Source organism: Chitinimonas sp. JJ19, assembly GCF_036961565.1.
In the GTDB taxonomy this organism is placed as follows: domain Bacteria; phylum Pseudomonadota; class Gammaproteobacteria; order Burkholderiales; family Chitinimonadaceae; genus Chitinimonas.
In genome coordinates this window covers 1-57,671 of sequence record NZ_JBAMDD010000021.1, presented here as the reverse complement: position 1 = coordinate 57,671, position 57,671 = coordinate 1, and the positions used below count along the sequence as shown (strand labels likewise).

The 57,671-nt window shown below is 61.5% G+C and carries 50 protein-coding genes (1 of these 50 running past the window's edge); 28 read left to right on the top strand and 22 right to left on the bottom strand.

The features are described 5' to 3' along the window. The 4 genes from V7714_RS19205 to V7714_RS19190 all read left to right on the top strand — a co-directional run. Window positions 1–787, top strand: the end of a protein-coding gene (locus tag V7714_RS19205) for an ABC transporter substrate-binding protein (RefSeq protein WP_335711177.1). Its footprint begins 791 nt before the window's first position; the window shows 787 of its 1,578 coding nt (coding positions 792–1,578); its start codon lies beyond the left edge, outside the window; it ends in the stop codon at window positions 785–787. Window positions 788–791: 4 nt separating this feature from the next. Then, window positions 792–1,271, top strand: a complete 480-nt coding sequence (locus V7714_RS19200; RefSeq protein ID WP_335711176.1) for a hypothetical protein — start codon at window positions 792–794, stop codon at window positions 1,269–1,271. A gap of 76 nt (window positions 1,272–1,347) precedes the next feature. Beyond that, a complete protein-coding gene (locus tag V7714_RS19195; RefSeq protein WP_335711175.1) occupies window positions 1,348–2,253 on the top strand; it encodes an alpha/beta hydrolase in 906 nt (301 codons plus the stop codon). A gap of 138 nt (window positions 2,254–2,391) precedes the next feature. Next, on the top strand, window positions 2,392–3,177 hold the full coding sequence (locus tag V7714_RS19190; protein ID WP_335711174.1) for a dioxygenase family protein: 786 nt from the start codon (window positions 2,392–2,394) through the stop codon (window positions 3,175–3,177). A 142-nt stretch (window positions 3,178–3,319) separates the two neighbouring features. On the opposite strand, the gene V7714_RS19185 is transcribed toward V7714_RS19190, so the two are convergent. The 7 genes from V7714_RS19185 to V7714_RS19155 form a co-directional block, all read right to left on the bottom strand. Next, the gene (locus V7714_RS19185; RefSeq protein ID WP_335711173.1) at window positions 3,320–7,768 is read right to left on the bottom strand and encodes an EAL domain-containing protein; all 4,449 of its coding nucleotides are present in this window, start codon (window positions 7,766–7,768) and stop codon (window positions 3,320–3,322) included. 5 nt (window positions 7,769–7,773) lie between these two features. Further along, window positions 7,774–8,829, bottom strand: a complete 1,056-nt coding sequence (locus V7714_RS19180; protein ID WP_335711172.1) for an ABC transporter substrate binding protein — start codon at window positions 8,827–8,829, stop codon at window positions 7,774–7,776. Between the two features lie 327 nt (window positions 8,830–9,156). Next, on the bottom strand, window positions 9,157–9,915 hold the full coding sequence (locus V7714_RS19175; RefSeq protein ID WP_335711171.1) for an SDR family oxidoreductase: 759 nt from the start codon (window positions 9,913–9,915) through the stop codon (window positions 9,157–9,159). 60 nt (window positions 9,916–9,975) lie between these two features. After that, window positions 9,976–12,039, bottom strand: a complete 2,064-nt coding sequence (locus V7714_RS19170) for a TonB-dependent receptor plug domain-containing protein (protein ID WP_335711170.1) — start codon at window positions 12,037–12,039, stop codon at window positions 9,976–9,978. Between the two features lie 137 nt (window positions 12,040–12,176). After that, complete coding sequence (locus tag V7714_RS19165; RefSeq protein WP_335711190.1) at window positions 12,177–12,920, bottom strand: citrate/2-methylcitrate synthase; 744 nt, start codon at window positions 12,918–12,920, stop codon at window positions 12,177–12,179. A gap of 47 nt (window positions 12,921–12,967) precedes the next feature. Then, a complete protein-coding gene (locus V7714_RS19160) occupies window positions 12,968–13,777 on the bottom strand; it encodes a hypothetical protein (RefSeq protein WP_335711169.1) in 810 nt (269 codons plus the stop codon). Beyond that, window positions 13,774–15,573, bottom strand: a complete 1,800-nt coding sequence (locus V7714_RS19155; protein WP_335711168.1) for a thiamine pyrophosphate-binding protein — start codon at window positions 15,571–15,573, stop codon at window positions 13,774–13,776. Before V7714_RS19155 ends, V7714_RS19160 begins: the two co-directional genes overlap by 4 nt. Before the next feature lie 272 nt (window positions 15,574–15,845). On the opposite strand from V7714_RS19155, the gene V7714_RS19150 reads away from it, so the two are divergent. The 7 genes from V7714_RS19150 (at window position 15,846) to V7714_RS19120 (ending at window position 21,471) form a co-directional block, all read left to right on the top strand. Continuing rightward, window positions 15,846–16,298, top strand: coding sequence for a DUF4442 domain-containing protein (locus tag V7714_RS19150; protein WP_335711167.1), 453 nt, complete (start codon window positions 15,846–15,848; stop codon window positions 16,296–16,298). Window positions 16,299–16,583: 285 nt separating this feature from the next. Beyond that, a complete protein-coding gene (locus tag V7714_RS19145; protein ID WP_335711166.1) occupies window positions 16,584–16,994 on the top strand; it encodes a DUF2141 domain-containing protein in 411 nt (136 codons plus the stop codon). Window positions 16,995–17,022: 28 nt separating this feature from the next. Beyond that, window positions 17,023–17,298: a 2TM domain-containing protein gene (locus tag V7714_RS19140; RefSeq protein ID WP_335711165.1), complete on the top strand. Its 276-nt coding sequence runs from the start codon at window positions 17,023–17,025 to the stop codon at window positions 17,296–17,298. A 1-nt stretch (window position 17,299) separates the two neighbouring features. Beyond that, window positions 17,300–18,775, top strand: coding sequence for a carotenoid oxygenase family protein (locus V7714_RS19135; protein WP_335711164.1), 1,476 nt, complete (start codon window positions 17,300–17,302; stop codon window positions 18,773–18,775). A gap of 2 nt (window positions 18,776–18,777) precedes the next feature. Further along, entirely contained in the window at window positions 18,778–19,347 is a 570-nt protein-coding gene (locus V7714_RS19130; protein WP_335711163.1) for an NAD(P)H-dependent oxidoreductase, read from the top strand. 79 nt (window positions 19,348–19,426) lie between these two features. Beyond that, window positions 19,427–20,620, top strand: coding sequence for a sensor histidine kinase (locus V7714_RS19125; protein ID WP_335711162.1), 1,194 nt, complete (start codon window positions 19,427–19,429; stop codon window positions 20,618–20,620). Window positions 20,621–20,655: 35 nt separating this feature from the next. Further along, on the top strand, window positions 20,656–21,471 hold the full coding sequence (locus V7714_RS19120; RefSeq protein WP_335711161.1) for a LytR/AlgR family response regulator transcription factor: 816 nt from the start codon (window positions 20,656–20,658) through the stop codon (window positions 21,469–21,471). 102 nt (window positions 21,472–21,573) lie between these two features. On the opposite strand, the gene V7714_RS19115 is transcribed toward V7714_RS19120, so the two are convergent. Then, entirely contained in the window at window positions 21,574–22,770 is a 1,197-nt protein-coding gene (locus V7714_RS19115; RefSeq protein ID WP_335711160.1) for a lytic polysaccharide monooxygenase, read from the bottom strand. A 363-nt stretch (window positions 22,771–23,133) separates the two neighbouring features. Between V7714_RS19115 and V7714_RS19110 the strand changes: the two genes are divergently transcribed. The 4 genes from V7714_RS19110 to V7714_RS19095 all read left to right on the top strand — a co-directional run bounded on the left by V7714_RS19110 (window position 23,134) and on the right by V7714_RS19095 (window position 27,013). Continuing rightward, window positions 23,134–24,555, top strand: a complete 1,422-nt coding sequence (locus tag V7714_RS19110; RefSeq protein WP_335711159.1) for a sensor histidine kinase — start codon at window positions 23,134–23,136, stop codon at window positions 24,553–24,555. Further along, the gene (locus V7714_RS19105; RefSeq protein WP_335711158.1) at window positions 24,545–25,066 is read left to right on the top strand and encodes a hypothetical protein; all 522 of its coding nucleotides are present in this window, start codon (window positions 24,545–24,547) and stop codon (window positions 25,064–25,066) included. The genes V7714_RS19110 and V7714_RS19105 overlap by 11 nt, the downstream gene beginning before the upstream one ends. Beyond that, entirely contained in the window at window positions 25,063–26,421 is a 1,359-nt protein-coding gene (locus V7714_RS19100; protein WP_335711157.1) for a sigma 54-interacting transcriptional regulator, read from the top strand. Before V7714_RS19105 ends, V7714_RS19100 begins: the two co-directional genes overlap by 4 nt. 244 nt (window positions 26,422–26,665) lie before the next feature. Then, on the top strand, window positions 26,666–27,013 hold the full coding sequence (locus tag V7714_RS19095) for a BON domain-containing protein (protein WP_290331062.1): 348 nt from the start codon (window positions 26,666–26,668) through the stop codon (window positions 27,011–27,013). A 171-nt stretch (window positions 27,014–27,184) separates the two neighbouring features. Here the strand turns inward: V7714_RS19095 and V7714_RS19090 are convergent, their stop codons facing one another. The 7 genes from V7714_RS19090 to V7714_RS19060 form a co-directional block, all read right to left on the bottom strand. Continuing rightward, window positions 27,185–29,203, bottom strand: coding sequence for an ATP-binding protein (locus V7714_RS19090; protein ID WP_335711156.1), 2,019 nt, complete (start codon window positions 29,201–29,203; stop codon window positions 27,185–27,187). Further along, window positions 29,169–30,029 carry a transporter substrate-binding domain-containing protein gene (locus tag V7714_RS19085; RefSeq protein WP_335711155.1) on the bottom strand — a complete coding sequence of 287 codons (861 nt, stop codon included), beginning with the start codon at window positions 30,027–30,029 and terminating at the stop codon, window positions 29,169–29,171. The genes V7714_RS19090 and V7714_RS19085 overlap by 35 nt, the downstream gene beginning before the upstream one ends. A gap of 123 nt (window positions 30,030–30,152) precedes the next feature. Then, window positions 30,153–30,860 carry a class I SAM-dependent methyltransferase gene (locus tag V7714_RS19080; RefSeq protein ID WP_335711154.1) on the bottom strand — a complete coding sequence of 236 codons (708 nt, stop codon included), beginning with the start codon at window positions 30,858–30,860 and terminating at the stop codon, window positions 30,153–30,155. Between the two features lie 81 nt (window positions 30,861–30,941). Beyond that, window positions 30,942–31,265, bottom strand: a complete 324-nt coding sequence (locus V7714_RS19075) for a hypothetical protein (protein ID WP_335711153.1) — start codon at window positions 31,263–31,265, stop codon at window positions 30,942–30,944. Beyond that, window positions 31,265–31,651, bottom strand: coding sequence for a response regulator (locus V7714_RS19070; RefSeq protein ID WP_335711152.1), 387 nt, complete (start codon window positions 31,649–31,651; stop codon window positions 31,265–31,267). Before V7714_RS19070 ends, V7714_RS19075 begins: the two co-directional genes overlap by 1 nt. After that, entirely contained in the window at window positions 31,648–34,881 is a 3,234-nt protein-coding gene (locus V7714_RS19065) for a PAS domain S-box protein (RefSeq protein WP_335711151.1), read from the bottom strand. Before V7714_RS19065 ends, V7714_RS19070 begins: the two co-directional genes overlap by 4 nt. A gap of 63 nt (window positions 34,882–34,944) precedes the next feature. Then, the gene (locus tag V7714_RS19060) at window positions 34,945–35,592 is read right to left on the bottom strand and encodes a response regulator transcription factor (protein WP_335711150.1); all 648 of its coding nucleotides are present in this window, start codon (window positions 35,590–35,592) and stop codon (window positions 34,945–34,947) included. A 137-nt stretch (window positions 35,593–35,729) separates the two neighbouring features. On the opposite strand from V7714_RS19060, the gene V7714_RS19055 reads away from it, so the two are divergent. From V7714_RS19055 to V7714_RS19045, 3 genes are read left to right on the top strand one after another with little or no spacing between them, the layout of a single operon-like run. After that, window positions 35,730–36,944: an HD-GYP domain-containing protein gene (locus V7714_RS19055; RefSeq protein WP_335711149.1), complete on the top strand. Its 1,215-nt coding sequence runs from the start codon at window positions 35,730–35,732 to the stop codon at window positions 36,942–36,944. A 32-nt stretch (window positions 36,945–36,976) separates the two neighbouring features. Next, window positions 36,977–39,013: a methyl-accepting chemotaxis protein gene (locus V7714_RS19050; protein ID WP_335711148.1), complete on the top strand. Its 2,037-nt coding sequence runs from the start codon at window positions 36,977–36,979 to the stop codon at window positions 39,011–39,013. Between the two features lie 2 nt (window positions 39,014–39,015). Continuing rightward, on the top strand, window positions 39,016–39,474 hold the full coding sequence (locus V7714_RS19045; protein WP_335711147.1) for a hypothetical protein: 459 nt from the start codon (window positions 39,016–39,018) through the stop codon (window positions 39,472–39,474). 20 nt (window positions 39,475–39,494) lie between these two features. Here V7714_RS19045 and V7714_RS19040 read toward each other — a convergent pair whose 3' ends face one another. Then, the gene (locus V7714_RS19040) at window positions 39,495–40,967 is read right to left on the bottom strand and encodes an aminotransferase-like domain-containing protein (RefSeq protein ID WP_335711146.1); all 1,473 of its coding nucleotides are present in this window, start codon (window positions 40,965–40,967) and stop codon (window positions 39,495–39,497) included. 208 nt (window positions 40,968–41,175) lie between these two features. On the opposite strand from V7714_RS19040, the gene V7714_RS19035 reads away from it, so the two are divergent. The 8 genes from V7714_RS19035 to V7714_RS19000 all read left to right on the top strand — a co-directional run bounded on the left by V7714_RS19035 (window position 41,176) and on the right by V7714_RS19000 (window position 48,922). Next, window positions 41,176–41,460, top strand: a complete 285-nt coding sequence (locus V7714_RS19035) for a DUF2917 domain-containing protein (RefSeq protein ID WP_335711145.1) — start codon at window positions 41,176–41,178, stop codon at window positions 41,458–41,460. Window positions 41,461–41,553: 93 nt separating this feature from the next. Beyond that, window positions 41,554–42,039, top strand: a complete 486-nt coding sequence (locus V7714_RS19030; RefSeq protein WP_335711144.1) for an RDD family protein — start codon at window positions 41,554–41,556, stop codon at window positions 42,037–42,039. Next, window positions 42,039–42,722, top strand: a complete 684-nt coding sequence (locus V7714_RS19025; RefSeq protein ID WP_335711143.1) for an RDD family protein — start codon at window positions 42,039–42,041, stop codon at window positions 42,720–42,722. The genes V7714_RS19030 and V7714_RS19025 overlap by 1 nt, the downstream gene beginning before the upstream one ends. Beyond that, entirely contained in the window at window positions 42,719–43,675 is a 957-nt protein-coding gene (locus V7714_RS19020) for a stage II sporulation protein M (protein ID WP_335711142.1), read from the top strand. The genes V7714_RS19025 and V7714_RS19020 overlap by 4 nt, the downstream gene beginning before the upstream one ends. After that, entirely contained in the window at window positions 43,665–45,254 is a 1,590-nt protein-coding gene (locus V7714_RS19015) for a hypothetical protein (RefSeq protein WP_335711141.1), read from the top strand. Before V7714_RS19020 ends, V7714_RS19015 begins: the two co-directional genes overlap by 11 nt. Then, window positions 45,251–46,648, top strand: coding sequence for a DUF4350 domain-containing protein (locus V7714_RS19010; protein ID WP_335711140.1), 1,398 nt, complete (start codon window positions 45,251–45,253; stop codon window positions 46,646–46,648). The genes V7714_RS19015 and V7714_RS19010 overlap by 4 nt, the downstream gene beginning before the upstream one ends. Next, the gene (locus V7714_RS19005) at window positions 46,638–47,621 is read left to right on the top strand and encodes an AAA family ATPase (protein ID WP_335711139.1); all 984 of its coding nucleotides are present in this window, start codon (window positions 46,638–46,640) and stop codon (window positions 47,619–47,621) included. Before V7714_RS19010 ends, V7714_RS19005 begins: the two co-directional genes overlap by 11 nt. After that, window positions 47,618–48,922, top strand: coding sequence for a DUF58 domain-containing protein (locus tag V7714_RS19000; RefSeq protein ID WP_335711138.1), 1,305 nt, complete (start codon window positions 47,618–47,620; stop codon window positions 48,920–48,922). The genes V7714_RS19005 and V7714_RS19000 overlap by 4 nt, the downstream gene beginning before the upstream one ends. A 261-nt stretch (window positions 48,923–49,183) precedes the next feature. Here V7714_RS19000 and V7714_RS18995 read toward each other — a convergent pair whose 3' ends face one another. The 6 genes from V7714_RS18995 to V7714_RS18970 form a co-directional block, all read right to left on the bottom strand. Further along, window positions 49,184–50,059 carry a 5'-nucleotidase, lipoprotein e(P4) family gene (locus tag V7714_RS18995; protein WP_335711137.1) on the bottom strand — a complete coding sequence of 292 codons (876 nt, stop codon included), beginning with the start codon at window positions 50,057–50,059 and terminating at the stop codon, window positions 49,184–49,186. A 200-nt stretch (window positions 50,060–50,259) separates the two neighbouring features. Further along, a complete protein-coding gene (locus tag V7714_RS18990; protein WP_335711136.1) occupies window positions 50,260–50,796 on the bottom strand; it encodes a GNAT family N-acetyltransferase in 537 nt (178 codons plus the stop codon). An 83-nt stretch (window positions 50,797–50,879) separates the two neighbouring features. Further along, window positions 50,880–51,275 (bottom strand): hypothetical protein, encoded by a 396-nt coding sequence (locus V7714_RS18985; protein ID WP_335711135.1) that lies wholly within the window; start codon window positions 51,273–51,275, stop codon window positions 50,880–50,882. Between the two features lie 286 nt (window positions 51,276–51,561). Further along, the gene (locus tag V7714_RS18980; protein ID WP_335711134.1) at window positions 51,562–53,124 is read right to left on the bottom strand and encodes a SpoVR family protein; all 1,563 of its coding nucleotides are present in this window, start codon (window positions 53,122–53,124) and stop codon (window positions 51,562–51,564) included. Further along, a complete protein-coding gene (locus V7714_RS18975) occupies window positions 53,121–54,392 on the bottom strand; it encodes a YeaH/YhbH family protein (RefSeq protein WP_335711133.1) in 1,272 nt (423 codons plus the stop codon). The genes V7714_RS18980 and V7714_RS18975 overlap by 4 nt, the downstream gene beginning before the upstream one ends. Before the next feature lie 75 nt (window positions 54,393–54,467). Beyond that, the gene (locus tag V7714_RS18970; RefSeq protein WP_335711132.1) at window positions 54,468–56,390 is read right to left on the bottom strand and encodes a PrkA family serine protein kinase; all 1,923 of its coding nucleotides are present in this window, start codon (window positions 56,388–56,390) and stop codon (window positions 54,468–54,470) included. A gap of 228 nt (window positions 56,391–56,618) precedes the next feature. Between V7714_RS18970 and V7714_RS18965 the strand changes: the two genes are divergently transcribed. Further along, complete coding sequence (locus tag V7714_RS18965) at window positions 56,619–57,206, top strand: LexA family protein (protein WP_335711131.1); 588 nt, start codon at window positions 56,619–56,621, stop codon at window positions 57,204–57,206. A gap of 11 nt (window positions 57,207–57,217) precedes the next feature. Then, window positions 57,218–57,544 carry a cupin domain-containing protein gene (locus tag V7714_RS18960; protein WP_335711130.1) on the top strand — a complete coding sequence of 109 codons (327 nt, stop codon included), beginning with the start codon at window positions 57,218–57,220 and terminating at the stop codon, window positions 57,542–57,544. Window positions 57,545–57,671 lie beyond the last annotated feature (127 nt).

Sequence of the window (57,671 nt, the reverse complement as noted above, 5' to 3'; positions counted from 1 at the left end):
GCCCCGTTTTGATGGCCATGCCCAGTTCGCAGTCACCCCGCTGCGTATCCAATCCAGCAGCCAGCTGTTTTTCAATGTGGGCCGCAAACCGTTCGACGACAAGCGGGTACGCCAGGCACTGGCATCGGTCATAGACCGCGCCGCCATCGTCAAAAGCGTGTACGACGGCCGGGCCGAGATCGCCACGACGCCTTATTCACCGCGCAGCCTTTGGGGCGTGGAGGCAGTCAGGCCTGCTGCGCCCGACTTTAACCGGGCGCGCAAGCTCTTGGCCGAGGCCGGCTACCCCCAGGGCTTTGAAGCCGAAATGTGGGTGCGGCCAGGTGGTTCCGGCACCAATCCCAACTTCAAGCTGACCGCCGAGCTGATACAGGCCGACTGGGCCAAGCTGGGTGTGAGACTCAACCTGGTAAACGTGGAGTGGACTGAACTGGTCAAGAAAGCCCGCGCCGGCGAAGCACCCAGCCTGCTCAGCGGCTGGAGTGGTGCGCTTGATCCCGATGGTTTCTACAGCAACCTGGCCAGCTGCGATGCCGCCGGCAACGGCTATAACTTCGCCCAGTGGTGCAACCCACAGGTCGATACCGCCCTGGATGCCGCACGTGTCGCCACCAAGCAGGCTGATCGGGCCAAGCGCTATGTGGAGGTGCAGAAAATACTGTCTGATGAAGCCCCCTTTACCACCCTGACCTACCCCTTGCAGGTGGTGATACACGACCGCAAGCTGCTGGGGGTGGAACCCACGGCCGGCGAGAGCTTCAAGGTGGAACAGCTACGCTGGAAGTAATGCCATGCAGTCTTCCGCCAGGACGCGCGCACCCAACCTCTATCTGATTGCAGCTGGCATTGCCGCGCTGGCGGGTAGCCTGCTGCACCTCGCCATCCCCATTGGTGGACCCAACTGGTATGCCTTTTTTGGCGCGCCGGATGGGCTCGTCGCCATGGCCAGGGCCGGGCATTGGTATCCGGTAGCCTGCTGCCTGGTTATCGCCCTGGCCCTGCTGCTGGCCGCCGCCTATACCTTCTCTGGTGCCGGCATGCTGCGCCGCCTGCCGTGGCAGCGCACCGTACTGCTGGGTATTGCAGCCGTGCTGGTGCTGCGCGGTATCGGTTTCATCCCGCTTATGCTGTGGCAGCCCGAGCGCCTGGCCGATATCTGCAACTGCCAGGGTGTCGATACCTTCCTCGTCATCACCTCCTTGCTTTGCCTGACCATCGGCATGGCCTACGCCCTGGGCACCCGGCAACTCTGGCGCCAGCCCGCCGGCTGACTGCGTTCGTGCCGCCATAAGCAGGCCTGCATAACCAAATTCGCCCGCCTTTACCGATACAAACCTAGAAAGCACCATGCTGAACCGCACTACCACGCCCTTGCTGATCGCACTCGGCCTACTGATCCAGGCCCCCACCCTGGCCAGTACCGCCCCCCGCCCCTACACCCTGGAACACACCGAAGTCCGCAGCGTACCGTCCAGGATACTGCCGCGTGACTACGAGATTTTTGTCAGCCTACCTGAGTCCTACCACAAGACGCAGAAACGCTACCCGGTGCTGTTCATGACCGACGCCAACTACGCCTTCCCGCTGGTGCGCAGCATCAATCGGCGGGTCAACGACTATGGCCGCAATCTCGACGAGGTCATCCTGGTTGGCTTGTCCTATGCCAAGGGCGACAGCCCGATCACCAGCCGCAACCGCGACTACACACCGACCGATATCGTGCTCAAGAAGACCCGTCGACCCAGCCAGGCCGAGGGCCCCTATGGCCAAGCCGAATCCTACGGCCGCTTTGTCAGCGAGGAAGTCATCCCCTTTGTGGCCCAGCACTACCGTGCCGACATGAGCAAGAAGATCTATGTCGGCCACTCCTACGGCTCGCTGCTGGGGCTGCACCTGCTGTTCCGCAAGCCCGACACCTTTGACTACTATGTCCTCGGCAGCCCCTCGCTCTGGTACGACCGCTACCATATGCTGGACGTCGAGCGCCAATACGCCGCCAGCAACAAGAACCTCTCCGCCCGCGTCCTGATGGTGGCCGGCGCCTTCGAGGCAATACAGCCCGGCTCGGACAATCCCCGCTACGCCAAAGAGACCGACATGGTGAAGGACATGCAGCTCTTCGAGCTGCAATTGAAGGGGCGCGGCTATCCAGGCTTGTCGATACGCTCGGAAGTCATCAAGGATGAAGATCACCTGACGGTGTTCCCTGCCCTGATTACCCGTGGGCTGCTGTGGGCCTTGCCCAAGCGCTAGGCGGCGCCAAGTGCTTGACCTCAGCGAGGTAGGCGCAAGCATCCATCAAATTTTCCGACATAGAAGTTGATTTCTTTCCGCTATCACCCCAATCAGGCACTGCTGATAATGGATTCAACTCATTGAAGGAATTCGATCATGCCTCGCCTGCCCAGCCTATTTATCTCCCATGGCTCACCCATGTTGGCCCTGGATGCTGGCCCCACCGGCGCAGCCTGGTCCAAGGTCGCCCAATCGCTGCCCCGGCCGAGTGCGGTGGTCGTCGCCTCGGCGCATTGGCTAACCAGCCTGCCGGCGGTCAGCACCACCGCCAGCCCAGCCACCATCCATGATTTCCATGGTTTCCCCGAGCCTTTGTTCCAACTCCAGTACAACCCACCCGGCGCCCCCGCCGTGGCCGAGCGTGCAGCCGCCTTGCTGGCCGCCGCCGGGCTGCAAGTGGGGGTTGATCCTGGCCGCGGCCTAGATCACGGCGCCTGGGTGCCACTCAAGAACATGTACCCCGCCGCCGATGTACCGGTCTTCCAGCTCGCCATACAACCGCGTGAGAACCCGGCACACCACCTGCGCGTAGGCCATGCCTTGGCCGCCCTGCGGAACGAAGGTGTGCTGGTCATCGGCTCGGGCAGCATTACCCATAACCTGCGCGAACTGGAATGGGACGCCCCCGAGGACACCGCCATCAACGAGTACGTGCCAGCTTTCCAGCAATGGGTGTACGACAAGCTGCTGGCGAGCGACCAGGCGGCACTGCTGGACTACCGCAAACAGGCCCCCGGCGCACAGCGCGCCCACCCCACCGACGAGCACTACCTGCCGCTCTACGTCGCACTTGGTGCAGCAGGGCCCGATGCCAAGGCCGAACGCCTGCATACCGGCCTGACCAACGGTGGCTTGGCTATGGATGTTTACGCGTTTCGTTAGGAATCCTGGGCGGACTACTATCGGTAACTCGCCTGTCAGGCCACCGTACCAGCCTGATTCAAATCAAACAGCCACACCAAAGCCTGGGCGGTTCAGCCACGTTCGGAGGATGTACCGTTTTCTTGCGGCGTATTAAAGCGTGCTAAACCAACGAAGACGGTGCCCCTTGCCAGGCCAACTGCGGGTAACGTGGGGCCAGGATGGTGCTTTCGAACTGTTCTGCCGGCACCGGGCGGCTCAGGTAGTAGCCCTGCATGTAGTCGCAACCCAACTGCCCCAGGAAATCGCGCTGTTCCGGTGTCTCTACGCCCTCGGCCACCACTTGCAGGCGCAGGCTGTGGGCCAGGGCCACGATGCCGGTGACGATGGCGGCGGCGTCAGGGTCGGTGGTGACATCCTGGGTAAAGGAGTAATCGACCTTGAGCGTATTGACCGGAAAGCGCTTGAGGTAACTGAGCGAGGAATAGCCGGTGCCGAAGTCGTCGATCGCTAGGTTCAAGCCCAGCGCCTTTAGCGCGTGCAGGCTGGATACGGCGTCGTGGGCCCGCTCCATCAGCACGCTCTCAGTAATCTCCAGCGTCAGGCAATGCGGCGGCAGCCCGGTCTCGGTCAGTATCCGGTCTACCAGCTCCACAAAGTTGGGTTGGGCCAGCTGCACACCAGACAGGTTCACCGCCATTTGCAGGCGCGGCACACCGGCTGCCAGCCAGCGCTGCGCCTGTATGCAGGCGGTGCGCAGCACCCACTCGCCTATGGGTACGATCAGCCCGGTTTCCTCGGCCAGCGGAATGAACTCGGCCGGCGAGATCATGCCTCGGTTGGGGTGGTTCCAACGCAGCAGGGCTTCCATGCCAAACAGATGGCCGCTGATCGTTTCGACCTCGGGCTGGTAGTAGACCAGCAGCTCCTCACGCTCCAGCGCCCTGCGCAGGGCGCTCTCCAGCCGTAGGTGCTCGGACACCGAGGCATCCATACCGGCCTCATAGAACTGGAATCCCCCATTGGCCCGCTTGGCCCGATACATGGCGGTATCGGCATGGCGCAACAGGGTGCTGGCGTTGTTGCCATCCACCGGGAACAAGGAGATACCGATGCTGGTGGAGATAAAGATATCGTGCCCTTCTATCTCAAAGGGGCTGCCCAGGGCGCGCTCTATCTTCTGTGCGGCATTGGCGGCTGCGGCAGGGTCCGGCAATTCATCGAGCAGCACCGTGAACTCGTCCCCCCCCAGCCGTGCCACGCTGTCGCTGCTGCGCACGCAATGGCGTATGCGCTGCCCCACCAGCTTGAGCAGGCGGTCGCCTATTTCATGGCCCAGGGTGTCGTTGACGAACTTGAAGCGGTCCAGATCCAGGAACAACAAGGCCAGGGCATGGTCGGTGCGCTCGGCCCGCTCTATGGCCTGCTTGAGCTCTTCGGAGAACTGCGCCCGGTTGGGCAGGTCGGTCACGGTATCGTGATAGGCCAGGTGGCGCACATGGCGCGAGGTGCGCGTAGCGTCTACCACCCGCCGTACCCGCTGCTGCACCACAGCCAGGTGGATGGGCTTCGTCAGGTAGTCACTGGCGCCCACCGCAAAAGCCTGCTCAATCGACTGGTTGTCATCCAGCGCGGTAATCATCAGCACCGGGATATCGCGGTATTCCGGCATCTCTTGCAGGCGGGCGCAAGCGGTGAAGCCATCCATGCCGGGCATCAGGCCATCCATCAGGATCACATCGGGGGCACACTGGCCCAGCAAGGCCAGTGCCTCGTTGCCATCGCCGGCTTCCACCACCTGGAAGCCACCGCGCTCCAGCGCATGGCGCAAAGCCGAGCGTGTGCTGCGGTCGTCGTCCACCACCAGCACCAGGCCGGCATCGCCGGTGCTCTCCAGCAACGAGGCCTGCGCGCCCTTCAGCTCCTGCAGCAGGGCCTGCTTGGTCAACGCGTATTCGGCATGCAGACGGCTGAGCAAGGATTCAGCATTCTCGGTCTGCCCCACTTCGGCCAGCGCCTCGATCTCGCGTGCCAGGCTGGCTACGGCACCCGCCCCCAGCGTGCTGCTGGCACCCTTGATGGCGTGCGCTGTCTGGCGCAGGCGTGCTGCGTCCTGGGCGGTGGCAGACTGTGCCAGGGCCTCCAGGTAAACCGGCATATCTTCCAGATAGGGCTCCACCGCCTGATTGATACGCTCGCCCAGCGCCTCACGCAGCTTGCCGAACGCCACGGTATCCAGCGGTTCGCGGTTATCGGCTGCCGGCTGCTCTACTGCCACGCTGCCATCGTTGGGCAGCACCACCGGCAGCTTGGCCCATTGGCCTATCATGCTGCCTACCGCTCCCAGCGTCAGCGGCTTGGGCAGATGGTCATCCATGCCGGCCGCCAGGCATTTTTCTATATCACCGCGCTGGATATTGGCCGTCATGGCCACAATGGGCACACGGCCGCCGCCTTCGGCCTCCATCGCCCGGATCGCCGCCGTCGCCTGGTAGCCATCCATATGCGGCATATTGCAATCCATCAGCACCAGATCGTACCGTTGCCGCTTGAATGCCCGCAGGGCTTCATGGCCATCGCCCACGATCTCGACCTGGCATCCCAGCATGGCCAGCATGCTTTCGGCGATAGCCTGATTGGTACGGTTGTCCTCGGCCACCAGCACCCGGCAGCGCCCTGCCAAACGGGGCGCTTCCACCACCAAGGGCAACGACGCCTGCTGATCCTGTTCGGCTATGCAGGCCAGCAGTTTTTCCATCCGCAGGGGCTTGCTCAACAGCGCATCCACGCCCTGTTGCGCCGCTGGTGCCACGCCCAACCGGTTCATGGCGATGATGTAGGTGTCGCGCAATGCCTCGTCGGCGCGTATCTGCTGTGGCAGGTTGCCGCCCTCGGGGCTGGCGAAGTCGCTATCCAGTATCACCAGGCTGCATGCTGTGCCGGCTTTAGCCTGTGCCTTGAGCCAGGCCAGTGCCTCGGCGCTGCCTTGGGCCGCCGTACAGACAAAGCCCCAGTTAGCCAGCGACTGCTCCAGAAAATGCCGTACCGCCGCACTTTCCTCCACCAGCAGCACGCTACGCCCCTGCCAGCCGGGTTGCCGCTCTGGCACGCTGGGTATCTCGCTGGCAGCCTGCAACGGCAGGGTGAACCAGAACCGGCTGCCCTTGCCGTCGGCGCTTTCCACATTGATCTCGCCACCCATCAACCCCACCAATTGGCGGCAGATGGACAAACCCAGGCCAGAGCCGCCGAAGCGACGGGTAGTCGAGGTATCGCCCTGGGTAAACGAGTCAAAGATGCGTGACTGGGCCTGCTCGTTCATGCCTATGCCGGTATCCACCACTTCAAAGCGCAAGGTGTCGGCATCCGCCAGCGCTACCTTCACGACCACCTCACCGTGCTCGGTGAACTTGATGGCATTGCCGACCAGATTGGTCAGCACCTGGCGTATGCGGGTGGGGTCGCCCTTAACCTTGACGGGCACGTCCGGCGCAGCCAGATAGGCCAGGTCCAGGCCTTTCTGATGGGCTTGTGGCGCCAGCAGCTCGATCACATCCTCGCTCAGGCGGCGGGGGTTGTAGTCGGTCAACTCCAGTTCCAGCTTGCCGGCTTCCAGCCGTGAGAAGTCCAGGATGTTGTTGACCAGATCCAGCAGGTATTGCGAGGAATCCCAAGCCATCTGCACAAACTGGCGCTGCTTGGCCGGCATGGGGGTAGAGATCAGGATATCCAGCGTGCCGATCACGCCATTGAGGGGCGTGCGTATCTCGTGACTGACGGTGGCAGCAAACTCGGCCTTGAGCGTAGCAAAGCGCATGGCCTCGTCGCGCGCCTCGCGCAGCTCCTGTTCGCGCGCCTCCAGCACGGCAATCATGCTGTTGAAGGCCTGGGCCATCTCGGCAATATCGTGGGGGCCTGCCAGATCGGCCCGCACCCCCGCCTGCCCCTGCTCGGCCTGCGCCATGCGCTGCGCCAATTGCGCCAACGGACGGCTGAGCCTGCGGGTCAGCAGCCGTATCAGGAACAACAGCACAAAGGCCGCCAGGAAGCCGGTAGCAAAGTTGACGACAAAGACTTCGGTCACCATGCGCTTGAGTGTGGCCTTGCTCTGCACCACCCGCACATAGCCTATACGCTCGCTCTTTTGCTCCTCTACGGCAAAAGGCGAGGCCTCGCCGCCTTCCTTGCCCATGACCGGGGCGATGAAACGCCAGGCCTCATCGGTCTCGCCTTCGAGCATGACCTGGCCTACCTTGACCGCTATTTCATCAGCCAATTGCACCACCCTGCCGTCCCTGTCCCTGGCCAGCAGCAGCCGGCCATTGGCATGGCGTATCTCCACCCGGCTGACGTCAGGGAAAGCCAGCGCCACCTCAACCGCCGCATTGGCATTCTCGGCAGCGTCGTACAGCAGGGCCAGCTTGCTTTGGCGCGCCAGGCTCTCCGTCACCCCCTCGCCCTGGCCGCGAAGCAATTGCCGTATCTGGCTGCTACCCTGCCAGGAGCTGGCCATGGACGACAGCAAGGCCAGGCACAGCACCCCAGCGGTCACCGCGATGCTGATCTGTTGCCGGAAGTCGGCGTTATGCAGGAATTTGTCGACTAGCTTCATTGCAATCAAGGCTCAGGAAAAACCAGGTCGAAATTTTGCTGAGGCTTGTTGCCAAGATTCAGTCCCAGGTGGCTGGCGGTACGCAGATTGACCGCCACCAGAACATCCTTCAACGGTACCAAGCCGCTGGCACCATCGGCATTGGCGAGTGCAACCTGCGCCAGGTTACGGCCCAGGCCCATATTGTCGGGGTACAAGGAGAACAGCACGCCGCGCTTGACGTGGCTCAGACTGCTGGAGAACACCGCGATATTGCGATTCCAGGCCTCTTGCAGGACCAGCGGCAGCACAGCCGATTCCTCTACCGTGGTGCTGTCCTGCGGCAGCCAGACCGTATCGTGGCGTGCATCACTGCTGCTGAAGATACTCTGGTAGTGTTGCATGGCCGTCTTGAGGTCGGTCGCCTCGCGCACCTGCAGCTCCAAGCCCTGCGCCTTGGCCGCCGTGCGGGCCAGCTGCATCAGCCAGGCGTTCTGCCTCGGGTCGCACACCACATAGACGCGGCGTGCCTGTGGCACCAGCAGCTTGAGCCGGGCAAACATCAGTTCAGGGTCGGGCGCCAGGCTATGCACGGCAACGCCACGGGCCTCGCTCTCGGGCACTGCCAGCACCCCACCGGCGACGATGCTCAGATTGCTGCCCTCCAGGGCATTGGCCGCCCGCAGGCCATTGCGGCCCAGGGCAATCACGGCCCGCACGTTCTGGCGCTTGAGCTCGCCAGCCAGCTCCTGAGTATTCAGTTTATTGCCGACGGCATAGCTAGCTACCCGCACACGGGCCTTGTCCTCTATGCCCTCGATAATCTTGGTGAACACACTGCGATAGGGCTCGCCGATATCGGGATACAACACCGCAATCTGACTACCGCTCAGCGCAGCCAGCCGCAGCAGGCTGCTTTGCTGTGGCCCTGCGGCCATAGCGACCAGCTCGGCTTTCTGGCCATTGAAGGCGACGCGGAAGAGGGCGACGTCGACAGGCGCGTCACCAATGTTCTTCAAAGCACGGGCGTCGTCCGCTGCCAGCCAGTAAGGTAGCTGGCTTACTGCCACCGAACTCGTCAATGGTGCTGCATTAGTCCAACTTGCAACTGCATGGGCGGTACATGGGCCAAGCAGGCCCAGCATGGCGCAGCACCTTGCCATTGGGCTGGCGCACGGGACAACGCAGGCTCGCAGCCTTGCTGCTACGTTATTCATAGCCTTATGCATGCCACCTCATCAGATAGGCAAGCTGTATGTGTATCTGCAGAATATATGCCGAGTATCCACGGTAACGTATTGCGGGTTTCCAAGCACCCATGCATGACGCGCCTTGCAAGTTTCGCCAGTACTATACGCAGTATAGGTAGCTGGTTCAGCACCATGGCTCGCCCAAGTCACGAGTCGCGGTTACTGCAACGGTAACACCGTGCCACCATCGACCACCAGCTCAGTACCAACAATGTATGAAGACTCATCGCTGGCCAGGAAAAGAACGGCGCGCGCGACCTCCTCAGGCTCGCCGAAGCGCTTGATGGGTGCCTTGCTGACAAAATGTTCTCTGGCCGCCTTGACCGATTCTATGGGCATCCCCCATCGCGTACCAAATTTGGGCGTGTTAATCGGCCCAGGGCTGACTGCATTGATGCGTATTCCTTTCGCCATCAGCTCTATACCCAGGGTCTTGACCAGGGAATACTGCGCAGCCTTGCAGGCTGCATAGACACTGAAGTTCGGTGAGCCTTTCTGGTTTGAGATGGAAGTTGTCACCACTATCGATGCGCCAGGTGTCAGCAATGGCAACGCTTTCTGTATGGTAAAGAAGACGCCTTTGAACAGGCTGGCGTTCATCTCGTCAAACTCTGCTTCGGTCACTCGTTCGAACGGAGCGGGCTGAGAGTTGCCTGCGTTGACAAACAGCACATCCAGCTGGCCGAATGCCGCCCCCACCTCCTGCATCAGCCGGTCTATATCGTCCATCCGGCCTGCATCACTACGAAATGCCCGTACCGACTCCCCCAGCGAGCTGCGCGCCTGTTCTAGGCTATCGACGTCGCGCCCGGTAATGGCCAATTGCGCCCCCTCAGCCACAAACAGCTTGGCCGTGGCATAGCCTATGCCGTTGTTCCCACCTGTTATCAGTGCCCGCTTTCCTAGTAATCGCTGCATTCATGACTCCGAAGGCTAATGGGTAAACCTGGACCGAACGCCTTGTTCGGCCGCGCTGCATCACATCGTATAGCTCGCCTGCACATACCAGGCCCTGCCAGCCATGGGGAGATCGTAGCGTATCAAGCCTGGAGCCAGGCTGGGCTCACGTACATCCTCATCGAAGGCATTACGCAAGGAACCTGAGAACGTCCATCCTTTTTCACCCATGCGCTTGTGCAGTGTCAGATCCAATGTGGTGTAGTCGGGCACTGCGGGACGTGCATCACCGGCAACCCGTTTACGGTCTGCTATGTGATTGGCCTGCCCTCCCAATTGCCAACCGTCGAAAAACTTCCAGTCGACACGGGCATAAGCGTGCTTGCGCGGTGCATTCCCTGCATCCTGCAAGGTCGTACCATCAGTTGACCGTTGATGGGCATAGAAAGCTGACAGTTTCAATTTACTATCTACATCCCAAGCGGTCTCCAACTCAAAACCATGCCCCTTCTGGCTGCCGATATTGAAGTAGGTCGCACCCGTCCCAGGTGTGCTGTTCGGCACGGTTCGAATAATGTCCTTCAACCTGCTACGGAACAGCGTCAGATTCACATGCGTTTGACGACTTGGCTGCCAGGCAAATGCGGCCTCCAGAGTCTTGATGGTTTCCGGCTCCAGGCCGGGGTTGCCTCGAACCGTCGGGTTATTGATGCTGTAAAGCTCATTGAATGCAGGCGCGCGGAAAGCCTGACCATAAAGTAGCTTGGCCGTCAGGTTGTAATCGACATCCCAAACCAGCGCCAACCGGGGATTGGTGGTGCTGCCAAAGTCGGAGTAGCGGTCATACCGCACACCCGCAGTCAACGCCCAATCCTTGGCGAGCCCCCACTCATCCTGCGCATAGACGTAATTGACCCGCCGGCGGTTAGGTAACATGAACGGCGCCGTATGGCTAAAGTCCCGCATTTCCCCCAAGGGCACAGGCAGCCCATTAGGCAGGAAGGTAAAATTCTTGATTTCCTGGGTCTTGTAGAGGTTCAGGTCATCATGCCCCATCCCAAACCGCCACAGATGCCCTTGCCAGCCCGAATAGGTTGCATAGGCCGACACCCGGAATTGCCGGTCCCATCGATTGGGAGAGCCAATCATGCCGTTGGTAAACGTCCCGGTTGGAAAGCGAGTGCCCGCAGGGAAAAGTACAAGGTTGTTGAATACCTCAGAATAATGCGCGTAGCTTGCATTGACCCCTACCCCCCAGTTGGGCGTCAACTGCGCATCCGTCCAGCCGTAGTCCATCGAGAAGCGCTGACTGCGACTATTACCTGTAGGGTCGAGTGCAGAGGCGATACCTGGCCCTGTACCCAGCTTGTCGCGTAACTTGTAGGCCACTCGAATACGCGATTTCGAGTAAGCGATGTCAAGACTGGCATCGACAGCGTCGCGTCCAGTACTCACGGCGCCAGGAGCAAGGCTGGCGCGCGTACCAAAGGTAGCGTCGTTGCGGGTCTGGGCATCCGACGTAATGACTTCCTTGTAACCATCAGTACTACCCAGACGCAGATAGGCTGCAATATCCACCCCTCCCCATTGCCCGCCATGTTGCAGCCATAGGTCCTGGCTATCAAAGGCGCCAGTACGCACGCCAAGCTCAGTCCCAGAATAACTACCTGCCGCCTTGGTGATGATATTGATGACACCGCTATATGCATCGGCACCATAGAGTGCAGAGCCGGGGCCGCGAATCACTTCAATCCGGGCAATATGCTCTACCGGCATCCCACCCCAGATATTGCCGCGATTACCAGTAAACACGGTCGTCATGGGGACGCCATTGAGCAGCATCAATGTCTGCGGTCCCTGCTGGCTGAATATCCCACGTACCACATAAATAGGCGTGTAGGAGTTAGGGCTGCGGGACACATGCATGCCGGGCACGGTCTCCAGCACCTCGTCCAGGTCTTGCGCCCCCATGGCCGTGATGTCTTCGGCCGTGATCACCGTTGCCACCGCAGGTGCCCGGCGCAGGGTCTGCTTGCTACCGGTGGCAATGCTGACCGTGGTTTTGTCGCCATAGGCCAGCGCCAGGTCTTCTTCGACTACCGTCTCGTCCGCGTGTAACGCACTCATGCAAGCCACGGCGAACATATTGGGTAGTAACAGCTTACAAACTTTCCGCATTGTCTTCTCCGTCCCTGAGTACAAGTGGATGCGTGCAACGGTGGGCGCACTATCCTGATAGCCTGCACATATAGGAACAATATATTCAAAAGCTTCCCGTCGCCTTACCAGCGCCGCGCTGTAACACCTTCATAGTGAATATCGCTACACGACAAGGGTAATAGAGTCGCCTCGGGTCGCTCTCTGGCTTCGACATAGCACGGCGGCATACCGGCCAGAAACAAAGGCACTCTGAACAGGTGAAACTCCCCCACATCCATCCCCATGTCCGCGCACAATGCCGCTGTGTAGGCCGCATTGTTCATGCGTAGGTGCGGACGTCGGGCAAGCAGTATCTGTTCAACCTGAAAGGCCAGCCGAAGATACGGCCCTTCCGCCAAGCCCAGCGCCTGTGCCCGTTGATGCAACCAGTAAATGCGCTCGTCCGTAGAGTCTATGGGCCGGCCATAACCGAGGATATGGCGCTGTTCCGCCTCTGCATTCACCCATTCCACCAGATCGGCACCGGCATCGACCGCCGCCTTGGTACGCAAGAAGAAAGACATCGCCCGCACACCCGCCTGGCCGCCATAAACCTGCGCTTCGGATACCGCCAGCGCCGCTGCCATCGCCAATGGTGGCGTGCTACGCACGCTGCCAGCCAGTGCCGCCACCCGGTTGTTCCACAAGCGGGCGTCGGGATAGCTGGTGTAGACCCAGATCGCATGCAGCATTCGTATCTGCTCAGGCGTGTGCTGTCGCCCGGTAATACCGAATAGATAAAGCGCCATCCAGTCTAGATCGCGCAGATCATGATGCAGGTCATGCCCTCGAAATACAGCGCGCGTTCCCGGAAATGCCGCCCCCATACGCGTCCGCAAAACGCCATGGGCCTCCTGTAACAGTCGATAGCCCATCAGCTCACCACCTTCTGACCAGGATCATCAGTCAACTCAACAGGAAAGAACGGGAAGCGCTTGAAGCCATAATCCCATTGCTCCAGCGCATGGGCTGCCGCGCCAGGCAGCCGCAGCAGCAAGTGCATCATCTCAGCAGCGGATGGGCTCAATCCCAGCTCGCAAAACACTGCCGTAGTGGGCAATATCAGATTGAATGGCCTACCCACGATGGACTCAAGCGCCACCCGGTTTTGCTGCAACCAACTCAGTTGCCCCCCCGAGCTGCGAGCCTGCAGGCAATCTAGCAGTTGCAGCACCGGTAGCGGTGTGGTCACACCGTGTGGATCGAAGCCTGGTGGATGTTCGGTCTGAGGCCAGACATCGACCAAAGTTTCTGGCGGTGCGGCCAGGTGGTGGCGCCACTTTGCCAGATCAGTCCCGCACACCTCCCAGGCCTGCATGGCAAGTAACACTTCGCGTGCCCCGCCATACTGCCCCGCGCCCACAGCCAAGGCCGCCATCAAACTGGCTGCTGCAGTAGACCCCCCCACCCCACCACACATGGCCGCATGCACCATGGGGTCACGCGGGCCGGGGTTGGCCAGGGCCACGGCCAATGTCTCCAGCAACGCCGCCTGCTGCGCCGAGGGGCGCTCGCCGCGAAACAGCAGGTAGACCATCTCTATCCAGCTCGCCTTGCCCAGCATGTCGCCATAGACATCGTAGCCATGGCAGCGGGCAACCCGGGTGGCAAAGGGGTTATCGGGCTCGGCTTCTTCCTGCCAGATGCGGGTATGCACCACCTCCTTGCGTGGCGCTTCGCTCATCGCTCGCTCCCCAGGGTCTTCATGCGCAGGCTCATGGGCGGCACCTCCTCGCCGTCTATGCGCACATCCAGCAGCGTGGGGCCTTTGCGGCGCAATATGGCCTCGATATCGATCTGCTCGAAGTCCTCGGGCGAGCGGATCACGAATCCCGGCACGCCCAGCGATTCGGCCAGCAGCCGATAATCCACGGTCGGCAACTCAAAGGCTGTGCGCTCGGCACCTGCCAGGCGCTGACCATGTTTGACCATACCCAGCGCACCATCGTTGAGTATCACGAACAGCACCGATAGCTTCTCTGCCGCTGCCACCGTGATTTCCTGTCCATTCATCAGGTAGCTACCATCGCCGGTAATGCAGACACAGGGGCAGTCGGGGTTGCCGCGTGCACCGCCCACAGCCGCCCCTATCGCCCAGCCCATGGGGGCAAAATCCATGATGACCCGGAGCCAGCCAGCATGATCCTGCCTGCGCTCACCCACATCGGCATGGGTGCGGCCAAAGTCATGCTGGTGCCCGATGCGCCGGTCACGCGGTTGCAGGTAATGGATGGCCCAGGCCGTACTATTGCCGGCATCGGCATAGAAGCGGGTGGTGGGCGGGCAGCGGCGCGACAGCTCCCGCATCAATCGCTGCGGCTTGATGGGCACGGCCTGGGATTCGTACTTTTCCGGCTCGCGCAGCATGCCCTCGACGCTGCGCAGGCTGACCTTGCCTGCCCGCTCTTGCGCCCTTTGCTCGTCGCCCCGCAGCGATTCCACCAGCAGCTCGCAGACGGTGCTGATACGGCCACGGACATGCAACCGCGCCATGGGCGAGCGCATCAGATGCTCGTCATCCACATCGATATGTACCAGCCGGTTGTTCAGCACGGTCTCGCACCAGGCCGCGCTGGTCCATTCGCCCAGGCTGACGCCGAATGCCAGCACCAGATCTGGGTCGTCCAGCAGCACTGCATTGGCGGTGTAGTGGCCGGCAAAGCCAAACACGCCTCGGTAGAGCTGGTGCCGTGGGTTGACCAGCCCCTTGCCGTCGGGTGTGGTCACAAACAGGGCATGGGTGCGCTCGGCCAGCTCCAGTATGGCTTCGATGGCTTCGCCGCAAGTGCTGCCTATGATGATGGCGATCTTGTCGGCCTTGTGGATATCGGCCGCCAACTGGCGCACGACGGCAATATCCACCAATGAAGGCTTCTCAATCAGGTTGCGCAGATCGTAGTTAAGCCAGGAGCCCGGCGCAGGCGCCCGCAGGATATCGACCGGAAACGACAGGTGGGCAGGCCCATAGGGCGCCCGGTGCGTGCGCATGATGGCACTGACCAGCTTGCTTTCCACCTGCTCGGGGTGGGAAACCAGCGAGTTGTAGCGGGTACAGTGGCGGAACATGCCCAGGGTATTCACACCAGTACAGGCGGATTCCTGCAGCGCACCACGGCCAAACGAAGGCAGGGAGGGCTGGCCGGTAATGGCCAGCATGGGGATGCTGTTATCGTAGGCATTGGCCACCCCCGTCAGCAGGTTGGTGGCGCCAGGGCCTGATGTGGAGATACAGACGCCCACCTTGCCGGTCTCACGGGTATAACCCTCTGCCATAAAGGCCGCACCGGCCTCGTGCCGGGCCACCACGGCCCGTGGGCCGCCACGGCGAGCACTGCGGGCCAGTGCATTGTAGATAGGCTCCACCGCACCGCCCGGTACACCAAAGACATATTCCACCCCGATGGCTTCCAGGTAGCGCACCACTACCTCTGCCACATCGGTCGGTTCTGGTAAGCCCGCAGTCGCCATCTGTTCCGCCATCACACCCATCCTTGTCTGTGATCCAGGCCGGGCATGCCCCGGCCATCGCCATGCCGTGCTGATCAGCTTGCCGTGACTACCCACGGCAGGCCGCCAGCTCCATCAGCCAACAATGATAGTTATAGGCGGCAGCAGGCCAAGAAACCATGCCGGCTTGCCAAGGCATTGCCGCATCCCGGTCTGATCGCCAGGCCTGCACGGTCACATGGACATTTGACAAGCAAGCGCTTGACAGGCAATCTTTCGAGCAATCCCACAAGGAGTAAAATCGCTTGAAAGCCAATACCTTGCGGCGTCTGATCAACCTGTGGCCGCCCTTTCTGTTTACCGGCATCCATGCCACGCGGATCTCGCCGGACTACCGCGAAGTCGATTGCCAGCTCAGCCTGCGCTGGTACAACCGCAACTATGTCGGCACCCACTTCGGCGGCAGCCTGTTTGCCATGACCGACCCCTGGTACATGCTGATGCTCATGCCCTTGCTGGGGCGCGACTATTTTGTCTGGGATCAGCAGGCCGGCATCGAATTCATTGCCCCCGGCCGTGGCAAGGTCACCGCCCGCTTCCGTATCGATGACGCCATGCTGGCAGAAATCCGCGAGCGTACAGCCAGCGGCGAGAAGTACCTGCCCCAGTTCGTCATTGATATCGTGGACGAGCAGAACGAGCTGATCGCCCGCGTCACCAAAACACTGTACGTGCGCAAGAAGCCAACCAAGCGCTGACGCAAGTACACGTCGCCCCGTCGTGACCAGAGTACGGGGTAGGCGCACCCTGCACCACCAGACCAGCCCGGCACAGCCGGGCTGTTTGCCGTCCTGCTTTGACCAAGGATTGCGCCCGCCCCTCCTCCTCCCCAGACGCCTCCCGCAACCTCACTCGGTGATTCACGCCGGATGCATGCAACTGGCGACCAGGCCCCGTCGATTCATCGCAAGTGCCAGCGGCTCGACACGGGCTACGCCAGGATGCAACCCATCGCACTACCGCGAGCCACGAGGAGCCACACCATGCACATCCGCCACATCCTGCCGCTGATCTTGTTGACTGCCGGCGCAGCCCAGGCAGCCGACCTGACCATCACCGTCAATGGCCTGGCCAACGCCGAGGGCAAAGTCCTGCTTGCCGCCTACGACAGTGCCGACACCTTCCTCAAGCGCCCTGTCGGCATCAGTTGGGCCGATGCCCAGGCCGGTAGCATCAAGGCCGTGATCAGCAACCTGAAGGCCGGCGACTACGCGGTTTCGCTGTACCAGGACAAGAACGGCAACAAGCGGCTCGATAGCAATATGGTGGGGATGCCCACCGAACCCTATGGCTTCTCCCGTGATGCCACCGGCAGCTTTGGCCCGCCCAGCTTCGAGCAAGCCCGCATCAGCGTGCCAGACAATGGCACCGAGATTGCCGTCACCCTACGTTAACCACGCCCGCGTTGCTCAGGAGACCACCATGCCCGCACAAGACGCCCTGCTCGCCCGCGCAAAACGCCGCGCCCGGCAGAAAACTGGCTTCTACAGCCACGCCATCATTTATCTGCTCGTCATCGGCTGCCTGTTGTTGATAGACCTGCTGCAAGGCAGGGGCATCAATTGGGCCTATTGGTCGGCGATGGGCTGGGGCGTGGGCCTGCTGTCACACGGCGCCGTCACTTTCTTCGATGGGGCCGGCCTGTACGAGAAGGTACTGGCACATGAATTGAAGAAACTGCAAGAACAGGAGCGCTGAGATGCAACGCCGCGATTTTCTGCTCAAGAGCTTGGCCGGTGGCCTGGCAGTATGCCTGCCGGCCAGTGCCTTGGCTGGTGCCGATACCTATCAGGCATACCGAGCTGGTTTGGCCAAACATCCCCGGTTGGCCATGCTGGCTGGCACCCAGAACGAGATGCTGGCCGGCGAAGCCAGCATCAGCGGAAGCTGGCCGAAGGCGCTGGCAGGGATGTTCTATCGCAATGGCCCAGCCAGGCTGGAGCGTGGTGGCGAGCGCTACGAGCATTGGTTCGACGGCGACGGCATGGTGCATGCCTGGCGCATGGCCAATGGCCGTGTCAGCCATCTGGGCCGCATGGTGCGCACCCACAAATACCGCGAGGAGGCCGCTGCCGACCAGTTGCTCTACCCTGGTTTTGGCACCGCCATTGCCCGCCGGCCGATAGGCAACAACGACAGTGTCAATGCCGCCAATACCAGCGCGCTTTCGCATGCCGGCAAGCTGTACGCCATGTGGGAGGGCGGCTCGGCCACCGAGCTGGACCCGCAAACGCTGGCCACCCGTGGCCTCAAGACCTGGCGCGACGACCTGACCGCCCTGCCCTTCTCGGCCCACCCCAAGGTGGAGCCGGACGGCACCCTGTGGAATATCGGCGCCGTGCCTGGTGTCAACAAGCTGGTGCTTTGGCATATCCGAGCCGATGGCAGCCTAGCACGGGTGCAGTTGCTGAACGTGGCCGATATTGCCCTGGTGCATGATTTCGTCGTGACCGAGCGGCATATCGTCTTGCTGCTGCCCCCCTTCAGCCTCAACCGCGCCCCTGGCATCAGCTATCTGGCCATGCACCAATGGCAAGGGCAGCGTGCCATGCGGGTGCTGGTCATAGACAAGGCCGACCTGACGCTGAAACACACACTGGAAATGCCGGCCCGCATGGTATTTCACTTTGGCAACGCGTTTGACGATGGCGACAGCATCCGGCTGGATGCCACCCTCTATCAAGATGACCAGGTACTGCAGGAGATGGCCGCCGCCATGCGCGGGGTGGTGTGGGATAAGCCCGTCCCTTCGGTGACCAGCCAGCTGACGCTGGATCTGCGCCGGGGTCAGGTACGGGAGGAGCGCCTGCTCGCGGCGAGTGAGTTCCCCCGCGTTGCCGATGCGGTTGTGGGGCGCCGCCATCGTGCACTCTTTACCCTGATCGAGGACAAGCAACACGGTATGGGCATGGGGGGCGTGGCACGCATTGATCTGGATGGCGGCAAGGTCGATCGCTTTGCCTTCGGCCCGGACTGGGTCGTGGAGGAACACGTCCCGGTCGCCCGGCCCGATGGCCGCGGACTCTGGCTGCTTGGCCCGGCGTTGGATCTACGCCGCAAGCAGACCGTGCTGAATGTGTTCGATGCCGCCAACCTGGCGCAGGGCCCGCTGGCCCAGGCCAGGCTGCCCTATGCTGCGCCGCTGTGTTTTCACGGCAACTTTCTGAGTACCTGACCATGCGCATACTGATTATTGTTGGCCACCCCGATGAAGATAGCTTCTGCGCCGCCCTGGCCGACCGCTACCAGCAAACTGCCAGCCAGGCTGGCCACGAGGTGGCCCGGCTCAATCTGGGAGAGCTGGCCTTCGACCCCATACTGCGCAAGGGTTACAAGGGCAGGCAGACGCTGGAACCTGATCTGCAAGCCGCCCAGCAGGCCATCCAGCACGCGGAGCGCCTGGTATTCGTTTACCCCTATTGGTGGGCCAGCATGCCCGCCCTGCTGAAAGGCTTTATCGACCGGGTGTTTCTGCCTGGCTTTGCTTTTAAATACCTTGCCGACAAGGCCCTACCCAGCAAGCTGCTGCTGGGGCGGGAGGCCCAGATACTGGTGACCAGCGACACCCCCCCATGGTACAACCGGCTGGTCTACCGGCGTGCGGGGCTCAGGGCGCTGCGCGTGAATGTGCTGGAGTTTTGCGGCATACGGGTAAGGGATGAACTTGAAATCGGGCCGATACGTGGCAGTGCCGAACAGCACCGGGTGCGATGGCTGGACAAGGCTGCGCAACTGGCCATGCGCTAAGCGCCGCCAAGAACCCGGGATGAAAGTCCGTCACTACCAAGCCATAAACTGAGCACATAACAAGCCCCCAGGAATCGCCATGCGCAGCAATCCTCACACCGCAGCAAGCAGTTGCAACAGCCTGGAGGCCGGCCTCAGCTGGCACCCGCTGGAGCTGATCCCCTACTTCAAGCGCTGGCCGCATAGCACAGCCCGAGATCTGCTCTACACCTTTATCTGGAACAGCCTGATCGGCTGCACCTTGATGAGCGTGGGGCTGATGTTCTCTCTGCCCAGCAATCCGTGGCGCTATTTTTACGTCAATTTTGTGCTGACCCAGACCATAGGCTTCACTATCCATGGCCTGTTCGATCTGTCTGGCATGCTGCTGGGCAGCATGCTGCACAAGCTACCCACCTGGCTGCGCTACCTCTACTTCATGCTGGTCCCGGTACTGGGCGTATTCCTGGGCTATGCCGTCGGCCTGGCCGTGCTCGATATGGATGCGGCCCGGCGCTATATCTTCAGCGCCCAGGGCGTCAGGACCATACTGGTTTTCTCGCTGGGCATGTCAGCCATCTTGTGTGCCTTGTTTGTGGCACGTGACCGGCAGGTCAAGGCCGAAATGGCACTCGCCGAACAGACACAGAAGGCCCTGGACGCAGAACGCAGGGCACTGGAAGCGCAACTCCGCATGTTGCAGGCCCAAATCGAGCCGCATTTCCTCTATAACACCCTGGCCAATGCAGTAGGCCTGATTGCGCCCGCACCCGACAAAGCCCGCCTGCTGCTGGAACGCCTGATCGATTACCTGCGGACCAGCCTGTCGGCCAGCCGCGAGGCCGAGACCCGGCTGGATCATGAACTGGAGACCGTGCGCGCCTACCTGGATTTGATGCAGGTACGCATGGGCCAGCGCCTGAGCTATCAGCTACAGTGCCCACCCGAGCTGGGCGCCATCGCCATCCCGCCCATGCTGCTGCAGCCCCTGGTGGAGAACGCCATACAGCACGGCCTGGAGCCGCGCATCGCGGGCGGCACCATCACACTCACCGTCGCTCAACAAGGCGATACCCTGCTGATCGAGGTCGCCGATGATGGCGAGGGCTTTAACCCCGCTGCCAAGCCACGCCCTGGCGGCGGCGTAGGCCTGGCCAATCTGCGCGAGCGACTGGCGACACTGTATGGCACGGCTGGCGGCATTACCCTGGCCGACCAGCAACCCAGCGGCGTCCGCGCCACACTGCGCCTGCCATTGGACGGCAGCGCGGGCAAGCGCGGGCCGCAGCCATAGTAAGATAGAGAACAGCCCACACCGCGCGCCACACCATGCCCACCGCCCTGATTGCCGACGACGAAATTGCCCTGGCCGAATTCCTCAAGACCGAGCTGGCCGAGCTGTGGCCTGAGCTCAAGATCGTGGCCTTGGCGTACAACGGTGTGGACGCGCTGAGGCTGATAGATGAGACGGCACCGGATATTGCCTTCCTGGATATCCGCATGCCCGGCCTGAACGGCCTGGAGGTGGCGAGCCGGCTGGTGGACGCCGACGCAGCCCCGCATATGGTGTTTGTCACAGCCTACGACCAGTACGCGGTTGATGCCTTTGAGCGTGAGGCAGTGGACTACCTGCTCAAGCCCCCCAGCCGGGAGCGCCTGGGCAAGACGCTGGACAAACTGAAACGCCAGTTGGGCGACGAACGACATACCGGCAGCCCCATGGCCGGTTCCGGTTCCGGTCTCGGTCCCGGCGCCGGCCCCGATCCCGAACTGCTGGCCAAGCTGGCTGGCCTGCTAGGCCAACCCGCCCCTGGCAGCCCGCGGCTGGAATGGATACGGGCAGCCCACGGCAACGAGACACGCCTGATCGCGGTGGATGAGGTGGTGTATTTCGAAGCGCGCGACAAATACGTCAGCGTCTTTACCGCCGACGGCGAGTCACTGATACGCACCCCGCTGCGTGAACTGCTAGACGGACTGGACCCCGCCCGCTTCTGGCAGGTACACCGTGGCACCATCGTCGCAGTCAGGCATATTGCGGGGACAGTGCGTGATTTTCGCGGCCGTACCCTGGTCAAGCTCAAGACCCGCCCCGACCAACTGGTGGTCAGCCGCGCCTACCTGCATCTGTTCAAGCAGATGTAAGCGCCCCTAAACAAGCAGTGCGGCCTGTTCACTTCCGTGATCAGGCCGCACTGTTGATGGCTGTAGCTCAAACACACCGCTGCCACGGCAGCGGCAGTCACCTTACTTCATCAAGGTCCAGGCATCCTGCCAATGCGACCCTGCAGGCGGGCCGTAATGGGGCGGCGACTGGGTGCACCAACCCGAATAGGGGAAAGGCTTGCACTGGTAACGCTTGCCGTCGCTGCCTTGCACCACGGTGCCGGCCTTGTAGTTGGCAATGCCCGCCGGATAGACGTAATCCACCGGCCCGGTACCACCACCATCGCCACCGGTACTGATGTCGATCTCGAAGCTGTAGTCCTGGGTAACGGTACTGCGCTCGTAGACACGGTTTTCCATGCTGCTTTGCACCGGCGTGATATTGCCACCGTTACCCAGCACACCCACCTTCACGTACTGCGATGCGGCGTTGACCTTCTGGGCCAAGTGATAAGGCCACTGGCTGGCTCCTGTCATGCCACTGGCCAGGGTGATGCTGTGGCTTTCCAGATCCTTGAACGCGGGATCGAACAGACGGAAGGTGACCTTGGTGTTCACTGCCAGATCCTGCTGTGCCCGCACCTGGCCGATTTCCTTCCAGGTGGACGGCGTGGTGGCGCCGCCAAAGTTCACGTCCATGCAGGAGTAGAAAGCCTCTGTACTGTCGGCGCGTTGCCAGATGCTGTAGATCACGTGGCGGCCCGACTTGCCCTGGGGCAAGGTACAGCTCATCTTGTAATGACCATTTACCAGGGTGGTATTGGTAATGTTACAAAATGGCTGGCTCTCCAGATCAGACCACTTCAGCGCCATGCCGGGGTTGTAGCCCGATTTGGTGACAAAGAACTTGAACGACTTGGTGGCGTGCGGTGCCGTAGCCTTGTAGAGGAAGTCGAACTGGCCGTTGGCATTGGGGGCGATATTGGTAGCGGGCCAGTCATCACGCGCCAGATTGAAGCCCTTGTAGACATCCTTGCCCGCACCACACAGCTTGCCATCGGGGATCAAGGCCTGGTGCTGGTCGTTGGCATTGGCCTGGTTCACACCGTTCCAGTCATAGAAAGCCTGGGTGCCGCCAACTGACTTGGCAGCCTTGCAGGCTGCTGACCTGGGGTTCTCCGGCCCTTCCTGAAAACAGTTGTAGACCCGGTCCACCGGCACCGCCATGGCGCCGTGCGCCAAGGCTGCCTGGCTGACCAAGCTGGCGCAGAGTGGTGCGGCCATTGCCGCCAGGGCAGAGCCCAGTCCGGCACGGCTGAGTAAGGGAGTTGCCTGCATGATGCCTCCTGATTGGTTTTTCATTGGTATCTCAAATGGACAAAAAAATGCGGCAAACGAGACACCAGCCTCAAACTGGTGTTATTTGCCAATACCACAATAGAACCAGATAATGTGCGCATTCAAAGCCTGCCGATAACCGGCATCAACCCCACGCGCATTTTGCTTACCCAGTTACCTGTTCAAAGTGGTCTCGCTGACCATAATATGACATAAGCATAAATACTGTTCAAGCATGGCGCGCAAAGCGCACGCCACTTCGCTGCTATTCATGGGCAGCCGCTGGCCCGGAACAGACATGGCATTTCCCCTCCCGCGCCGAAGCAGGCATCATCCTGCTGGCCATGCCATCTACATAAACCCATGCTTGCTCGCCTACGCCCCTCTTTTCGCCAACTGCTGCTGCTGGCCTTCCTGCTCCTGGCCGGCTTGCTGGGCGCCGCCTCCCTGAGCGCGCTGCTCACGCTGGAATCCCTGGTCAAGCAGAGCCGGGGCGGCGCCGCACACGCCGTGCAGCTGAGTGCCGACGCGCAGTTGTTGGCCGAACGCAGCGTCACCATGGAGCGGGCAGCACGGCAATTCCTGGTCCTGGACGACCCCAATATCCGCCTGCGTTATGACGAAGCCCTGCGCGACAGCCTGGCCGCGCTGCAACGGCTGGAAGCCGGGCTGGCTGACCAGGAGGTGGCAAACCGCTGGCGCCAGCAGCAGGCACGCATTGACGACTATCTGGCCAAGCCGACCAAGCCTACCCGCCGGCATGAGGCCCTGCTTTCCACCGAATTCAAGGCACTGGCCCAACTCAACAGCCAGTTGGCAGGTGCCGTGCGCAATGACCTCGAACACCGCAATGCCGACCTGCTCAGCGGCTTGGAAGAGGGCCGGCTGCGGCTCAGCGGGCAACTGCTGGCCGCCCTGCTGCTGGCCATCCTGCTGGCCCTGATCTTCGGCCTGTGGCTGGCGCGGCCCCTGCGCCAGCTGGAAGGCGCCATACTGAGCCTGGGTGAGAACCAGCTGGACCGCGCCATCGATATCCGTGGCCCCGCCGACCTGCGCCGACTGGGCCAGAGGCTGGACTGGCTGCGCTTGCGCCTGGCAGAGCTGGATGCTGACAAAACGCGCTTCCTGCGCCATATCTCACACGAGCTGAAGACCCCCCTGGCGGCCTTGCGTGAGGGCGTAGCGCTGCTGGAGGACGAAATCGCCGGGCCCCTGACCGAGCAGCAGCGCGAGGTAGCCGGCATCCTGGCGCAGAATGTGGTGGCCCTGCAGCAGCAGATAGAAGATCTGCTGCGTTTTCATGCCGCCGCCTTCGAGGCCCGCCAACTCAACCTAGCCCCTTGCGATCTGCGGGCCTTGCTGGAGAAGGTGGTGGATACCCAGCGCCTGCAATGGCAGGCCCGCCAGCTCAAGCCCGAGATAGACGGCCCCACGCTGAACGCACGGGTAGACGCTGACAAGCTGGCCATCGCCCTCGGCAATCTGCTCTCCAACGCCATACGCTTCAGCCCCCAGGGCGGCAGTATCGGGCTTTCGCTCCGGCGCAGCGGCAAGCACATACAGATCGATATCAGCGACCAAGGCCCCGGCATTGCCGAACAGGATCGCCCCCGCATCTTCGAGCCCTTCTACCAGGGCCAGCACCAGCCGCCGGCTGCACGTCACGGCAGCGGCATAGGCCTTTCTATCGTCCAGGAATACCTGCAGGCCCACGGCGGTCAGGTATTGCTGCTGCCGCATGAACCCGGCACCTGTTTCAGAATCGAACTACCCGATGAAAACTAAACCTATTTGCTCAATCCTGAGTTGCCTTGTCCTGGCGGCCTGTGCCCTGCCGGTCAAGGAAGTACGCATACCCGTGCGCGAGCTCGACCCCGCCAGCCAGGCCGTACGCCTGGCAGTGGGTTATCACGACAACCTGCGGCAGTACAACGCCGCCGAACTGGCCAAGGAAGCAGCCCGCCTGGGCGTGGCGCCCGCCAGCCCGGCCACCAGCATGGAGCTGGCACTGCTGCTGCTGCACAACCGCAACGGCAACGATGCCGCCCGTGCCACCACGCTGCTGGAGGCGCTGCTACGCGACAGCCGCGCCGAAGCGCAGGCACTGCAGCCCCTGGCCAGATTGTTGCTAAGCCAGTTGAGCGAACAGCGCAAGCAGGAGGAACAATTGGACAAACAACTGCAATTGCAGCGCGAGCAACAGAAGAAACTCGATCAGCTGAACGAGAAACTGGAAGCCCTCAAGGCCATAGAGCGCAGCCTGACGCCCGCACCACGCCAAGGAGCCCGGCCATGAACGCCCATATCCTGCTGGTGGATGACGACACCGACCTGCTCAAGCTGCTGTCGATGCGCCTGACGGCTGCAGGCTACCGCGTGACCACGGCGACCACCGCCGAAGGCGCACTGACCCGCCTGGCGGTGGAACTGCCACAACTGGTGCTGAGCGACGTACGCCTGCCAGACCGGGACGGCTTGAGCCTGTTTGGCGATATCCATGCCCGCCACCCTACCCTGCCGGTGATCCTGTTGACCGCCCATGGCACCATCCCGGATGCGGTGGCCGCCACCGAGCGTGGCGTGTTCGGCTATCTGACCAAGCCGTTCGACGGCAAGCTCTTGCTGGCCAAGATCGCCCAGGCACTGAGCATCGCCACACCTGGCGGCCAGGCGGGCAAGAACGACGACGAGTGGCGCGCCCCCATCGTCAGCCGCTCCAGCCTGATGGCCGAGCTGCTGGCCGAGGCCAGGCTGGTGGCCGGCACCGATGCCAGCGTATTGATACGGGGTGACAGCGGTAGCGGCAAGGAGCTGCTGGCCCAGGCCATACACCGCGCCAGCCACCGCGCCCAAAAACCCTTTGTGGCGGTGAATTGTGGCGCCATACCCGAGCAGTTGCTGGAATCCGAATTGTTCGGCCATATCAAGGGGGCCTTTACCGGGGCAGTAAGCAACCATCGCGGCCTGTTCCAGGCGGCCGATGGTGGCACCTTGTTCCTGGACGAAATCGGCGACATGCCGCTGCCCCTGCAGGTCAAGCTGTTGCGGGTGCTGCAAGAGCGCTCGGTGCGGCCTGTCGGCGCCAGCCAACCGGTGCCCATAGACGTGCGCGTACTGTCCGCCACCCATCGTGATCTGGAAGCCGCCATGGCGGCCGGACAGTTCCGCGAGGATCTCTACTACCGGCTCAACGTTGTCAGCCTGCAGCTACCCAATCTGGCAGAACGGCGCGAGGACATACCGCTGCTGGCCAACTACTTCCTGACCCGCCTGGCCGACAAGTACCAGAAGCAGCTCAACAGCTTCGCCCCAGAAGCCCTGGAAGCCCTGGCCACCGCCCCCTGGCCAGGCAATGTGCGGCAGCTCTACAACGTAGTGGAACAGGTCTGCGCCCTGGCCACCGCACCGCTGATACCCCTCTCCTTGGTACAGCGTGCCTTGCGCGCCGCCGCAGTAGAAGTCCTGAGCTATGCCGAGGCCCGTCAGCGATTCGAGTTGGATTACCTGGTCAAGCTACTCAAGCTCACCGACGGCAACGTGGCCGATGCGGCGCGCCTGGCCGATCGCAACCGGACGGAGTTCTATCGCCTGCTGCAGAAGCATGATCTGAGCCCCGGCATGTTCCGCAGCACACCCGGCGTCGCCGATTAGCGACAGGCCAGGTGCTCGTGTTTTCAGGCACTTGGATCACCGCAGCCAAGAGGCGTCGCCTATCAGCGACAGAAAAGGGGAGCCAAGCCGGCCTGGCCATCCCCGAACCAGCCAGCCCTAGCAATGAAACAACGCAAGCCATTGAAATACAAGGAGTAATAAAACCTGGCACGGGCATTGCAATAGTGGACAACGTAACGCCAAGTTAGCGTTGCCTTTCCCAACACCTCGAAAGGATTCCACCATGCAAAACCGTCATCTGCTGCCAGGCCTGCTTGCCGCCATGCTGATCGCTGGCCCCGCTATCGCTGCCGATGTAGCCGCAGCACCAGCCCCCCAAGGTGGCCCCGCCGCTGAAGCCGGTCAATATGTGGACGATGCCACCATCACCACCAAGGTGAAGGCCGCCATCATGGGCGAAAAGAGCCTGTCGGCCCTGGACGTCAAGGTCACCACCGTACAGGGCGTTGTTACCCTGACCGGCACTGTCGACAAGGTTGAAGCTGCTGACAAGGCCATGCAGGTCGCCTCGGCCATCGCCGGCGTGAAGCGCGTCGACAGCAAGCTGCAACTGAAGTCGGCCACCAACTGATTGATGTAGTACCTGGCGCAAGCCATGGGTAGTAACGAGTTCAACTGAACTCCTTTGCGCGCAGTACGCCGGGTCTGGGGCGACCCAGCCCGGCACCTCTCCCTGGAGATCGTGAGCGCCCGTCTCTCGGTCTGCATTCCGGGCCGGCCTGACCGCCGGCCCATTTTTTTCTCAGGCCTTTTCCATCTCCGGTCGCGGCAGCCGCAGCGTAAACACGGTGCCGTTCTCCGTATCGCTGGTGCAGGCAATCTCTCCTTGCATCGCATGCGCCATCGCCTGGCTGATGGATAAACCCAGGCCCGTACCATAATGCTGGCGGCCATCGCGGCGATCACCCTGGTTAAAGGGTTGGAACAGGCGCTGTTGCATCTCCGCCGAGATGGGCTCGCCACCATTGCCTACCCGCCAGTACACATCGCTCGCGTCTTCGTGCAGTGCAATGCTGACCACCCCGTGCTGCAGCGAGAACTTGGCTGCATTGGAGAGCAGATTGGTCATGATCTGCATCACTCGGCCGGCATCCGCCCGTACAAACACAGGGGCATCGCCCCCCTCCACCTCGAAACGGACTTCGAAGCCGGCTGCATAGGGCTTCAACTCGTGTACCACCGCCAAAGTCAGCGCGCGCATATCCACACTGGTCAGTTGCACCTCCAGCTTGCCCAGCCTGATCTTCTCGAAATCCAGTATGGTCTGAATCAGCTGCGTCAATCGCCTGCTGTTTAGCCGGGCAATTTCCAGCAGGTCTGCCGCCTGCGCCGGCAAAGCATTCGCCTGCGTATAGGCCAGCATCTCAAGCGCACCATGCAGGGCAGTCAGGGGCGTACGCAACTCATGGCTGGTGGCAGAAACAAAGTGGTTCTTGAGCTCATCCAGCTCTCGCTGCGCCGTAATATCCTGCACCACGCCCCACAAGCGATATACGCCATCCGTGCCCTTACGCCCTTGGCCTATATGCCGCAGTTGCACTCTGCGCCCGCCCTGCCCCAGGTAGGTCAGTTCGATATCCCACGGCCGCTGCTGGGTACGTGCCTCCAGCAGCGCCTGCTGCAATAGCGCCGCGCTCTCAGGTTCAAACCGCGGTAGCAGTTGCTCCCAGCCTGGTGGGGTTTTATCCGTCTGATCCAGCAAGGTAAACAGCGCCCTGGACCAGTGGTACTGTCCATCGACGCTTTCCTCCCAAGCACCCAGCAATGCCAACCGACTTGCTTCATCGAGCAGTTGCTGGTGCTGTTCAAGCAGCAGGTTCGACGCGTGCGCCGCAGCCTCTGCCCTGACCAGTGCCATTTGCCGAAGGCTGTTCTGGCGGGTCGCCGATGCCAGTATCAAGGGCACAATAAACGTGAGTGCCAAGGTGGCGTAGACCAGCAGCAGCTGCCACTCGGCGGTCAGAGGTGGCAAGGGCATGGCGCCCAGCCCCATCAACAGCGACTGGGTGATCGCGCAGATCGCCACCACAAACGCCATGCTGCCAAATGGTAGATAGGCCGCAGCAATGACCAGGGGAGCCAACAAGGCCACCAAGGGGTAAGGCATCTTGAGCTGCACCAGCACCTGAAAACTCAGGCAGGCAAACAGCCAGGCCAGGGTGGGTCTGGATACCACCTCGGCCAGTATGAAAGGCGCCCCGGCAAACCGCAGTTGCAGACAAAGGGGCAGCACGGTCATCGCCCCCACCAGCGAGCTGACATACCAGGTCGACCACACTTTCGCCAACGGTCCGATATCATTAGCCAGCAGCACCAGTGCCCCCGCGCTGGCGCCGAACAGGCCGGGTACCACACCGCATGCCAGGAAGCAGCGTAGCAGGCTACTAGGGCTATCCGACCAACTCCCGGCCTGCACATGGCGCTGAAACAGGTAGACCGCCACGCCGATCTCCAGCAGGTTGGGTGGGGCAAAACAGAGTGCCTGCAACCAGCTGCTGCCCATCAGCAAATTGGCCAGGGTGATGACCAGGCCAAGCGCCAGCAGACGCACTGGCCACTCAGCCAAGGGCCGCTGCAACAGGCTGGCGATGGCAACGGCGTTGGCAAACCAAAGGCTAGCCACCCCACCACCATGCCTTGATAGATAGAGCGACAGCCAGGCCAGCACTCCACACGCCAGGCTCCAGAGCAGGATGCTGCAAGCAAGGCGCGATCTGTGCGTCAAGCTAGCCACCCGATGACTTTCGCACTGCAATGGCATGCCATCCGCCCAGAATTACCGCCAGCAGAAAGAACACCCCGCCAGCGTAGTAGAGCATCGGGTTCAGATCGACTTGGTCGGGCGTCGGCGCTTCGCCTATCCAGCGCCGGTATATCTGTTCTCGCTCGCTGGGCGTAATCTGCACTAGGCCCCGCTCCAATAGCCGGCCCAGTTCCGGCATATCCTTGCGATAGGCCATGCTCAAGGGGTAATCGAACCCCACAGATGGCCCCACCACCAGTTCAGCGAATCCGTGCCGCGCCTGCAGGTGCCGGATACTGGCAATGTCCGCCACCACGCCACTCACCTCCCCACGCTGCATGGCCCGCAGGGCTTGGTGATCGTCCGGCATCCCCAACCACTGCACGGCAGGAAACTGCCGCCGCACATAGGCCTCCACTGCATAGCCCGTACCCACCGCCACCTTTTGTCCCACCATCTGCGCAAGGCCGACAGGCAGGCTGCGGTTTGCCGGCACCACCAAGACGGCAGGCACCGACACATAGGGCGGGGTGAACAGCAGGAATTCACCCCGCTCAGGGGTGGGCCGCAAGGAAGAGAGAATATCCGCCTGCCCTTGCCTGGCCAGTGCCAGGTTGGCACTCAGCGGTGCAGCCGCCAGGGTTTCGATACGCAAGCCGCCACGTTCGGCGATCAGGTTCAGGTAATCGACCGACAAGCCCTTGACGACGCCGTCCCTATCCTGGAACACAAAGGGGCCATAGTCTGATTCGGGCGCAAACCGATAGGTACTGGCTGCAGTGGTATCCGCCATACCTGGCAGTACCAGCCCCAACAGACAGACAAACAGGATATGTCGCAACATACCGCCCACTCCGTTCGTGATAGCCGCTATAGAGCCTGCGGCAAAGGTACTGGCGCCTTACCTGGGTGCCACCCGCTAAGCACCTGACCTAGCAAGCTATGCCACCTTGTTGCGCGATATTGATCACGCCCGCTTGTACGCGACAATGGCCGACAAACCCAAGGCCTGCCAGTAGCAAGCGCCCGCTGTCAGCCCAGCTTGTGCCAGCAGCGCCGCGCGACGCTGGGCCGATACCGGGTAGACATGCTGTTCCAGGTGCGAGAAATCCAGTGCAACCTGATCTGGCCTGTCACGCGTGGCGTCCTGCTGCCTGCGCCATACCCTGAACATCGCCTCACATTCGGCCTCGCCGCGCTGCCCTACCCAATCCGCCAACAACAGCACACCGCCTGGCCGCAAGGCCGTGGCCAGTGCGTTCAGATAGCGCTCTTTGCTGCCATCATCGGGCAGGAAGTGCATCACCAGCAAAGACGTGACCGCATCGTAGCCGTCGGCCAAGGCCAGGCTATCGGGGCGCCCCTGCAGCAGCTTGATGCGATGGCCTATGCCTGCCTCACGGCATTTGCCCAGCGCCACGGCATGCATCTCTGAACTCGGGTCCAGCCCATCGACCAGCCAATCCGCCCTCATCTGGGCATACCGCAGGATTTCCTCACCGCTGCCGCTACCTGAAACCAGAATACGCGCCTGCGTAGGCAATTGCTCGGCCAACACATGGGCCGACAGCATATGTAAGGTCTCGTAGCCAGGAATCAGCTGTCGTATCTTGCGGTCGTAAGCGGCAGCATGGCGGGCGTCGTAACGCACGCCTTGTTCAATCGGGGTGTTCATACGTACAGCTCATCAGGGACGGGACACTCACAGTGTGCCAGATAGACCGAGCGCTGCAGCCCCCAAGCGGCGCAGGCATGGTTATTCGGTCGCCGCCCGGCCCAGTTTCAACAGGGCCAGCCTGGCGGCCGGCAATTGCAGGCGCCAGTCATCGGGCAGATGACACAGGAGTTGCTCCAGCGCCCTTGCCGCCACCGTCACATCATGCCGGCCGAACAAGCTACCCGACCCCGCCAAGCCGTGGGCCAGCGCAATCGCCGCCCCCAGCGCCGCTTCATCGCCGGCCTGCCAGCGCAGCAGGTGGGCATCCACCTTGGCCACCTCGGCAGCCAGGTTCTGTGCAAACTGCAGGCGCAGCGTGTGCAGCGCCGCTTCCAGCCTCTGCCTTTCAGGTGTCATGCTCATCACGGTTGCCCCGACCAGAGCCGCTCCAGCTCGCCGCCCAGCGTCATGGGGTCGAACGGTTTGGCTATCACGCCCAAGGCGCCCTGAGACTTGAGCACCGCCACCTCGGCAGGCTGCACCTTGGCGGTCATGAAAATCGCCGGCAGCCGTTCAAATCCGAATTGTTCGCGCAAGTGCTGCAAGGTGGTTGGGCCATCCATGCCGGGCATCATGACATCCAGCAGCGCCAGTTGCGGACGAAAGCGCTGCAGCGCCGCCATGGCCGCCCTACCCGAGTCACAGACTTCCACCTGATAGCCCCCCACCAGTTCCAGCGCCAGCTTGACGACGGTCTGGATGGAAGGGTCATCCTCCACATACAGGATGCGCTGCAAGGGCATGCTCATTGTGTGCCTTCCTGCCCACGGCGCTGCCGTAGTTTCTGATTGATCAAGTCGGCTACAGCCTCCACGCTGCCATCCTTGGGTACGCGGTGCAGCGCCCCCGTCAGGCCGGTATCCAGCGCCGCCTCTGAAGTGTGCAAGATAATTTCGGGGCGCAGTGGCAAGCCATACAACAGCGGCAGCAATGCCAGCCCATCACCATCTGGCAATGCCGGATCCAGTAGCACCAAGTCATAATCACGGCAGCACAGCATATGGCGTGCAGCAGACAAGGTATCGGCACCATCCAAAGCCACACCCTGTGGCAAGAGGGCCCCCAACTGGGTTTGCAGTGCCCTATCATGGTCAATCAGCAATACCTGGGCAGAGCGCAAACCCACCAGTACACGCCGCAGCCCCGCCAGCAACTGCTGGGGTTCCAGGGGCCAGGGCAAGCGGGCGTCCACCGGTATCGCCGTTGGGGTATCGCCAAGCAACAGGATGGCCCTGGCCTGATGGTCTCGGGACATGATCTGCTCCAGCCGCCCCTCGCCACCGCTGACCGCACGCGGCCCCACCAAGGCCACGCCAAAGCGTCCGCTTTCCCAACGCAGCAGTGCCTCATTGGCCTCGTACACCAGTTCCACCGGGAAACCCGCCTCCACCAGCGGTCGCGCCAGTTGCGCGGCGCAGCTTTCATCCTGTTCCAACAGCAGTATCCGGGGGGCCAGCGAAGGCGGCCGCATATCGGCAGGCCCGCTTGGCAGCCCCTGCAAAGGCAGGCTCACCCAGAAACAACAACCCGCCCCTACGCTGCTATCGCAGCCAATTTCTCCGTGCATCTGCGCCATCAGCGATTTGCATATCGCCAACCCTAGTCCCGTACCGTCACGACGGCGGGCGTCGGTGGAGTCCGCCTGACTGAAGCGCTCAAACAGCTTGTCTCGAAACGCTGGCGCAATGCCTGGACCGTGGTCGCAGACTTCGATACGCAAGCGCGTGCCATCACGCATGACGGAGACTTCCACCCCGCCGCCGGAGTGCGAGAACTTGATGGCATTCGATAGCAGATTGGCCATCACCTGGCCAAAGCGATCGACATCCACCTCCACCAGCGCGCCATTGACCTGGCCAAAGCACTGCAGACGTACACCATGGTGGTCGGCGTAGCCCTGATTATCGGCCAGCGCCTGCTCCAGCAGCGGCATGATCTCGGTGCATTGCGCGCGCAGGGTCAACTGGCCGGCGTCGATACGTTCTATGTCCAGGATATCGTTGATCAACCGCACCAGGCGCTCGGCATTCTGCAGGGCTATCCTGACCAGCTCATTGGCCCGCTCGGGTAGCGCACCGCCTATGCCCCCGGCCACCAGGCCCAACGAGCCACGGATGGAGGTGAGCGGCGTACGCAGCTCATGGCTGACGATAGAGACAAACTCACGCTTGAGCTTGTCCACCTTGCGAAATTCCGAGAGATCATGCGCCACACCCAGGTAGCCATCGATCTCCCTCAGCTCATCGCGCAGCGGCGTCACCGACAACAGCACCGGAATGCGCCGGCCATCCTTGCGGATATAGCTCCACTCCCGCTCCTCCACCCCCTCAAGACGGGCCTTGACCACGAATACCTCAAACCCGACCGGGATAGGCTCACCCAACTCAACCGACAGCACCGCCGCCCGGGCCACTACCTCTTGCAGATCATGAAACCGGGCCGGCGTCGCCTTGCCGACCATTTCGGCGGCAGAGAAACCCAGCATCTGCTCCGCCCCCCGGTTGAAACTGCGTATCAAACCACTGCGGTCGGTGGAAATAATGGAATAGGCCGTACCATCCAGCACGGCATTCTGTAAGGACAGCGTCTCGCGCAACAGCTGCTCCCGCTCACGCCGCGCAGTAATGTCCTCTATCGACCCCACAAAACCGCCACGCCCCTCCAATGCCACCGTCAGCTCGGCACGATTGCTGACCCAAAGCAAACGGCCATCAGGGCAAAGATAGCGGTACTCCATAGCAAAAGACTTGCCCCGCTCGACGGCTTGCTGCCAGGCACGACTGACAGCCTCGCAGTCATCGGGGTGCAGCAGCGTGATCCAGGCCTGATTCAACAAACGTAGCGCCGGTACGCCGAGCAATTGGGTATAGGCAGGGTTCACATAGCTGAGCTGGCCTGCGGCGTCGGCCACATAGAGCCCAACGGGCGATGCCAGATCAATCAGCCGAAGACGCTGGGCCGTCCCCGTCAACTCATCCTCGGCCGATCTGCGCCTGGCCTCCTGGGTTGCCAGGCGCAGCATCAGCCAGCCGGTGCCCAGCAAAAGCAGGACGGCCGCACCGATTAACACCGCGGCGTAACGCCGCCAGTCTGCAAACGTCGCCATTTCGGTGCGTGAAGCCGCAATCACAAACGGATACTCACCGACACGCTGGGCAAACAATAGTCGCCGCTGATTGTCCACCGTGCTGTTCAGCACGGTAAAACCCTGCTCATTGTTGCTCAGCAATTGGGTGAAAATCTCATCGTTGCTGTATGAGAGCCCGATTGAATTGGCAACCTGCGGCCAACGCGCCAGCAAGATGCCATCTGCGCGAAACAGGGAGACAGCCGTACCCTCGCCCAGATCGATGGCCCGATAAAACTGCTGCACGACATTGGGATCAATGGCCGCCCCGATAATGCCATCGAACTGCCCGTATTCATCTTCCATACGCAGGGACAGGGCTACCCCCCACTGCCCGTCTATGCGCGACTGCCGGGGCTCGGCCACATGCAGCTTATTCGAATCATTCAGCAAGTGAGCACGGAAACTGGAGGTATCCGATATGGCCAAGCGGGGCGTAGGGGTCAGCGAATGGCCAATGATTTCAGAGCTGGCATTGGCCAGCACCATGGACCGTATCTGTGGCACGCCAGCAATGCGCTGGCGAAAATGTTCATGCAAATAAGCGGGGGTCTGCACTTCACCCGCCTGCTTTGCACGCATCAGCCCGTCCCTGGTATCACGCAATACGATATCGGCACTGCGTATCATGTCGCGTGTCTGCCCTGCCAGCAGATGGCCCAGGTTCGCCAATTCGCGCTCAGACTGCCCCAAGGCCTGTTGCCGCATCAGGTACAGCACCGCGGCGAGACCTGCCAGTACCGTGAAGGCCAGCAAGCAATAAACAAGCAGGAAGCGCCGAGCCACGGGGTGGCGCCACACACTGCCTGGGCCGGCCGACTGCAGCATATTGGGAAGGATGAGTTCGTTCATGTGCATAGGCTGATGCAAACCCAGCAGGATGTCAGCTAGGCAAGCACCTAGTTGCCCACCGGCCTATCCGCTTCCACCCACCAACCCCATCCTGGCGGCATAGCGCGCCAGACCCGGAATATCCTTTATCCCCAGGCGCTCGCTGAGCTTGGCACGGTGAAACTCCACCGTTTTGGGGCTCACCTCCATGGCGCGGGCAATCTGCTTCAGGGTCAAGCCATCGGCCAGTCCCCGCAGCACTTCGATCTGCCTGGCGGTCAGCAAGGGCTCCTCACTGCCCTCCAGCGCCTGATGTATGGCTTCTGGCAAGCCGGGGCTCAGGTAACGCTCGCCCCGCATGACGGTTTGCAAGGCGCCCGCCAGGTCATCCAGCAGAAAATCCTTGAGCAGATAGCCATCGGCACCCGCCAGCAGCGCCTGTACCACCGCATCCTTGTCCGACAGGCCAGAGAGATACAGCAGACGCACACCCGGCAGGCTGCCCGCTACCCGCAGCACCACTTCTATGCCCGATAGGCCGGGCATGGCGATATCGACCAAGGCCAGATCTGGCTCAAGCGCCAGAACAGCAGCCACGGCAGCAATACCCTCATCCGCCTCGGCCACCACCTCATGGCCGAGCTCCTCCACCAAGGCGCGTATGCCTTTGCGTACCAGCAAGTGGTCATCGGCGATTACCACCCTGTATCGCGGTGTTTTGGCTTGCTGCATAGCCACCTGATTGGTTTGTCATAAACCGGCTGCGCGCGCACTAGGCATCGACCTAGTTACCCCATCCTCTGGTGCCGCGCAGAATGCATCGCATGCACACCCACATCAAACCCCGCCGCAAAGCATCGGAGCAATCCATGATCAAGCATGTCCCCAGTCAGGAGCTGAAAGTCGGCATGTATGTCCATGATCTGGGTGTGGATTGGTCTGCGCATCCCTTTATGCGCTCGCAGTTCAGGCTGGAGAGCGAGCACGACATACAGACTATCTTAGCCTGTGGAATCCGTACTGTTGCCGTAGATACCGAACTGGGGCTGGACGCCCCCCATGCCCAGACCGATGAAGAGCTACAGCAGCAGCTAGACAAGGAGCTGCTGGCCGTGGCGCAGGCCAAGCCGGTCATCGTGCAGCAGGTATCTCTGCAAGAAGAAGCAGGCCGCGCCCGCAACCTGCGCGGCCAGGCCACCAAGCTGGTCAAGAATGTGATGCGTGACGCCCGACTGGGCCACGCCATACGGCTGGAAGAAGTCGAGCCCATGGTGACCGCACTGACGGAATCCATGCTGCGTAACCCCGGCGCCCTGATTGGGCTCTCGCATATCAAGAACAAGGACGAATACACCTTCCTGCATTCGGTTAGCGTAGGCACGCTGATGATCGCCTTTACGCTGTCGGCGGGTTTTGACCTCCAGACCGTGCACCAGGCTGGCCTAGGTGGGCTGCTGCACGATACCGGCAAGGCTCTGGTGCCGGACGAGATACTGAACAAGCCTGGCCGCCTCACCGACGAAGAGTTCACCACCATCAAGCGCCACCCCATGGATGGCTTTGAACTGCTGAGGCAAAGCGAAGGGATAGATGAAATCCCGCTGGATATTACCCTGCACCACCACGAGCGCATTGATGGATCGGGCTACCCCCACAGGCTGACTGCCAACAACATCAGCACCCTGGCGCGCATGGCCGCCATCGTCGATGTCTACGACGCTATCACCGCAGACCGTTGCTACCACAAGGGCATGCCCCCCACCGAGGCGCTGCGCAAGATATTCGAGTGGAGTAAGACCCACCTCGACCCCGATCTGGTCAAGGCCTTTACCCGCTGCATCGGCATCTATCCCGTCGGCACCCTGGTGCTGCTGGAAAGCGGCCGGCTGGGCATCGTGGTGGAACACCATCCCGACAGCCTGCTGCAGCCCAAGCTCAAGGTGTTCTACGACACCCAGAAACGGCACTACCTCACCCCGCAGATCGTCGACCTGTCGCGCCCCATGGGCCGCGGTGGCGCCGATGCCATTACCGGACACGAAAAAGCAGAGAAGTGGGGCATCGACCTCGCCAAGTTCAATTGACATGTCTCCCCAGAGGCAACAAGGAAGCCATCATGTTCTCCACCCTGCTACGCCCTGCAATCAAACTATCGCGAGCGCTAAGTTACCGGCGCAAGTTCCTGCTGATTTTTCTGGTTTCGGTACTGCCTGGCCTGATACTCCTAACGAATGCTGCAATGGGCAGTTACGCCGATATCCAACGCGACCAAACTGAGTTGGCGGGCGCCGAATACATCAAGGCACTCACCCCCTTCGCTAACGCCGTGGCCAGCCATCGTGGAGCAACCACAACCCAGCTGAATGGCGATAACTCGCTCGAGAGCGTGGTGCGTGAATCTGTAGTAGAGGCGGACAGCGCACTGGACAAATTGGCAGCGCAGGAAAAACTTTTGCACGCTGACCAATGGAAGGACAAGGTCAACGCCATCACCAGCAACTGGCAGCAACTCAAATCGGATTGGCGCAGCAAGAGTGCCGCAGATAATTTTGAAGCCCATACCCGCCTAATTACCCTGATCAATGAATACCGCCACCATGTGGCGGGCGACACCGGGCTGTTGCTGGACCCGCAAGCCGATGCCTATTACCTGATCGTGACCATGGTGGACCAGCTACCTCGCCTCAGAGAACGGATCGCGCAAACCCGGGGTTTGCTTGCCGCCATGGCTGCCAAGGGGGTGGACGAACGCACCCTGGGCAGGCTGGATGCCTTGTTGAACCGGGAAGTCGCCTCAAACCTCGATCGCATCAACAACGATATCGAGCTGATTGATGATTTTCATCCTGAGCTGAGTACCAAGCTCAACGCAGAATGGAAGCCAGTCATGCAAGCACTAACCGAGTTGCAGCAAGATTTGAACAAACAGGTAATAGAGCCCGGCACATTGGGCAAGGATGCATCGGCATACTTTAAGCAGGTCAGCACCACACTAGCCAACCAGGATCGTTTCAATGACTTTTTGCAAGAACGCGTCGTCAAACACACTTTGACAGATCGAGTCAGGCAGGGAAAAACCATGCTTGCCATTGAGGCTTCGGCTGCCTTGACTGTGCTGCTCGTGGTTGGTTGGCTGATCGCCGGCTTCGCCCGCGACCTAACCCTGCGAGCCGAGGCGCTTGAGGCTGACATGGCGCGCCTGTCCGATGGCGACTTCACCGCCCCACCGGCAGTCAAGGGCAATGACGAAATGAGCCATATCGCCCACAGTGCCCGTCAGCTCGCAGAGAAGCTGGGCAATACCATGCGCGATATTCAGGGTAGTGCCCGTGAACTGATGTCAGCGGCCAGCAATGTGGCCAGTATCAGCACCCAGGTAGCCAGTTCCACCTGTGAGCAAAGTAATGCTGCGGCGGCCATGGCCGCGGCAGTAGAGGAGCTCACGGTCAGCATCAGCCATATGTCGGACAATGCGAACGATGCCCACCGGCTCTCCACCGATTCGGGCAAGGCCTCCAGCGAAGGTGGGGCTGTGATCAATGAAACAGTGGAGAGCATGGAGCAGATTGCGCAAGCCGTACGCAGCGCCTCCAGCAATGTCAGCGCCCTGGGCAAGGATGCCGAGGCCATCAGTGGCATCGTGGGCGTCATAAAGGAAATCGCTGACCAGACCAATCTACTGGCGCTGAACGCTGCCATCGAGGCGGCACGGGCGGGCGAAACCGGCCGTGGCTTCGCCGTGGTAGCCGACGAGGTGCGCAAACTGGCTGAACGCACCACCGCTTCCACCAAGCAGATAGGCGAGATGGTGGCACGCATCCAGCAAGGCACCCAAGGCGTGGTGGATGGCATGGGCGAGGGTGTCGAACAGGTGGAAAGCGGTGTAGATCTGGCCAGTCAGGCGGGTTCGGCCATTGCCCAGATACGTGAGGGCTCGGCCCGCGTGGTGGAGGTAGTCAGCGAGATTACTGCCTTGCTGAAAGAGCAATCTTCGGTAGCGCATGAAGTAGCCGGCAAGGTCGAGACCATTGCCCAGATGTCCGAACAGAATACCCAGGCCGCTGAATCATCTGCAGCAACGGCCGAGCAGTTGCGTGGCCTGGCCATGGGCCTGGAACAAAAAGTCTCGACCTTCCGTTTCAATGAGGCCTGATCATGCGCCACGAACACTATGCAGATGCTGCGGCAGCCGATGCTGCGGCGGTCGACACCGCGGCAGTCGATACTGCGGCGGTCGACACCGCGCCAGCCATGACAGCACCAGAAGCCTCCATCACGCCAGAGGCGGCCATACCCAAGCTCAATATCCTGGTCTGTGAGCTGGCCGAAATGAACAAGCAATTGTCTATCGACTTGCTGATGCTAAGGCGCGAGGCCGATGCCGACCTCGCCATCATCAGCGCCCTGATACTGACGCACCCTGACGCCGAGAGCCTGACTCGCGCCTGGGAGCAGTTCACCTCGGTCACCCGCGCCGAGAGCCTGATCTTCTCGGCACGGCACTCGCGCGGGGCCCATGAGTATGTGCAACTGGCCGGTAAGACCTTTGAGGGCCGTATCCGCTACTGGCGCTGCGTGCTGGATGCCCGCACCGGGCTGGATCAAGACGCCTGACCTACCTATGAGTGCAGGTATCAGCCCAGCTCGAACAAGGCGTGGCTATCACTGCTCAACCTTGCCGGTACCGCATCCAGCTGCCGGTGTACCAGCTCCCCCAGCCGCCTGAGCCTGGCCTCCACCTGGTCCGACCACGGCTCGCCCGCGCACAGGCGCAGGTAGTTGCGGTAGGCATGACGGGCCGAGAACAAGGGGCCGGGAGCAAAACTGATCCCTTCCTCCGCCGACTGCCTGAGCAACGCCGTGCTGTCTGCCCCCTGGGGTAGCTCCACCCAGCACAGATAGCCGCCCTTGGGCTGGGTCCAGCGGGTGCCGGCCGGGAAATACCGGTCCAGACCGTCATTCAGCCTGGCCAGCTGGTTGTTGCACAGCTTGCGCAAGCGCCGCATATGGTGATCGTAGCCACCACTTTCCAGAAAACGCGCCAGCGTTGCCTGAGTAATGGCAGGGGTAGAGAAGGTATTGATGTATTTCAGTATCTCCACCCTTGAGCGATAGCGGCCAGGGGCTATCCAGCCCACCCGCATGCCGGGCGCCACCAGCTTGGTATAGCTGGCCACGTACAGCACATTGCCGGTTTCATCAAAGGCCTTGGCTGGCCTCGGTCGCTCGCGGCCCTGGTAGAACTCGCCATAGATATCGTCCTCAATCAGCGGCACCTGCCGCTCGGCCAGCAAGCGCACCAACTGCTGCTTGGCCGTATCGCTCATCAGGCTGCCGGTGGGGTTGCTGAAGTTGGGCATCAGCACGCAGGCCGCCACACCGCCATCACGAGTCGCCAGCTCCAGCGCCGGCAGGGAGATGCCATGCTCGGGATCGGTGGGTATCTCCAGCGCCTTGAGCCCCATGGACTCGAACAACTGCAGTAAGCCAAAATAGGTGGGTGACTCCACCGCCACCACATCACCCGGCTGGGTGGTGGCTCGCAGCGCCAGATTGAGCGCCTCTATGCCGCCCGCCGTGATCTGCACGTCGTCGGCGCTGAGCCGCCCACCCCACTCCATGGCATGCCTTGCCACCTGGCGCCGTAGCACTTCCAACCCTCGGGTACCACCGTACTCCGACAGCAAGGTGGGTGACTGCCGCAAGGCCTCGTTCATCAGCTTCTGCAACTGGCTGTTGGGAAAGCACTCCGGGGCCATCACCGCATAACAAAAGCCATGCTGCTTGCCGCGCGTCAGTTGCAGGTAGTCCCACAAGCGCCGGTTGACCGTCACGGCGGCAGGTTCGGTAGAGGGGCGCGAGGTGGGTGGTGGCTCGACCAGCTTGTGCCGCACAAAAAAGCCGGACTGTGGCCTTGCTTCGATCAGCCCCCGGTCTTCCAGCAGGCGAAAAGCCTCGGTAACGGTGGACAGGCTGACGCCACGCTTGTCGCGCAGTTCCCGCAGGCTGGGGAGCTTGTCACCGGCACGCAGGGTGCCCGTCGCCATCTGCGCAGCAATTTCGTCTGCCAGAGCGACATAGAGGGTTGCGACTCGCTCGTTGGACATGGCGCGCATCCTTGGATGGTGGAAAAGCATATTGCACCGCAGCATCCCAACCGCCAAGAAACAGTTGCCACCGAAATGCACCATGACAGTTGGTGCCTACCCGGCACTGACACGGCAAAAACCAGCACAGTCTGGCTCTAAAAAGACTTGCCCTGGCGGCGTACGCTGGCCTCACCTGGCAAAGGCCGGGTGAAACCGGAGAACCACTATGTCGCAACACCATACCTTACCAACTGATACCCTATTGACCCTGCCCGCCCGCCGTGGCGACTGCCTGTGGGTGGAGAGCGGCACCGTCTGGTTCACCGCCGACGGTGCCGATGTGGTGCTGGCTGCGGGCCAACGCTACTGGATAGAGGAAGACGAACCGCTGCTGCTGCAAGCCATGCACCCCAGCCGTGTACGCCTGACCGAGCCCCTGCGCGCCGCTCCCGCCATCAGCGGCCTGGAAAGATTGCGCCGTTACCTGCAAAATGTATTAAGTCAAGGCTAAATCTTGCCACTGTCATTTTTTGCTGCTGCCCGGCTAGAATGGGGGTTGTCTGCAATGATGCTGGACAACATCTACCTAACCAGGGAGGAAGTAATGGATCAATCGAATCCGTATGCAGCCAGCACGGTTGCTTTGGACACCCCAGCTGGCCAGCAGGTTCTGGCTGACCGCGGCGCCCGCCTTATCGCCGTCCTCATTGATGGTTTTGCCGTTCTGGCCTGCATGCTGCCTTTTGGCTTGGCATTTGCGGTTGGCGACGGCACAGGTGCTGTGGCTGGTATCGCTGGCGCCCTTTCCGGCCTGGCCGTCATTGGCCTGGTGATCTACCAACTGATGATGTTGCATCGCCAGGGCCAGACCATAGGCAAGCGCGCCATGAAGGTTCGCATTGTGCGCACCGATGGCAGCCATTGCGGTATTGGCCGACTAATAGCACTGCGCTGGTTGGTGCCCGCCCTCATCGGTGCCATCCCACTGGTTGGTGGCCTGTTCAGCCTGCTGGACCCGCTGATGATTTTCCGCGAAAACCGTCTGTGCCTGCACGACAACATCGCTGATACCAAGGTAGTACAAGCCTGATGCTGGATGGGCGTCTTGCCCTGCTGACACCAGAGGGCATACGCCTTTCGCTCACGCCTGCCGGGCCTGTCAGGCGTGCTTTCGCCTGGACGATTGATTTCGTGCTGTGGCTGATCGCGGTGATCGTGATTGCCATCGCCACGCGGTTTGCCATGGGCGATAGCAATCTGGGCGAAGGCTTGTTCCTGGTGGTGCTGTTCCTCAGCTACTGGGGCTACCCCATACTGTGCGAAGTCTATGCAGGCGGCAAAACCCTGGGCAAGCGCTGGATGGGGCTGGAAGTCGTGCGCGAAGACGGCCTGCCGGTAGGCTGGCGCGAATCCTCGCTGCGCAACCTGCTGCTGGTCGCCGACTTCCTGCCCATGATGTATGCCACCGGCCTGCTCTGCATGCTGTTTGACCACCGGTTCCGCCGCCTCGGCGATCTGGTTGCCGGTACGCTGGTGATCTACAGCCCCAAGACCCGCGCCCGCAAGGCTGCGCAGTCTGGTGAGGCGCATCCGCTGCCCTTCCCCCTGACACCCGAACAACAACGCGCCCTGATCGACCTGGTCGAGCGTGCCGAGCACTTGCCGCCTTCGCGCTGCCTTGAGCTGGCCGACCTGGCAGAGCCCCTGACCGGCCTGCGCGGCGAAGCCTCTCTGGCCCGACTGCGCGCCTATGTTGCTGGATTGACCCGATGAAGCAGGCCCTGTTCGAAGCCCAGCACGAGGCCTTATGGCAGCGTGTGGCCACCCTGCTGGCTGACAAGCAGCCCAGCAACGAAACCCAGCTGCCTGCGCTTTACCGGCAGCTCTGCCAGAGCATGGCACTGGCCAGACAACGCGGCTACTCGCCCTTGCTGACCGAACATCTGCATGGCCTGGTACTGGCCATGCATCGCAAACTCTATGGCACACCGCTGGAGCGGCCCATGACCCTGCGCCGCTGGCTGGGCGTGGAGTTCCCCCGCCGCGTGCGGCAGGAATGGCGGCTGCTGCTGCTGGTCTGCCTGGCCTTCTGGGGTGTTGCCGCAGCGGTAGGCTTGCTGGTCTGGTTTCAGCCGCATTGGGCCTATAGCTGGATGGACTGGCAAGAGCTGACCCGCTACGAGTCCATGTATAGCCCAAGCAAGGAGCACATCGGCCGCGATGGCAGCGACGACGATGTGATGATGTTCGGCTTCTATATCTGGAACAACGTCTCCATCTGCTTCCGTACCTTTGCCGGCGGCCTGTTCGGCGGCATACCCGCGCTGTTCAGCCTGGTATTCAATGGCATGCACTTTGGCGTGATCGCCGCCTGGCTCAGCCGCGACCCGGCGGTAGCCGAGGTGTTCTGGTCCTTTGTCATTACCCATGCCAGCTTTGAGATCACCGGTCTGCTGCTATCGGGCGTGGCCGGCCTGCGGCTGGGCCTGACCCTGCTACGCCCAGGCCGCCTGAGCCGCCGCCACGCACTGATCAGCGCCAGCCGGCATATTTTCCCGGTACTGGTGGGCGCCGCCCTGCTGACGGTCCTGGCCGCCTTTTTCGAGGGTTTCTGGTCGGCCTCCAGCCTGATTCCCCCCATGACCAAGTTCATCGTCGGCGGCGCCTGCTGGGCCATGGTCATCGGCTTCTTCGTGTTTGCCGGACGGGGGCAGCATGCGGCTTGATCGACTGCAACTCGATCTGCGTCCCCGCTCGCACAGCCAGGCGCTGGACCTGGGCGTGGCACTGCTCCGGCAATCGTATTTCACCTGCTATACCACCTGGCTGACCTTATGGCTGCCCCTGATCCTGCTCTGCGGCCTGCTGGCCTGGCAGTACCGGGATTGGGCCTTTTTCTTTCTGGCCATCCCCTTGTGGCTACGTCCCCTGCTGGAACGCGTCATCGTTCTGGTGCTGTCGCGTGCCGTATTCGGCCAGCAATTAAGCTGGTGGCAGGCCCTGCGCGCCTGGCCCAAGGAGTTGGGGGGGGGCTGGTTCCGCGTGCTGACCTGGTGGCGCCCCTTTATGCCGGGCCGTGGCCTGTACCAACCCATCTGGCAATTGGAGCAGGCCCGTGGCCGCTTTGCCGCTGATCGCCGGCGCGTACTGGGCCGTGATGGCGCCGGTACTGCCGCCTTCTGGTTTGGCTTCGCCTGCTTTCATTTCGAGGCGGTGCTGCAGATAGGCCTGATCTCGCTGATCGGCCTGTTTACCGCCTCGCCCGATGCCATGAACCCACTGTGGATGCTGTTCGATCAGGAAATCGGCCGGAGTCAGCCGGTATTTATGCTGCTCCTGGCCAGCCTCGCCATCGGGGCCGGCATCATGGCGCCCATCTATACGGCCTGTTGCTTCACGCTCTACCTGAACCGCCGTGCCGAACTCGAAGCCTGGGATATCGAAATCATCCTGCGCCGCCTGGCACAGGAGCGCCAGGGCAGCAAATCGCTCAAGCTGCCCACGGTAGGCCATACCCTGGCCGTCCTGCTGGCGGTCATGCTCATCCTGCCCCAGGCCGTGCAGGCTGCGCCGCAGTGCGAACCACCCGAAAGCAATCAGGTGGAGGCCGACCTGATCGCCAGGCAGCGCACGCCCGCGCAATCCGCCGAGCAAAAGGCGGTACGGGCAGAACTGGACAAGGTCTATGCCCACGACGACCTGCGCGGCTACCGCTGCGTGCAGACCTGGACGGCCAAGAACAAGACGCCCAAGGAACCCGAAAAGGAAGACAAGGACGACGAGGACAAGAACAAGCGCCAGGACAAGGTGCCCGATTGGGTGGCCGACCTGACCAAGGCCCTGCTTATCCTTGGTGCCATCGCCCTGGTCGCCTGGCTGCTCTACCGCTACCGAGACCGCATAGCCGGCGCCTTCCAGCAGGCGGAGACCCGCAAGCTACCTGGCGAGGTAGCCGGTATGGACATACGGCCGGAATCACTGCCGGATGACATCCCCACCGCCGTCAGGAAACTGTGGGCAGAAGGACAGCAACGCAACGCGCTGGGCCTGCTCTACCGTGCCACCTTGTCGCGCTTAGTACACCAGTACGCACTAGCACTGACCCAAGGCGCCACCGAGGGCGACTGCGTCAGACTGGCGCAGCAAGCCCATCAGCAAGGCGAACTACCAGCCGATACCCTGGCGCTGACCCAGGACATCACCCGTATCTGGCTGGCTGCCGCCTATGCGCAGCAATGGCCATCCGATGCCGCGCTCGATAGCAGCTGCAGCCGCTGGCAACAAGTATTTGGCGGTGCCGCATGAACGCCCCACAACGCAATCAGGTCTTGCTGACCATAATGTCGCTGCTGCTTGGCGCCGTCAGCGTCTGGGCCTGGTTCCATTATATGGAACGCACCTGGCAGAGCAGCCCCTACCGCAGCGAAGCCGCCCTCAGCAACCCCATGCTGGCCGCAGAGCGCCTGCTTGCCGCCCGGGGCCAGAAAGTAGTAATACACAACACCCTGACCGGCGCCCTGCGCGGGACGCCGGACGCTGGCGTCATCCTGGTGGCCAACAACGTCAACGTGATGACGCCCGCACAGGCCGAACAACTGTTGGCCTGGGTGGCCAAGGGTGGAGTGCTGATCAATACGGCGGACACACGGGCCAACTCCGAAGCCAATGCCAGCGAGGTCGCCCCGCTGAGCACGCAGTTTGATACCTGGCTGGAATTCACCGATAGCGACGATGAAGACACCGCCCAGGTAGACGAGCCCGCCGAGGCAGACAGCGCACCCGAGACGACAGCGGAGACGCCAGCCGAGGCCGCCCCTAGCGATGATGGCGAAACCGGCGAGCCGACCCTAGCCGATGATGCTGCCTCACCACCCGAGGCGACGGCTGACACCGCTGAGCCTGCAACGGACGATACCGAGCCCGTCCCAGAGGTGGTTGAAGCACCCACCCCCGCACCGCCCGCTGCGCCTAAAACCAAGCTGCCCCACAATATGGTGGAGCTGCAGCTGCCCGGCCTGCCCTACCCACTGCGCATGGCCCGCCAGGGTGGCTACCTGGATTGGGGTGGTGATGCCCCCGAGCCCGAATGGGGCGATACCGATGGCGAACATATACGGGCCTACCGCCACGGCAAGGGGCAAGTGATCTTGCTCAGCCATATGCCGTTTGCCAACGACAACCTGCGTGAGGCTGATCATGGCGAATTGTTGGTGGCGCTGGCCGGTCTAGGCAACGCTGACAAGCCGTTATGGATCGTGCAGGGCCTGGACATGCCCACCTGGCAGGAAGCCCTGTGGGCCTATGTGCCGCTGGGCCTGATCAGCCTGGGGCTGGCCCTACTGCTATGGCTGTGGTCTGCCGTCATGCGCTTTGGCCCGCTGCTGCCCGACCCACAGACCGACCGCCGTGCGCTGATGGAACATATCGACGCCAGTGGCCGTTGGCTATGGCACGCTCGCAATGGCCGCATCACCCTGCTGCAGGCCATGCGCAACGCCACGCTGGCCCAGTTGCTGCGCCGCTCGCCCGATCTGCAGCGGCTACAGCCCGATGCGCTGGCCCAGCAACTGGCCGAGCGCCATAAACTGCCATTGGAACTGGTGGACCTGGCCCTGCACAAGGCCCCGGCCAACCATCCCATGGATTTCTTCCGACAAATTCAAACCCTGCAAACCTTGAGAACCAGCCATGAGCGATAGCGCCCCCGCATCCGACCGTTTCACCCAGGCCGTCGAGATCGTCCGCCGCCTCCGCGAGGAGATCAGCCATGCCGTGATCGGCCAGCAGGCCGTTGTAGACCAGATCCTGGCCTGCTTCCTCGCCGGTGGCCATGTGCTGCTGGAAGGCGTACCCGGCCTGGGCAAGACCCTGCTGGTGCGCGCACTGGCCAAGACCTTTTCCGGCGACTTCTCGCGCATCCAGTTCACCCCCGACCTGATGCCGGCCGACGTCATGGGCCATGCCGTATTCGATCTGAAGAACCAGTCCTTCAGCATACGTCGCGGCCCGGTGTTTACCAGCCTGCTGCTGGCCGATGAAATCAACCGCGCCCCGGCCAAGACCCAGTCAGCCCTGCTGGAAGTCATGCAGGAACGCCAGGTCACCATCGAAGGCGAATCGCATACCTTAGCGGCCCCCTTTATGGTACTGGCTACCCAGAACCCGCTGGAGCAGGAAGGTACCTACCCGCTGCCGGAAGCCCAGCTGGACCGCTTCCTGATCAAGATCCTGATCGCCTACCCTAGCGAGACCGAAGAACTGACCATGTTGCGCGCCGTCACCCAGGGCCGCTTGGGTGATAGCCTCGACGTGGCCAATGTCGCCACCCTGATCAAGGCCGACACGGTAGTGGCCCTGCAGCAGTTGGTAGCGCAGATACGCGTGGATGATGCCGTCGCCGAATACGCCGTGCGCATCGTGCGTGCCAGCCGCGACTGGCCCGGCCTCGCCATTGGCGCCGGCCCGCGTGGCAGCATCGCGCTGATACGGGTGGCGCGCGCCATGGCCGTCATGGCCGGCCGTGACTTTGTCACCCCCGACGATGTGAAGACCGCAGCCCTGCCGGTATTGCGGCATCGCGTTGCGCTGGCGCCCGAAAGCGAACTGGAGGGCCTGAGCGCCGACCAGTTGCTGGCGAGCCTGTTGGAACAAACACCCGCCCCCCGCGCATGACACCCAGCCGTCTATTGATCTGGCTGGTCATAGGCTGGGCCGCGCTGGGCCTGGCGGCTGGTCCGTGGCCACAACTGGCGCTGGTCTGGTGGATATCCGGCGGCGCCCTTGGCCTGGCGGCACTGCTCGACGCCATCCTGGGCTGGCGCCCACCCCAGCTGCGGCTGGAGCGGCTGACCAAGCCCATCTGGCCGGTAGGCCATTGGGGCGAGGTCGCCCTGGTACTGCACCACGAAGGCGGCCGCAGCGCCCGGCTGACCCTGTTCGACGGCTACCCCGCCGGCTGGGAACTAGTGGGCCTGCCCCACCCCACCCGTTTGCGGGCAGGCCGGTTTGTTCGCTTCGTCTACCAACTGCGTGCGCCGGAACGCGGCGAGGCGCAGTTTGCGCCGGCCCATGTGCAGCTTAACTCACCGCTGTCGCTATGGCTGCGTCGCCTGCGCCTGGGCGAAGCCAGCACCATCAAGGTCTTCCCTGATTTTTCCAAGATCATGGGCCACACCCTGACCGCTACCGACCAGCGCCTCCCCCAGTTGGGCAGCATACGCAAACGGCGGCGCGGCGAAGGCACCGATTTCCGCCAGCTACGCGAATACCGCCAAGGCGACAGCATGCGCGCCATAGACTGGAAGGCCACCGCCCGCCAGCTCAAACCCATCAGCCGGGAATACCAGGAGGAACGCGACCAGCAGGTGGTCTTTCTGCTCGACAGCGGCCGTCGCATGCTGGCCCGCGACGGCGACACCTCGCACTTCGACCACGCCCTCAATGCCGTGCTGACCCTATCATGGGTGGCCCAAAAACAGGGCGACGCCATCGGCCTGATGAGCTTTGGCCAGGAGGAGCGCTGGATGGCCCCACAGAAGGGCCGTGGTGGGCTGGATAGGCTGATTTCGGGGGTGTACGACCTGCATGCCGGCGAAGTGGCCCCCGACTACCTGCAGGCCGCACAACGCCTGCTGGACAGGCTGAAGAAACGCGCCTTCGTGGTACTGATCACCAACCTACGCGACGAAGACGACAACGCCATGCGCGAGGCACACCGCCTGCTTTCGGGCAAGCACCTGGTCTTGTGTGCCAGCCTGCGCGAAGCTTCGCTGGACGACACCCAGGCCGCCACCGTGCAGGATTTCAACGGTGCACTCAGGCTGGCAGCCACCGAGCACTACCTGGCCGAGCGGCGCGAAGCCATCAAGCGCCTGCGCATGCCCGCCCACAGCCTGATCGATGTGACGCCGCAAAGACTGGCAGCCTCCTTGGTGGATCGCTATTTGGCGATCAAGGAGAGTGGGCAGCTGTAGTAGGGATAAGGCCGGCGTTGCTGGCCTCTTCCTGGTTCGGCAGATATTGTCTGGGGCAAGCCATGCAGCTTGTTAGCAAGACCGCAGGAGAAACTTCCGCTCGCGCAGCATGACCCGAATAGCCCTATCCACCACGCTAGCCCGCAACATCAGGCACGCCAGTCAACAAGCCCGCTCGCGTCTACCAAGGGCCTCCCGCAACGCTGCAAGCGCATGATTACGGGAGCCCTTCATTTAGTTGCCCATCAAGCCACGCAATAATTAGGGATTCACCACCGCCGGCTCAGCCACCTTCGCCGGTGCCCACTGCCAAGGCTTCAACGAGCCATAGCGCTTGCTCAGGTTGTTACCCAATGCACGGAGCGACGAGCCATACATGGGGTTGCTCAGCACAAACCAGCTGCGGCCCCAGTTGGCGGCATGCTGTTCGGGCTGGTAAGTATTGCGGTCGACAAAGTCATTCAGGTCGTCGCCCACCAGCATGGCGATACGATAGCGATTGGCCAGTAGCTGTCGGCGCACGCCCTTGCCATCCCATTCGGCGCGCTGGTACTTGAGCAGCATGTCGGCATTGTCGGGCCGGTAGCCCAGCTCCGCTTCCAGGTTGTCCAGGGTAGCCTGCAGTTGCGGGCAGGTCTTGGCCCAGCCCTGTGCATCGTAGCCGCCCTGCTTCTCGCAGTTGCGGTTGGTCACGTACAGCACCTTGAAGCCCATGCGGCGGGCGGCGCTGATGAATGCCTTGGCGCCGGGCACGGCAGTGGCCTTGCGCTCAGCCACCCAGGCATCCCACGACGGTTCGGAATACGGCAGCCCGCTGGCAACCTGCCAGGCGTTGTAAGGGCTGTTGTCGAGTACGGTCTCGTCGATATCCACTATCACCGCTGGCGGCAAGCGCTTGTAACCGGCTACCGCCAGTTGTTCAGGCAGGGCGGTGATGGCCTTGTTGCGCTTGAGCCGGGCCAATTGGTCTGTGGCCGCACGGTAGGTCTGTTCGCCATTGGCCTGCGATTCCGCTGCAGCCTGGTACCACACCACGGCGTTCAGTTGCTCCCGTTCCGCCATCGGCGGCTCGGCAGCCTGCAGCGACAACGACGACATAAGGGCGATGGCGCCACACGATAGGTACCGGGTCCGCATGTAATGCTCCAAGAAAAGCGGCTAGCCAAGCCGTCCGGTATTGACCGGACCGGCTTCGCAGCATAAGTGTGAAAAGGGGCGCAGTATAGCCGAAGCCTCTGGCGCATTCAGCAAGGCGATGACAGTTGACGGCGCATCCCGCCATCTGATCTGGCCTGGCGCGGGTCAGGCCACTAAATCCTTGATAAGAAGCCGTATTTTCAGCGCGAGGCGCCATCGCTTGGCGGCCGTAGCCAATGCCGCATCAGCAAGCCATCGTAATAGCGGCCATCACGCCGCGTATCCCGCTCCAGCAGCGCCAGGCGGGTAAAGCCGGCGGCTTCGTAGAGCTTCACTGCAGCGGTATTGTCGGCCCGTACCATGAGGTAGGCGATCTCCAGCAAGCCCTGTGCTCGTGCTGCCTGCAAGGCCCCCTCCAGCAGCTGCCTGCCCACGCCCTTGCCGCGCGCAGCGGGATGCACGCCCATAGTCAGGTCTGCCGTATGGCTCAGCCTGGCTTGCCGCCGGGGCATCAACAGTATGTAGCCCAGCAGGGTATCCGCTTCATGGGCTACCAGCGCCACGGCGCCCGGCATGGCCAGCCATCCCTGCCGCTGCTGTACAAAGGCCTCGATGTCCGGAAATTTATCCTCAAATGCCTCGCTCATGGCATCCGACGAGGCATACACCTCTTGTATCAGTGCATGCACTGCTGTTGCAGGCCAGTTAGCCAAGGGGGAGGTGATGATGTCCATCATGGTGACTCCGGATTCAGACAGGCAACGGTAGCGTCCACCCCGCCGCAGTGCCTGACTAGGCAGGCAGGATGAGGCTGTTCGCCCTAGCTACGCTTTTTCGCCCCAAGCAGGCCGACTTGATAGCCTGCCGCCCTCAGCGCCTTTGTCGCCCGCATGCTTAAGGTAATCATGATGATCAAACTGACAAGAGGAAGTAGCATGGCAATCGCGTAGACAATTCTGGAGAACAGCGAGCCACCCAGGCCTTTATCCACGCGGACTGCGCCATAGATCGAGACGGCCGCAATCGCCAGCACCACTACCAACGACAGGACAGGATCCACTTGTGCGCGTAACCCTCCCGACAATAGGGCAGCGATAAACGTGTAGATCAGGATACGCTGTCCGGAAGCAACCGCATCCATGCGTTCATAGTCTATCGAATCTGTGGCTATCGAATCGGTGATCAGGGCCTTGGGTGCAGCGTAGGGATTAGTCATCGAGAAGTATCTGTCTAAGGGTATGTCGCACAGCGACCGTGATCAGCGAACGGGGTGGCAATGCAGCATGACCCATCAGCTGGCGGCGCAAAAGCGACTGATTATACCGTTACCCGTGCTACATCCTGGGTAGATCAGACTGGCCCCCTGCCCGCCCCCTGCCAGACTGTGGCTGACGAGGCGTCTCGCCGGGGTGCTGCACCTAGCATCAGCTGCTCGCACAAGGCGGTCAGACTTCCTCCCCAACACAACCCCTAGACTTTGTTGCAACGCTTAGTGGGCGGCTTTATCCCCCGTGGCGTTTCTCCAGCTTGCACTCATAGGTCAGTATCACCTTGCCCTCGGGGTCGCAGCTTTCCAGCTTCACCGAAAAACCCCACAGCCTGGCGATATGCTTGAGTACCTCGTGTACCGTATTGGCCAAGGGCCGACGGTGGTTCTGCACATGCCGCAGCGTCAGCGCACGGTCGCCCCGTACATTGACTTCCCACACCTGGATATTCGGCTCGCGATTACCCAGGTTGTACTGATCGGCCAGCTTGCGCCGTATATCGCGATAACCGTCCTCGTTGTGAATGGCGCTGACTTCCAGCTGTGCCTCCTGGTCATCGTCCTTCACCGCAAACAGGCGGAAGTCGCGTATCAGCTTGGGCGAGAGGTATTGCGCGATAAAGCTCTCATCCTTGAAGTTCTTCATGGCGAACTCCAGCGCGGGGCGCCATGCAGTCCCGGCTAGGTCGGGGAACCAATGCCTGTCTTCCTCGGTGGGGTGCTCGCAGATACGCTTGATATCGGTGTACATGGCAAACCCCAGCGCATAGGGATTGATGCCCGAGTAGTAACGGCTGGTCACCGGTGGCTGGTAGACCACATTGGTATGCGAGTGCAGGAACTCCATGATGGCGCCATCGCTGAGCAGGCCTTCATCGTATAGCCGGTTCATGATGGTGTAATGCCAGAAGGTGGCCCAGCCCTCGTTCATGACCTGGGTCTGCCGCTGCGGATAGAAATACTGCGCCACCTTGCGCACGATGCGCACCACTTCACGCTGCCAGGGCTCCAGCAAGGGGGCGTACTTCTCGATAAAGTACAGCAGGTTCTCTTGTGGCTCCGGCGGGAAGCGCCGCTGCTCGGTCTTCTCGGCCTCTTCTGCCCGGCGCGGCAAGGTACGCCACAGATCATTCACCTGGCTCTGCAGATACGACTCACGCTCGCTCTGGCGTATACGCTCTTCTTCCACCGATAGCTTGGGCGGCCGCTTGTACCGGTCCACCCCGTAGTTCATCAGGGCGTGGCAACTGTCCAGCAGCTCTTCCACCGCATCCACGCCATAGCGCTCCTCGCACTGGCGGATATAGTGCCGGGCAAACACCAGGTAATCGATGATGGCACTGGCGTCGGTCCAGGCCCGGAACAGGTAGTTACCCTTGAAGAAACTGTTGTGGCCAAAGGCTGCATGGGCAATCACCAGGGCCTGCATGGTGATGGAGTTCTCCTCCATCAGATAGGAGATGCAAGGATTGGAGTTGATGACGATCTCGTAGGCCAACCCCATCTGGCCCCGCTTGTAGCCTTTCTCGGTCTGCAGGAAGTGTTTGCCGTAACTCCAGTGGTGATACATCACCGGCATACCAACCGAAGCATAGGCATCCATCATTTGCTCGGCCGTGATGATTTCCAGCTGGTTAGGGTAGGTATCCAGCTCGAAGTCCTCCGCCACCCGGCGTATCTCGTTGTGGTACTTGTCTATCAGCTCGAAAGTCCATTCCGATCCGGTGGACAGCGGCCCCTTGGGCCGCTTGGCGCGTTTGCGCTTGGCACTGCTGGGAGAGGCTATGGTATCAGTCATGCGGCCGCCGTATTCTTCTTGAACAGGTCGCGAAACACCGGGTAGATATCCGCCGGTGACTGGATCTTGCGCATGGCAAACTGCGCGCACGCATCTCTTACCTTTTCGTACTCCATCCACAGGTTCTGCGGCTCACCCTCCGTAATTTCGATATAGGCGTAGTACTGCACCATGGGCAGGATGTGCCCCAGCAGCAAATCCTTGCATACCAGCGAATCGCTATCCCAGTTGTCACCATCGCTGGCCTGGGCGACATAGATATTCCAGTCGTTGGTGGGATAGCGCTCGGTAATGATCTGGTCCACCAGCTTGAGCGCCGAGCTGACCACCGTGCCGCCCGTATCGCGGGCATGGAAGAAATCATGCTCGTTCACTTCCTGCGCCTGGGTGTGGTGGCGCACAAACACCACCTCTATCTTCTCGTAGGCACGGGTCAGGAAGAGATACAACAGGATGAAGAAGCGCTTGGCCGTATCCTTCTTTTGCTCGTCCATCGAGCCCGATACGTCCATCACACAGAACATCACCGCCTGGGTATGCGGCCGCGGTTGCTTCACCCGGTTGCTGTAACGCAAGTCAAACGGGTCGATAAAGGGAATGCCGATGATGCGGGTCTTGAGCGAGTGGATTTCCTCGCGAAGGGCGCGCACCGCCGGGTCGTCCTCGTCGCTGCGCTCCAGCAAGACATCCAGCTCTTCCCGCGCCTCATTGAGCCTGGCCATGGGCCCCGCGGTCAGAGCAATACGCCGGCCCAGCGCCCCTTTGAGTGAACGCACCACATCAATATTGGAAGGCGTACCGTCGGTACTGTAGCCCGCCCGTACGTTCTTGAACGCCTGGGTGGCGGTCAACTGGGTCTTGACCAGGTTGGGTAGTTCCAGGTCATCGAAGAAGAAGTTGAGAAACTCCTCACGGCTCAGTTCAAAGACAAAATCATCTTCGCCCTCGCCATCCTGCGAAGCCTTGCCCGAACCACCGCCACCACCGCCCTCTTCCGGCCGGTCTATATGGTCGCCCTGCAGGTACTCCTTGTTGCCGGGGTGTACCGTCTCCCATACCCCGCCTCGGGCATGGCCGAATACCGGTTCCGATACATCCTTGACCGGGATGGATACCTTCTCGCCGCTGTCGATATCCGTGATGGAGCGTCCCTTGACCGCCCGCGTCACCGCTTCCTTGATCTGCCCCTTGAAGCGCCGCAAGAAGCGCTCCCGGTTGATGGCAGACTTGTTCTTGCCATTGAGTCTTCGATCTATCAGGTGAACCATACCGTGCTCCCTCCTGGCGGGGTTGCAATGCCAAGGCGGGGATTACGCCCGCCTCGCCCTTTGCACCTCACCGCATCAGGAAGACTTCCTTACACGCAGATACCAATCGCACAGCAGGCGCACCTGTTTGGCGGTATAGCCCTTGGCCACCATGCGATTGACGAAGTCCTCATGCTTCTTGGCATCCTCGTTGCTGCCCTTGGCATTGAACGAGATCACCGGCAGCAGCTCCTCGGTGTTCGAGAACATCTTCTTCTCGATCACGGCCCGCAGCTTCTCGTAGCTGGTCCAGGTCGGGTTCTTACCACCGTTGTTCGCCCTGGCCCGCAGTACGAAATTGACGATCTCGTTGCGGAAGTCCTTGGGGTTGCTGATACCGGCAGGCTTCTCTATCTTCTCCAGCTCATTGTTGAGCGCATTGCGGTCAAAACTCTCACCGGTATCCGGGTCACGGTATTCCTGATCCTGTATCCAGAAATCGGCAAAGGTCACATAGCGGTCGAAGATATTCTGGCCATACTCCGAGTAGCTCTCCAAGTACGCAGTCTGGATCTCCTTACCTATGAACTCCACATAGCGCCCGGCCAGGTATTCCTTGATATAGGCCAGGTACTTCTGCTCGGTCTCCGGCGCAAACTGTTCGCGCTCCACCTGCTGCTCCAGCACATACAGCAGATGCACCGGGTTGGCCGCCACCTCGGAGTGATCGAAATTGAATACCTTGGACAGTATCTTGAAGGCCCAGCGGGTCGAGAGCCCATCCATCCCCTCATCCACCCCGGCAAAGTCGCGATACTCCTGAATGGATTTGGCCTTGGGATCGGTATCCTTGAGGTTCTCGCCGTCGTACACCTGCATCTTGGAAAAGACGCTGGAGTTCTCCGGATCCTTGAGGCGGGAGAGGATTGAAAACTGCGACATCATCTTGAGCGTGCCAGGGGCGCAAGGCGAATTGTGCAATGAGGAGTTGCGCACCAGCTTCTCGTAGATCTTCACCTCTTCGCTGACACGGAGGCAGTAAGGCACCTTGACGATATAGATACGATCAAGGAATGCCTCGTTGTTCTTGTTGTTCTTGAACTGCTTCCACTCCGATTCATTGGAGTGGGCCAGCACTATGCCGTCAAACGGTATCGCCCCAAAACCCTCAGTGCCCTTGAAATTGCCCTCCTGGGTAGCCGTCAGCAAGGGGTGCAGCACCTTGATGGGTGCCTTGAACATTTCCACGAACTCCAGCAGGCCCTGGTTGGCCAGGCACAGGCCACCCGAGTAGCTGTAGGCATCGGGGTCATCCTGCGCATACTTCTCCAGCTTGCGGATATCCACCTTGCCGGTCAGCGAGGAAATGTCCTGATTGTTCTCATCCCCCGGCTCGGTCTTGGCCACGGCGATCTGCTTGAGTACCGAGGGGTAACGCTTGACCACGCGGAACTGGTCCACATCGCCATTGAATTCCTGTAGCCGCTTTACCGCCCATGGGCTGGGTATGCACTTGATATAGCGGCGCGGTATGCCGTACTGCTCCTCCAGAATGGGGCCGTCTTCAGCCTCATTGAACAAACCCAGCGGCGACTCGTTCACCGGGCTGCCCTTGATACAGTAGAACGGTACCCGCTCCATCAACTCCTTCAGCTTCTCGGCGATGGAAGACTTGCCGCCCCCCACCGGCCCCAGCAGATACAGTATCTGCTTGCGCTCTTCCAAGCCTTGCGCCGCATGGCGGAAATAGGCCACCACCTGCTCTATGACTTCCTCCATGCCGTAGAACTCACGGAAGGCGGGGTAGACCCGTATCATCTTGTTGGCGAACACGCGCGACAAACGCGAGTCGTTGCGGGTGTCGACCATTTCCGGCTCACCTATGGCCATCAGCATGCGCTCGGCAGCCGTGGCATAGGCGGCATGGTCGCGCTTGCACATTTCCAGGTACTCGCGCAGGCTCATTTCCTCCTCGCGGGTACGGTCATAACGGCTGCTGAAGTTGGCGAAGATATCCATTGCTACCCCTCTCGTTCAGGCATGTCTGGCATCGACATAGGTTTTGGAACGGTGCGCGGGCAAAAGTTCGCGCGAGGAATCGTGATTTGGTTTTATTGTTCTAAGCGGCGTCGGGCCTTGGTTTTGGTATAGCACATGCCAGCCGCTTGCCATGACATCACGCAGCACTTGCCAAGAGAACGTACGTTCTCTACAGTTGGCGAACATCCGTTCTCCAAGGCTAAATCCATGAATGAATTCGAACGCGACCTCGACTATCTCGGTCGGATGCAGGACTACTACGCCGACGAACGTTGCCTTCCGTCTTACGCACGGCTGATGAGCCTGCTTGGCTTTGCCAGCAAATCGGCCGTTTCCAAGCTGCTGTCACGGCTGCAACTGCAAGGCTTTCTGTCGCGTAGCAGCGACGGCGACTGGGTACCCACCGACCGCTTCTTCGAGCGCACGCTGTCCACCCAGCCCGTGCCCGCCGGCATGCCCGTCGCTGCACGCGATGTCGGTGCCGACGCCTTCGTGCTCGATCAGTACCTGATCAACCGCCCTTCCCACACCCAGCTTATTCCGGTCAAGGGCGACTCCATGATCGATGCCGGCATCCATTCAGGCGATCTGGCAGTAATAGAGCGACGCAATGTGGCCAATGTAGGCGATATCGTCGTCGCCATTGTCGACAATGAATTCACGCTCAAGACCCTGGCCAAGGAAGCCGGCAAATACATATTGCAGCCAGCCAACCCCGCCTACCCCACCATACGGCCACAGGGCAATCTGGAAATCTTCGGCGTAATGGTGGGCCTGGTGCGTAAATACCGCTGAACTGACACTACTTGAAAGAACTGCTAACCAAGATGCCCAACCCGATGAATCTGATCAATCTGCTGGGCTGTGCAGACAGCCTGCCACAGGCATGGCAATCCAGCATCATGGGGCGCGCCGGCGGTGCCAATATCAAGGTGCTGCGCATGGATGACATGGCCTACCCGGCGGAAACCCATGACTACGCAGAGGCGCTACTGGTACTGGAGGGGCAGATGCGCCTGAGTGTGGACGATACCGTCGTCGAGGTCGGTACCGGCCAGCTTTACCTAGTGCCAGCGGGCCAGCCACATGCAGTAGCACCGGGTAGCCATGGCACACTAGTCATCATTGATTGAGGCCATTAGCCCAACAACGGTATAGCCTCAGCGCCATTGGGCGTCTGATTGGCCGCAGACCGCATGGTGAGTAACTCGCTAATGTCGATGCAGGGCTTGAAGTGGAACAGCCGGCGGTTTTCTCCGG

What these genes read in the sequence shown, in the direction of transcription:
- V7714_RS19125 (WP_335711162.1), top strand. Translation starts at nt 19,427, where the DNA reads ATGCGCAGCAATCCTCACACCGCAGCAAGCAGTTGCAACAGCCTGGAG.
- V7714_RS19015 (WP_335711141.1), top strand. Translation starts at nt 43,665, where the DNA reads ATGCGGCTTGATCGACTGCAACTCGATCTGCGTCCCCGCTCGCACAGC.
- V7714_RS18995 (WP_335711137.1), bottom strand. Translation starts at nt 50,059, where the DNA reads ATGCGGACCCGGTACCTATCGTGTGGCGCCATCGCCCTTATGTCGTCG.
- V7714_RS19185 (WP_335711173.1), bottom strand. Translation starts at nt 7,768, where the DNA reads ATGAAGCTAGTCGACAAATTCCTGCATAACGCCGACTTCCGGCAACAG.
- V7714_RS19200 (WP_335711176.1), top strand. Translation starts at nt 792, where the DNA reads ATGCAGTCTTCCGCCAGGACGCGCGCACCCAACCTCTATCTGATTGCA.
- V7714_RS18990 (WP_335711136.1), bottom strand. Translation starts at nt 50,796, where the DNA reads ATGATGGACATCATCACCTCCCCCTTGGCTAACTGGCCTGCAACAGCA.
- V7714_RS19020 (WP_335711142.1), top strand. Translation starts at nt 42,719, where the DNA reads ATGAAGCAGGCCCTGTTCGAAGCCCAGCACGAGGCCTTATGGCAGCGT.
- V7714_RS19060 (WP_335711150.1), bottom strand. Translation starts at nt 35,592, where the DNA reads ATGCAGCAAGCCAAAACACCGCGATACAGGGTGGTAATCGCCGATGAC.
- V7714_RS18970 (WP_335711132.1), bottom strand. Translation starts at nt 56,390, where the DNA reads ATGGATATCTTCGCCAACTTCAGCAGCCGTTATGACCGTACCCGCGAG.
- V7714_RS19050 (WP_335711148.1), top strand. Translation starts at nt 36,977, where the DNA reads ATGTTCTCCACCCTGCTACGCCCTGCAATCAAACTATCGCGAGCGCTA.
- V7714_RS19035 (WP_335711145.1), top strand. Translation starts at nt 41,176, where the DNA reads ATGTCGCAACACCATACCTTACCAACTGATACCCTATTGACCCTGCCC.
- V7714_RS19005 (WP_335711139.1), top strand. Translation starts at nt 46,638, where the DNA reads ATGAGCGATAGCGCCCCCGCATCCGACCGTTTCACCCAGGCCGTCGAG.
- V7714_RS18965 (WP_335711131.1), top strand. Translation starts at nt 56,619, where the DNA reads ATGAATGAATTCGAACGCGACCTCGACTATCTCGGTCGGATGCAGGAC.
- V7714_RS19045 (WP_335711147.1), top strand. Translation starts at nt 39,016, where the DNA reads ATGCGCCACGAACACTATGCAGATGCTGCGGCAGCCGATGCTGCGGCG.
- V7714_RS19145 (WP_335711166.1), top strand. Translation starts at nt 16,584, where the DNA reads ATGCACATCCGCCACATCCTGCCGCTGATCTTGTTGACTGCCGGCGCA.
- V7714_RS19165 (WP_335711190.1), bottom strand. Translation starts at nt 12,920, where the DNA reads ATGGGGGCGGCATTTCCGGGAACGCGCGCTGTATTTCGAGGGCATGAC.
- V7714_RS18975 (WP_335711133.1), bottom strand. Translation starts at nt 54,392, where the DNA reads ATGGTTCACCTGATAGATCGAAGACTCAATGGCAAGAACAAGTCTGCC.
- V7714_RS19105 (WP_335711158.1), top strand. Translation starts at nt 24,545, where the DNA reads ATGAAAACTAAACCTATTTGCTCAATCCTGAGTTGCCTTGTCCTGGCG.
- V7714_RS19080 (WP_335711154.1), bottom strand. Translation starts at nt 30,860, where the DNA reads ATGAACACCCCGATTGAACAAGGCGTGCGTTACGACGCCCGCCATGCT.
- V7714_RS19065 (WP_335711151.1), bottom strand. Translation starts at nt 34,881, where the DNA reads ATGAACGAACTCATCCTTCCCAATATGCTGCAGTCGGCCGGCCCAGGC.
- V7714_RS19070 (WP_335711152.1), bottom strand. Translation starts at nt 31,651, where the DNA reads ATGAGCATGCCCTTGCAGCGCATCCTGTATGTGGAGGATGACCCTTCC.
- V7714_RS19090 (WP_335711156.1), bottom strand. Translation starts at nt 29,203, where the DNA reads ATGCCATTGCAGTGCGAAAGTCATCGGGTGGCTAGCTTGACGCACAGA.
- V7714_RS19040 (WP_335711146.1), bottom strand. Translation starts at nt 40,967, where the DNA reads ATGTCCAACGAGCGAGTCGCAACCCTCTATGTCGCTCTGGCAGACGAA.
- V7714_RS19115 (WP_335711160.1), bottom strand. Translation starts at nt 22,770, where the DNA reads ATGCAGGCAACTCCCTTACTCAGCCGTGCCGGACTGGGCTCTGCCCTG.
- V7714_RS19000 (WP_335711138.1), top strand. Translation starts at nt 47,618, where the DNA reads ATGACACCCAGCCGTCTATTGATCTGGCTGGTCATAGGCTGGGCCGCG.
- V7714_RS19110 (WP_335711159.1), top strand. Translation starts at nt 23,134, where the DNA reads ATGCTTGCTCGCCTACGCCCCTCTTTTCGCCAACTGCTGCTGCTGGCC.
- V7714_RS19030 (WP_335711144.1), top strand. Translation starts at nt 41,554, where the DNA reads ATGGATCAATCGAATCCGTATGCAGCCAGCACGGTTGCTTTGGACACC.
- V7714_RS19075 (WP_335711153.1), bottom strand. Translation starts at nt 31,265, where the DNA reads ATGAGCATGACACCTGAAAGGCAGAGGCTGGAAGCGGCGCTGCACACG.
- V7714_RS19175 (WP_335711171.1), bottom strand. Translation starts at nt 9,915, where the DNA reads ATGCAGCGATTACTAGGAAAGCGGGCACTGATAACAGGTGGGAACAAC.
- V7714_RS19140 (WP_335711165.1), top strand. Translation starts at nt 17,023, where the DNA reads ATGCCCGCACAAGACGCCCTGCTCGCCCGCGCAAAACGCCGCGCCCGG.
- V7714_RS19095 (WP_290331062.1), top strand. Translation starts at nt 26,666, where the DNA reads ATGCAAAACCGTCATCTGCTGCCAGGCCTGCTTGCCGCCATGCTGATC.
- V7714_RS19160 (WP_335711169.1), bottom strand. Translation starts at nt 13,777, where the DNA reads ATGAGCGAAGCGCCACGCAAGGAGGTGGTGCATACCCGCATCTGGCAG.
- V7714_RS19135 (WP_335711164.1), top strand. Translation starts at nt 17,300, where the DNA reads ATGCAACGCCGCGATTTTCTGCTCAAGAGCTTGGCCGGTGGCCTGGCA.
- V7714_RS19155 (WP_335711168.1), bottom strand. Translation starts at nt 15,573, where the DNA reads ATGGCGGAACAGATGGCGACTGCGGGCTTACCAGAACCGACCGATGTG.
- V7714_RS19100 (WP_335711157.1), top strand. Translation starts at nt 25,063, where the DNA reads ATGAACGCCCATATCCTGCTGGTGGATGACGACACCGACCTGCTCAAG.
- V7714_RS19025 (WP_335711143.1), top strand. Translation starts at nt 42,039, where the DNA reads ATGCTGGATGGGCGTCTTGCCCTGCTGACACCAGAGGGCATACGCCTT.
- V7714_RS19010 (WP_335711140.1), top strand. Translation starts at nt 45,251, where the DNA reads ATGAACGCCCCACAACGCAATCAGGTCTTGCTGACCATAATGTCGCTG.
- V7714_RS19055 (WP_335711149.1), top strand. Translation starts at nt 35,730, where the DNA reads ATGATCAAGCATGTCCCCAGTCAGGAGCTGAAAGTCGGCATGTATGTC.
- V7714_RS19085 (WP_335711155.1), bottom strand. Translation starts at nt 30,029, where the DNA reads ATGTTGCGACATATCCTGTTTGTCTGTCTGTTGGGGCTGGTACTGCCA.
- V7714_RS18980 (WP_335711134.1), bottom strand. Translation starts at nt 53,124, where the DNA reads ATGACTGATACCATAGCCTCTCCCAGCAGTGCCAAGCGCAAACGCGCC.
- V7714_RS19195 (WP_335711175.1), top strand. Translation starts at nt 1,348, where the DNA reads ATGCTGAACCGCACTACCACGCCCTTGCTGATCGCACTCGGCCTACTG.
- V7714_RS19130 (WP_335711163.1), top strand. Translation starts at nt 18,778, where the DNA reads ATGCGCATACTGATTATTGTTGGCCACCCCGATGAAGATAGCTTCTGC.
- V7714_RS18985 (WP_335711135.1), bottom strand. Translation starts at nt 51,275, where the DNA reads ATGACTAATCCCTACGCTGCACCCAAGGCCCTGATCACCGATTCGATA.
- V7714_RS19190 (WP_335711174.1), top strand. Translation starts at nt 2,392, where the DNA reads ATGCCTCGCCTGCCCAGCCTATTTATCTCCCATGGCTCACCCATGTTG.
- V7714_RS19120 (WP_335711161.1), top strand. Translation starts at nt 20,656, where the DNA reads ATGCCCACCGCCCTGATTGCCGACGACGAAATTGCCCTGGCCGAATTC.
- V7714_RS19170 (WP_335711170.1), bottom strand. Translation starts at nt 12,039, where the DNA reads ATGTTCGCCGTGGCTTGCATGAGTGCGTTACACGCGGACGAGACGGTA.